The following is a 55,433-nucleotide window of genomic DNA, read 5'->3' on the forward strand; positions in this document are numbered from 1 at the left end:
TAAACCCCCCCGCCGGGGTGCGGCGCGCCCCCCCCCTGGAATTCGCCCACACCGCCCCCCCCCCCCCCCCCCCCGGCCCCCCCCCCCCCCCCCGCCCCCCCCCCCCCGGGGGGGCCCCGGACGCGTACCGGGTTCGTACCGGTCCTGGGGAGCGGGTGTGCGGACACGGCCGGGGACGGCATGATCTCGGTACGGGAACGAACGGCATGACCGGGTACGGAACGGGCAGGACCCCAGGCGCGTCCTGCCTGCCGGCACCACACGAACACCACCTCGGGGAGGACTCACCATCATGGGCGTCACACTCGCCAAGGGAGGCAATGTCTCCCTCTCCAAAGCCGCACCCAACCTCACCCAGGTGTTGGTCGGGCTCGGCTGGGACGCCCGCTCCACCACCGGAGCGGACTTCGACCTCGACGCCAGCGCGCTGCTCTGCCAGTCAGGGCGCGTACTCGGCGACCAGTTCTTCATCTTCTACAACAACCTGACGAGCCCTGAGGGCTCCGTCCAGCACACCGGGGACAATCTGACGGGTGAGGGCGAGGGCGACGACGAATCGCTGATCGTCGATCTCTCCCAGGTCCCGGCCAACTGCGACAAGATCGTTTTCCCGGTCTCGATCCATGACGCCGACAATCGCGGCCAGACATTCGGCCAGGTCGCCAACGCGTTCATCCGGGTCGTCAACCAGGCGGACGGCCAGGAACTCGCCCGCTACGACCTCAGCGAGGACGCCTCCACGGAAACGGCGATGATCTTCGGCGAGTTGTACCGGTACGGCGGCGAATGGAAGTTCCGGGCCGTGGGCCAGGGGTACGCGTCGGGCCTGCGGGGCATCGCTCTAGACTTCGGGGTCAACGTTTCGTAAAGCAGTACGCTGCGCGGGGGAAAACCCGTTAATCACCAGATGGGGTAGCCAGTGATCCTGAAAACCTTCGGCTGGTCGTTCGCCATCACGGCGATCGGCCTGGCCTTCGCGGCCTGGCAGTGGGGGTGGGAGGCGTTCGGGATCGTACTGATCCTCTCGATCCTTGAGATCTCGCTGTCCTTCGACAACGCGGTCGTCAACGCCGGGATCCTGAAGAAGATGAATGCCTTCTGGCAGAAGATCTTCCTCACCGTCGGCATCCTCATCGCCGTCTTCGGTATGCGACTGGTCTTCCCCGTCGTCATCGTCGCCATCAGCGCCAAGGTCGGGCCGATCGAGGCCGTCCAGCTCGCCATGGACAACCCCGGTCGCTACGAGGACCTGGTCACCGACGCCCACCCGGCGATCGCCGCCTTCGGTGGCATGTTCCTCCTGATGATCTTCCTGGACTTCATCTTCGAGGACCGGGACATCAAGTGGCTCGCCTGGCTGGAGCGCCCGCTGGCCAAGCTCGGCAAGGTCGACATGCTGTCGGTCTGCGTCGCGCTGATCGTCCTGCTGGTCGCGGCCATGACCTTCGCGACCAACGCGCACACCAGCACCGGGTACGCGGACAAGTCGGCCACCGTCCTGCTGGCCGGGATCGCCGGTCTGATCACCTATCTCGTGGTCGGCGGTCTCTCCGGCTACTTCGAGGACAAACTCGAAGAGGAGGAGGAGCGCGAGCAGGAGGAAGAGGAGAAGGCCAAGGCCGAGGGCAAGGAGGTCTCCGCGATCGGCCTGGCCGGCAAGGCGGCGTTCTTCCTCTTCCTGTACCTGGAGGTCCTGGACGCCTCCTTCTCCTTCGACGGGGTGATCGGCGCCTTCGCCATCACGAACCACATCTTCTGGATGGCGCTGGGTCTCGGTATCGGCGCGATGTACGTCCGTTCGCTGACGGTGTACCTGGTCCGCCAGGGCACCCTGGACGACTATGTCTACCTGGAGCACGGCGCGCACTACGCGATCGGTGCGCTGGCCGCGATCCTGCTCATCACCATCGAGCACTCCATCAACGAGATCATCACGGGTCTGGTCGGGGTCATTCTCATCGCGGCCTCCTTCTGGTCCTCCGTGCGCCGTAACAAGGCGCTCGAAGAGGAAGGCGGGGGCAAGGACGCCGACGGGGACAAGACGGCGCTCCACGTCTGAGCGCATGCTCCGGTGAGCCCTCCCGTGAGCCGGTGCTCAGGGGTGTGACACGGAGCGGATCCAGGGAACCCTGTTGAACGGGGCGGCCAAGAGGCGGGAGCCTACCGGCCGCCCCGTTCTTCCGTGCCGATATGACGGTTTGTTGGCAAGCCGACGACGAGTGGATGACTGGAGTGGGGTGGGGGGCATGGCCTTCTGGGACAACCTGTGGCAAGGGCAAAGGGCATCGCAGTTCGATTCGGGCAGCGCGTCCAACTCCATCGAACTGACCAAGCGGCGCCCGACGATCTCGCTCTCCAAGCAGGGAGCGGCGACCGGCAATCTCCGGGTGAACCTCTCCTGGCAGATGCGCACCTCCGACATCGGGGAGCGCTCACGCCAGAGCGGCAAGCTCCTGGGCAACCCGCTCAAGCTCTTCAAGCCCGAGGTCGTCCAGGCCCATACGCAGGGCGTGGTCAACGTCGACCTGGACCTCGGCTGCATGTACGAGCTGATGGACGGCAGCAAGGGCGTCGTCCAGCCCCTGGGCAACTTCCTGGGGGACCTCAACGACCCGCCGTACGTGAAGCTCAGCGGTGACGACCGGTTCGGGGCGGGTTCGGGGGAGACCGTCTATGTCAACCTCGACAACCGGGACGAGATCAAGCGCCTGCTGTTCTTCGTCTACATCTACGACCAGACGCCCGCGTTCAACCGTACGCACGCCCATGTGACGCTCTACCCGAGCAACGGCCCGCGGATCGAGATCGACCTCGACGACGACGAGCCGCAGGCCCGTTCCTGCGCGGTCTTCTCGCTCCAGAACGTCAAGGGCGATCTGGTCGTCCGGCGCGAGGTGAAGTACGTGTACGGCTTCCAGGCCGAGCTGGACCGGCTGTACGGCTGGGGTCTCCAGTGGGGCCGCGGCTACAAGGCGAAGACCTGAGGCGGCCTTGAGCCGGAAGGACCGGCGCCCGGGCCGGGAGGACCGGCGCGGGCGCCCCGGGGCGCGCGGGGCGCCGCCGGGCGCCCCGCCCCCGCGCCCGCCCCCCGGCGGGCGGCCCGGGCCCGCCGCGCCACACTCCCGCGCGCGCCGCCCCCGCCGCCCCCCCGCGCCCCGCCCCCGGGGACCCGGCGGACTACTGCCGGGCGAACTGCGGGCCCATCGGAGGCAGCCGGAAGTGCGGGTCGGGCGCGGGCGCCGCGGCGGCGGCCGGCTGCGGATAGCCGTACCCGGGCTGCGGATGCGGCGCCGAGACGGGCTGCGGATAGCCGTAGGGCGGCTGGGCCGCGGGCAGGTCGGGCTGCGGATAGCCGTAAGCGGGAGGCAGGACCGGGGGCGGCGGGAGCTGAGCCGGGGGCAGGGTGGCCGCCGTGATGTCAGGACCGGGGTGGACCACGGTGTCGGCGCCGGGGTCCATCATGACGGTGGACTCGTCGGCACCGTCCGCCGCGTCGTCGCCGTCCGTGTCCTCCGTGTCGTCGACCGAGATGCCGAACGCGGTGGCGAGGCCGATCAGCCCGGTCGGATACCCCTGTCCCACGGCGCGGAACTTCCAGGTGTCGCCGCGCCGGTACAGCTCGCCGCAGATGATCGCGGTCTCCTCGCCGGTCTCCGGCTGCACGTCGAAGACGGCCAGCGGCTCCCCGTCGGCCGCGCCCGCGTCGTACAGCATGATCCGCAGGTCGCTCACATGCTGGAAGGCGGCGCCGTCCGAGGAGGCGGCCAGCACGACCTGCTCGACCGAGGGGTCGAGCGCGGTGAGGTCCGCCTCGACGGAGTCGGTCAGCCACTCGCCGACCTGCTTCTTGGGCAGCCGGCGCACCACCCCGGACGGATGCCTCGGCTGGTTGTAGAAGACGAAGTCCTCGTCGGACCTGACCTGGCCGCCGGAGCCGAGCAGCAGCGCCGAGGCGTCCACATCCGGGACCCCGGCGCCGGGCGACCAGCGCAGCACGGCTCGTACGGCCATGGCGTCGAGGGGGACGTTCGAGCCCTTGAGCATCGCGTGCGTCATACCGGCCATCCTGCCTTCCCATCGCCCACGGGGACAACGTGGCGGCCCCTCCGCCACGTTCCGTCCTGCCGGCCGTACGACCGGTACGCCGGTGGAGCCACCGCGAAGCAGACGAGTTACCAGGATTTCATGCGCCCGGGGAACTCTTGACACCCGCCCATACGTACTATTACCGGCCACATGACCAACAGGCCATTCTGGCGGTACGGGGGATCTACATGCGTCATTTCGGGCATATCCCGCCCGCTGCCCGCGAGGGCCTGTTCCACCAGGAACCGTGCGAGTTCACCGCCGGGTCCCCCGCCAGGCTGCTCTCCGCCGCCCTCGGGGCCACCCTCTACAGCCCGGCCACCCGGCCCCGGCTGGCGGACGACGTGCACAAGCAGGCCGGACGCGGAGTCGTCTCCATGGTGCTCTGCCTGGAGGACTCCATCCACGACGCCGAGGTCGAGGGCGCCGAGGCCAATCTGGTCCGCCAGTTCGCCGCACTCGACGAGCGGGGCGCCGAGACACCGCTGCTCTTCGTCCGCGTCCGCGAACCGGACCAGATCCCCGACCTCGTCCGGCGCCTGGGCGCCCCGGGCCGGCTGCTGTCCGGATTCGTACTCCCCAAGTTCACCGAGGAGCGCGGCACCGCCTTCCTGGAGGCGCTGACCGAGGCGGAGGCCGCCTGCGGGCGCACGCTCTACGCCATGCCCGTCCTCGAATCGCCCGAACTGCTCCACCTGGAGACCAGGACCGAGACGCTCACCGGCATCGCCCGCGCCGTCGACAAGTACCGCGACCGCGTACTGGCCCTGCGGCTGGGCGTCACCGACTTCTGCTCGGCGTACGGACTGCGCAGGTCCCCCGACATGACGGCGTACGACGTCCGGATCGTCGCCGGGGTCATCGCGGACGTCGTCAACGTCCTGGGCCGCGCCGACGGCACCGGCTTCACCATCACCGGCCCCGTCTGGGAGTACTTCCGGCTCCAGGAGCGCATGTTCAAGCCCCAGCTCCGCCGCAGCCCCTTCCTCGAAGGGCGCGCCGAGGAGCTGCGCACCGCCCTGATCGAGCACGACCTCGACGGGCTGCTCCGCGAGATCGAACTCGACCGCGCCAACGGGCTCATGGGCAAGACCTGCATCCACCCCTCGCACGTCCCGCCCGTGCACGCGCTCTCCGTCGTCAGCCACGAGGAGTTCAGCGACGCCCAAGACATCCTGCGCCCCGAACGGGACGGTGGCGGCGTGCTGCGCTCCGCGTACACGAACAAGATGAACGAGGTGAAGCCCCACCGCGCCTGGGCCGAACGCACCCTCCTGCGCGCCGAGGTCTTCGGCGTCGCCCGCGAGGACGTCGGCTTCGTGGAGCTGCTGACGGCCGGACTCGCGGAGTGAGCGGGCGGGCACGGACGCACGGGCCACGGCCCACCGCCACCACGAGGATCACCGACACGGAGGAGAACAACGGCATGGTCTGGTCGGGCACATGGGTCGCCGAGCGGCTGGGCATCGAGCTGGCCGGCGACGACGGGCTACGGGACCTGCTCGGGCTCGCCCTGCGCCGTAACCCCAAGCGCGCCCATCTCCTCGTCTCGAACGTGCTGGGCAAGCATGTGCCGCAGAGCCCCGCCGTCGTCCACGGAACGGGCGTCGAACTCGGCGAGCGGGTACGGGAGCTGCTGGGCCCCGAGGTCACGCGGGCGGTGGTGCTCGGTTACGCGGAGACCGCGACCGGACTCGGCCACGCGGTCGCCGACGGCGTACGCCACGCCCCTTACCTGCACTCCACACGCCGCGCCGTCGCGGGCGTCGCGCGCGCGGGCGGCTTCGAGGAGTCCCACTCGCACGCCACCTCCCATCTGCTGCTGCCCGAGGACCCCGGTCTGCTGGCCTCGGACGGGCCGCTGGTCCTGGTCGACGACGAGTTCTCCACCGGCAACACCGTCCGGAACACCATCCGCGCCCTGCACGACCGCTACCCCCGGCGGTGGTACGTGATCGTCGCGCTGGTCGACATGCGCTCGCCCGCCGACCAGGGGCGGCTCGCCGAGTTCGCCCGGGAGCTGGGGGCGCGCGTCGACCTGGTCACGCTGGCCTCCGGTACGGTCCGGCTCCCGGACGGCGTCCTGGCCAAGGGGCAGGAGCTGGTGGCACGGCACGAGACGCCGGTGCCTTCGCCGGTACCCGCACAGCGCGCGGAGCCCGGGGCGCCCGGCCCCGTGGCGCGGGTCGCCCTGGAGTGGCCCGCCGGGGTCCCGGACGGCGGCCGGCACGGCTTCACCCCGGCGCACCGGACGGCGCTGGAGAGCGCGCTGCCCGCGATGGCCGGCGCCCTCGCCGCCGAACTGGGCGACGCCCGGCGCGTCCTCGTCCTCGGCTTCGAGGAGCTGATGTACGCGCCGCTGCGCCTCGCCGGGGAGCTGGAGCGCGCGTACGGGGACGCGGACCCGGCGCCCCGGGTGCGGTACTCCACCACGACCCGCTCACCCGTACTGGCCGTGGACGACCCCGGTTACGCGATACGCAGCCGCCTCGTCTTCCCGGCCCACGACACCGAGGCCCTGCCCGGCGGCGCGGAGAACGGCGGCGCGGAGAACGGCGGCGACCGGTACGCGTACAACGTCGCGGGCGGCGGCTTCGACGCGGTCGTCGCCGTGGTCGACTCCGTCGCCGACACCCCCGCGCTGCACGCCCCGGGCGGCCTGCTGGCCCGGCTCGCCGAACACACGCCGCGCGTACTCCTGGCGGTGGTCCCCTCGTACATCCCCTCCGGACCCCCCTCCAGCGCCCCCTCCGGCGCCCCGGACACGCACGCCCCCGCGTCGCACGCCCGCGAGACACACGACCCCGCGTCGCACCTCCCAGAACGGCAGGACCCCCGCATGCTGCCCGAACCCCTCCGGGGCCCCGCCTTCTCCTCGTACGCGCCCGAGGACGTGGGCTGGCTCCTCCAGGACCTCTCCGACGTCGAGCTGGAGGCCCCGACCGAGGAGCGCGAGGAGGCCATCCAGAGCGGGGGCGCGCACTACGCCGAGTCCCTGCCCGTCGAGTACCAGCCGAGCGCGCGCTACCAGGAGCTGTTCGCCGCCGCGCTGGAGACCTCGGCGGCCCGGGTCGCCCGAGCCGTCGGCACGGTCACCGAGACGGTCCTCGCCGAACGCTCGCCGCGCCCCGTACTGGTCTCCCTGGCCCGCGCGGGCACCCCCGTCGGCGTCCTGATGCGCCGCTGGGCCCACCACCGCCACGGCCTCGACCTGCCGCACTACGCCGTCTCCATCGTGCGCGGCCGGGGCATCGACGCCAACGCCCTGCGCTGGCTCGCCGCCCACCACGACCCGGCCGACGTGGTCTTCGTCGACGGCTGGACCGGCAAGGGCGCCATCACCCGCGAACTGGCCGAGGCCCTGGCCGGGTTCGACGGCTTCGACCCGGAGATCGCGGTCCTCGCCGACCCGGGCGGCTGCGTCCGGACGTACGGCACCCGCGAGGACTTCCTCATCCCCTCCGCCTGCCTCAACTCCACGGTCTCCGGACTGATCTCCCGTACGGTCCTCCGCGCCGACCTGGTCGGCCCCGACGACTTCCACGGCGCGAAGCACTACCGGGAGCTGGCCGGGGCGGATGTCTCGCAGTACTTCCTCGACACCGTCGCCGCCCGCTTCGACGAGGTCGCGGACGCCGTGGCCACCGAGTCCAAGGAACTCCTCGCGGCCGACCGCGCCCCCACCTGGGAGGGCTGGGCGGCCGTCGAGCGGATCAGCGAGGAGTACGGCATCCACGACGTGAACCTGGTCAAGCCCGGCGTCGGCGAGACCACCCGCGTCCTGCTGCGGCGCGTCCCCTGGAAGATCCTCGCCCAGCGCGGCGCGGGCGCCGACCTCGACCATGTGCGGCTGCTGGCCGCACAGCGCGGGGTGCCCGTGGAGGAGGTCGACGGCCTGCCGTACACCTGCGTCGGGCTGATCCACCCCCAGTACACCCGGGGCGCGACCGGCGCCGACGGCAAGGCGGTGGCGGGCGCGTGAGCACCGACCCCACGGCGGCCCCGGTCCTGGTCGCCAGCGACCTGGACCGCACCCTCATCTACTCGGCCGCCGCCCTCGGGCTGTCGATGCCGGACGCCGAGGCGCCCCGGCTGCTCTGCGTCGAGGTGTACGAGAGCCGGCCGCTGTCCTATCTGACGGAGACGGCCGCCGCCCTCCTGGACCGGCTGGCCAGGACGACCGTCTTCGTCCCGACGACCACCCGTACCCGCGAGCAGTACGGCAGGATCCGGCTGCCCGGCCCCGCGCCGGAGTTCGCGATCTGCGCCAACGGCGGCCATCTGCTGGTCGACGGAGTCTCGGACCCGGCGTGGCAGGCCGAGGTCGCGGCGCGGCTGGCCGCCGAGTGCGCGCCGCTCGACGAGGTCCGCGCGCATCTCGGCGCGACCGCCGGGCCGGAGTGGCTGCTCAAGCAGCGGGTCGCCGAGGACCTCTTCGCCTATCTGGTCGTCGACCGCGCCCTGCTGCCCGAGGGCTGGGTGAAGGAGCTGGCCGACTGGGCGGGGGAGCGCGGCTGGACGGTCTCGCTCCAGGGCCGCAAGATCTACGCCGTACCGCGCCCGCTCACCAAGAGCGCGGCCGTACGGGAGGTGGCCCGCAGGACCGGCGCCGGACTCACCCTGTCCGCCGGGGACTCACTCCTCGACGCGGACCTGCTGCTCGCCGCCGACCGGGCCTGGCGCCCCGGCCACGGCGAACTGGCCGAGGAGAACTGGCGCGCGCCCCGGGTCGACGTCCTCCCGCACACGGGCGTCGCGGCGGGCGAGGAGATCCTCCGCCGCCTGCTGGCCGCCGCGACGGGCTGAGGCCGCCCCTTCGGGTCCCGGCCTCGTTCGGGCGCTAGCCGCAGCAGCCGCCACCGCAGCAGCCGCCGCCCCCTCCGCCACCGGCGGCGGGGGCCGGGGCGCCGCCCTTGGCCGTACCGCCGACCGCGACGGTGGAGAGCAGCTTCACGGTGTCGTCGTGACCCTCGGGACAGGACGCCGGAGCCGAGGACTCGGCCATCGGGCGGCTGAGTTCGAAGGTGTCACCACAGGAGCGGCAGCGGTACTCGTAGCGAGGCATACGGCTGAGATTATCCGACGTCGAGCTGCCCGCGGGCGGTCTCGCCGCTCCGGCCCAGGGCCTTCCGCCGCTCCTCGCGTTCCGCCTCCTCCGGGTGACGGGCCCGCCAGTACGGGTTGTCGTGCGGCAGGCTGCCGCTGACCCTGCCGTACATGCCGAAGAACATCAGCAGCAGTCCGACGACGAAGCTGAAGAGCACGTTCTGGAGGTGGAAGGCGAGGAAGTTGTAACTGGTGTCCAGCAGCGCCAGATTGACGAAACCGCTGAGGATGAAGAGGACACCGAGGACCATGTTGACGGTCGACGCGGTGTTCCCGCCGATGACCATGCCGGCCAGCAGCAGCACGCCGACGCAGATGGACAGGACGCTCAGGGTGCCGTTGGCGTTGAGCCCCAGCACACGGTGACCGCCCGTGCCGAAGAACCCGATCCGGTCCATCAGCCCGAGGATCCCGAAGGCGATCAGGGCCAGCCCCATCAGACCGGCGCCGACGCGGTAGACCTGGTTGAGCCGGTGGTCCAGCGGAAGCTGCTGGTCGAGCCTGACGCGCCGGCGCGGTCCATGTCGTCGGCGCTCGGAGCGGCGGCCGGCCCCCCGGTTGCGCGGCACGGCGCCGGGGGAGTGGCGGATCGCGGGGCTGGCCATGGGCGGCCTCCTTCGGTACGAAACCGTACGTTCCCCCATGTTCCGCCCGCCGGGACGGCCCGACAACTCGACGGCCCCGGCGCCGCAGGGCCGCCCTGCGCCGCCGGGCCGCCCGGCACCGCCCCGGTGCTCTCAGCCGCCCTGCCCGGCGCCGCGCTCCTCGCGGATCTCCGAGACCACCTGCGCCACCCGGTGCCGTACCGCCTCGGTCTCGGTCAGGAAGTGCCAGTAGTCCGGGTGACGGCCCTCCAGCGAGGACACCGCCCGGTCCAGCCGCGCCACCGAGTCGTCCAGCGGGCGGGCGTGACGGGGCTCCGGGGTGGTCCGGCCGGACATGGCCAGACGCTGCGCGTCCCGGATCGCGAACCGCGTACGGTCGATCTCCTGCTGCGGGTCCTTCGCCACCGCGTTCAGCCGCTGGAGCCGGTCACCGGCGGCGGAGACCGCCTCGTCCGTACCGTTGAGCAGCGCCCGCGCCGTGCTGAGCAGCGACGTCGCGTCCGCCCACCGCTGCTCCTCGCGCGCCTTCGCCGCCTCCGCGAGCTTCTCCTCCGCCTGCCGTACACTGCTCGCCGCCTGGTCGGGTACCTGCTGGAGGTCCTGCCAGCACGCCGCCGCGAACCGCCGCCGCAACTCGCTGAGCACCGGGTCCACCGTCCCGGCACGGGTGGTGAGGGCCTGCGCGCGGGTACGCAGCGACACCAGCCGCCGGTCGATCTCCCGGGCCCGCTCGGGCAGCCGCTCGGCCTCGGACCGTACGGACTCGGCGTCCCGCTTGACCCGGTCGGCGCGCTGCAGGGTCTCCGCGACGCCGTGCCGGCCCGCGCCCTGGTTGAGCATGGTCAGCTCGGGGGCGAGCGCGGCGAGGCGGGCCGCGAGGTCGTCGGCCCGCAGCCCGGCCTCCCGTACCGCGTCGAGCCCGTTGCTCGCGGCCAGCAGCGCCTGCCGGGCCCGCTCCACGGCGGGCGCGAGGCGGGCGAGCTGCGTCTCGGCCTTGTCCAGCAGCGGCCCGAGCCCCTGCTCGAACCGGTCGAGGTCGCCCTTGACCCGGTCCAGCTCCTGCTTGGCCTTGGTGAGGTCGCCGCGCGCCTTGGAGGCGGCGGACGGCTCCAGATCGTCCTTGTCCAGGTCGTGGGCGTCCACGGCGGTGATGTAGCCGTGGCTCACCTCGTCGATCCGCTGCCCGAGCGCGGCGAAGTCGGCCACGGCCTTGCGGGCCCCGGGCGAGCTGTCCACGGCGGTGATCGTCTCGATGGAGATCCGCAGGTCGCGCTGGGCCGTGTCCAGCTCGTAGAAGGAGGCCGCGGCGGCGTCCTTCGCCGCCTGCGCGTCGGCCCGCAGACTCTCGCCCCGCCCACCGAACCACCGCCGCGTCCCGCCCCCGGCGAAGGCCCCGGACACGGCGCCCACCAGCAGTGGCAACGGCAGCAGGACCAGCGTCAGCGCGTCCCCGAGCCCGCCGAGCGCACCACGACGACCCGGGCGCCCCGCACCACCCTCCGCCGCTCCACCGGCGCCACTGACGGCACGTCCGTCGGCTCCCGCGTACGGCCGCGCGTGTGTCGCCGTCACATCACTCTCCCGTGCCGAGTTCACCCTGCCCTCGTTCATTCTCCCACCTGGTAATGACGAACACACGGGCCGGATAGTTCGCACTCCGCCCGGCGACCTTCCGCACCCGGGACGGCGGGGACGGGTTTGCGACCTGGTCCCCCGGGCCATGTACGCTGTTCCCTCATCCACGGGTGCGTAGCTCAGGGGTAGAGCGCTGCTCTTACAAAGCAGATGTCGGCGGTTCGAAACCGTCCGCGCCCACCAGCCCGAAGGCCCCCGACCGATCATGGTCGGGGGCCTTCGGTATCCAGCGCGCCGTGCCCGCCCGATGGTGGCCGAGGCCGGCCGATGAGCGGAGCGGGCCGAGGGCCGTCGAGCGTCGCAGTGGCGGATGTCTAACAGACTGTCAGTGGCGGACCTTACGCTTTCGCCATGCGCAAAGGTGCGATCAGCCGAGACGGCGTCCTCAAGGCTATGGCGGAGTATGACGAGATGGGACGCGACAGGTTCCTGTCCGCGTACGGATACAAGCCGGCCACTGGGTATCACCTCTTGCACGAGGACCGGACGTACGACTCGAAGGCCATCGTCGGGGTGGCCCACAAGTTCGATCAAGGCCGGGTGCTGAAGCCGGACGAGTTGATCGGGGGAAGGTCGCACGCCGCCAGGTGGCTCGCCGGGCTCGGCTTCGTGGTCCGTTCGTCGCGGAGTCCCGACTGGACACGCGACGAGATCATTCTCGCCTGCGAGCTGGCGATGGCCAACGGGTGGAAGAGGCTGGAGTTCGACGACCCGCGCGTGATCGAGCTGTCTGCACTCCTGCAGACCATGCCGATCCATCCCGAAGAGCTGCGCAACGAGCTGTTCCGGAACCCCAACGGTGTCGCTCGCAAGACAGTTGACATCACGTCCCGGCACCCGGACTACCGGGGGAAGCCCACGAACGGCAACGTGCTGGATGTCGAAGTCATGAACGACTTCCTCGCCAGGCCGACCGAGATGACAGAAGTGGCCCGGCGTATCCGGCATGGTCTCACCACTGGAGAATTCCAGGATCTTCCCCCGGAGCCGGAGGAGGAAGAGGAAGACGAGTACAGCGCGCCCGAGGGCAGGTTGCTGCTACGCCGCCACCGGAGCCGCGAGCGGAACAAGGGGCTGCGCAGGAAGAAGATCGCTTCCGTTCTCGGGCGTGGCGGGCAGCTTGCTTGTGAGGCGTGCGGTTTCGATTTCGAGGTGGTCTACGGCGACCGTGGTGCCGGATACATCGAGTGCCATCACGTCGTGCCGCTGCACGAAGCGGGAGAGGGGAGGACCAAGCTGAGTGATCTGGCGCTCATCTGCGCCAATTGCCACCGCATGATCCACCGGCGCGCGCCATGGCCGACTCCTCTGGAGCTGCGGGGCGCCATGGAGCAGAAGCATGCAGCGGACAGGCGGGCAGCAGAAGCCCTGGGACGACCACGCAGGGCCGCTGACGAGCAGATGCCGCAGACGTGAGCCGACCTCCACTGCCCCGTCGACGCCGGCACACGGAGGCAGTCCCGGAGAACCCTGCACGACGACCGGGGCCGGGACCACCTGGGTTGTCCGGTCTGGGCGAGGCGGAGCGCGCTCCTGTGGGCGCCGGTGCGCTGCCCGACGTGGCGGCGGACGTCCAAGTCGGGACCGTACCGCCCGATCGGCGCTGAGGTCAGCGGGTGACGATCTCCGTCAGGTCCATCAGGCCGTCGATCCGCCAGTCCGCGGCGGCGGCCTCGGTCCGGTCGGCCCAGAGGTGGCCCCAGGGACCGCGGCGCAGGTGCGCGGTGGAGAGGCCCGCCGCGGCGGCGGGAGCGATGTCGTTCGCGGGGTGGTCGCCGACGTACAGGGTCTCCCGGGCGCCCGCGCCGGACGCGTCGAGGACCCGCGTGAAGAACTCCGGGGACGGCTTTGCGACACCCCACTCGCCGGAGGTGGCGACGAGATCGGCCGGTAGGCCCAGACGGCGCAGCAGCTCTCCGACGCGGACTGTCTGGTTGCCTGCGACGACCACGCGGACGCCGAGCTGCTGGAGGGCCGCGAGGGTCGGCCGCACGTCGGGGTAGAGGTCGGTCTCGTCCAGATTCTCGCCTCTCCCGGCGGCATCGCGCGCCTCGTACTCGGCGGCGATGTCGATGCCCGGCTTGATCAGACGGAGGGCGTCTGCGTTGTCCCTGCCCTGTGCAACGACGGCGCCGACGAGTGCGGCGACGGTGTGCCGGGGCGCGCCGATCCAGTCGGCCCAGGAGGCCCAGTACCGGTCGTCGCGGACCAATGTCTCGCCAACGTCGAACACCACGGTGCGGATCACGCCGCGATTTTATGGCTGTGGTGATACGCAGGGGGGAGTATCGGGCACACCCTCCGCGCCCACCGGCCCGAAGGCCCCCGACCGATCATGGTCGGGGGCCTTCGTGCGTGCCCGTCCGGCCGAGGAGCCGTCCGGAGGTGTCAGCGGGCGAGTTTCTCCGTGACGCGGGTGCGCAGCAGCTCGTACTCCGGTACGAGGCGGCGCCACTCGGTCACCGGTGGGCGGGGTACGGGGATGCCTCCCGAGACGATCTCCTCCGGTCCGAACTGTTCGCGGGTGAGGTCCATCTCGATGCCCATGCCCAGCCGGTTCCACCAGTGGAAGTCCGTGCGCTCGCCGTCCACGTGGACCTCGCCGCGGATCAGCTCGCCGCCGAGGAGGTCGTGGAGGACCATCGCGGTCACGCCGCATTGGTCCCTGGCCGGGTTGTCCGGGGTCCAGCGTGAGCGGTACTCCGGTGTGCAGGTCTCGGCGCTCCAACTGCTGCGGATCGCCTGCTCGATGTCGGTGAGGAGCCAGGGGGTCGTCATGGCGGTCATCGTGGCAGGAGCCACTGACAGTCACCCGGAGACGATGGAGATCAAATGCCCCTCCGGGACGTGGAGCTGACGGCGTAACAGGGCGCGAGGCCGTTGTCCGGTCCGTCGCGTGGACAGGCCGGAGGACACGACAGAAAGGACGCGCCCATGAAGAACGCACCCGAGGTGCGGGGGCCGACGGGCGGAGAGGGGTCTGTTTCCGCCGTCCCCCACTCAACGGTGCCCCGGCAGGACCGGCGGCCCGCCGGGGCGGCCCGCCGCCGGAGGGGGCTGACGGAGGAGCAGGTGGCGGAACTCCTGCGGCTGAAGCCGATGCTGGAGTCGATGGTGCTCGCCAAGGGGCTCGGACGCGATCTGGAGGACGTCGTCCAGACGTGTGTGGTCAAGCTGGTCGCCCGCTGGTCGGACCCGGGCTTCACGCTCGACCGGCAGGACGGCGGCCGGGCGTTCGCCGCGAAGGTCATGGCCGGTGTCATCGCCGATGTCTGCCGGGCGTACGACCGCGACAAGTCGTTTCCCACGGACGAGATCCCCGACCGTGCGCCGACCGCCCCGGAGACCAGCGCGTACTTCGAGGTCCAGGCCGTCCAGGCGGTCGACGGGCTGTTGCGGCAGGCCCTGCCGGACGAGGGCGGGATGTACGAGGTGGGCCGGCTGTCGATCGTGAAAGGACTCAACCAGACCGAGATCAGCCGGTATCTGGAGATCGACCGGCAGACCGTGAAGCGCCGTCTGGACAAGGTCAGAGGGCTCCTCGCCGCGTACCGGGCGACGATCCACGACGAGCTCGGAGACGTCGGCTAGAGCTCTTCTCGGGATCACGGGCGGGGGCCCGTGATCCCAGGTTGGGTCCTAGAGACCCGAACGGCGACGGGAAGGAAAGTGCGCGACTCAGGAGGAAGGCGCCCGGGGACGGCAGTTCGGGGGCGTGCCGCTCACCATCCGATCTGGAGGAAGAGGGAAGTAAATGGGAGACATGCACGATCTGCTCCAAGAGAGGGCACGCGCGAGCCGGGCGCGCCTTCTGGAGCTGCACGGAGGGATCGCCCCGGACGCCTGGGAGTCGCTTCTCGACCGTGTTGAGGACGAGTTGGCGAGGGAGGGGGAGAAGAAGCGGGAAGCGAAGCGCGACGGAGAGAGCGGCGGCGACGAGAACGACGGGGACGTGCGGAGCGCGACCGGGCGGAGCGGGGGGTCCGCCCGGTGCGTCTCCGTGGGGACACTCGTCGCCGCGGCCGTCGGGCTGCTGCGGTACGGGGCCGTACACCGCCCGGCGTCCGTGTGACCGGTGCGCTTCGTGGCGGCCCCTCCGCTCCACCGGGGCGGAGGGGCCGTACGGCGTCCGGTGCCGGTGCCGGTGGCGGTGGCGGATGGAGAGTTCCGTACGGTAGCCGTTCGCCCGCGCCGGACCCTCGGGGAGCCGGGGCCTCCTACGGGGCGACGGGTGTGTCCAGGAGCGCGGTGAGTTCCCCGAGGACGCGCGCCGCGGGGGCCGGGTCGACGAGCCACTTCAGATGGCTGCCCGCCAGGGTGCGGACGTCGTACGGGTTGTCCGGCGTCAGTGCGTCGCCCTCGCGGATCAGCCGGTCCTGGAGGGCGAGCGGCATGCTCGTGTCGTCGGCCAGGCGGACATAGGTCTTCGGGACACGGCCCCACGTCGCGGCCTGGGCCCGGTCGTCGGGGGTGCCGGCGTCCAGGTTCTCGTCGGGCTGGAAGGTGTTCAGGAAGGCCAGGAACTCCTGGTCGGTGCCGTCGGCGAGGAAGGCCGCCTTGAACGCGGCGAGGACATCGGGGTCCGCGGTGCGGAAGTTGGTGCGGAGCAGCCCGAGTTCGGCCGGGTTCCCGGCCATCGCCCCGGCCAGGGAAGCGGTGTCGACCGTGGCCATCTCCGGCTCGGCGTAGTACTCGCCTACGTCGAGGGCGACCGGGCACCAGGCCGACACGTAGACGAGGCGGTCGATCAGCTCCGGCCGCGCGTTGGCGGCGGCGGTGGCCGTGATGCCGCCGCGGCTGTGGGAGACGAGGATCACCGGGCCGTTGCGCTTGGCCCGTTCCAGGATCCCGATGAGGTGCGCGGCGTTGTCGGCCAGCGTGACGCCCCGGATCGAACCGGGCGCGGCGGCGAGCCCTTCGAGGTCCTGCGGTGCCTGGTAGGGGCGCGGGAAGTCCGCCCCGAATCCGTGGCCGGGCAGGTCGACGGCGACCGAACGGTGCCCGAGGAGGCCGAGTTCGGCCTGGAGCGGCGCGAAGGAGAACGAGTTCGCGAAGGCTCCGTGGACGAGTATGAACGTCGGTCGCATCGGGCGGCTCACTTTCTGGACCCCGCCGCGGCGGTGGCCCGTACGGTCTCGTGGGGTCGAGCGGGTGCCAGGCGTGCCGCGGGCGGCAGCGGCGGGCGTTCCGGGGAGGTCTGGAACGCCTGGATCATGAGGGCGGCGAACCGCCGCGAGGCGCTGACGTGGGCGGCTGCCGACGCGGCGCGGATGCCCCTGTTGGTCAGGAGGACGAGGACCAGGTCGTCCAGGACGAAGTCGGCGCGCAGCCGCCCCGTTCTTTGGGCGCGGTCGGCCAGCTCGGCGAGCGAGCGCAGCATGTGCGCGCGGCCCTCGGCGAACTCGGCCGTCCGGGGGAGGCCCGACAGGAAGGCTTCGGTGAATCCCTGGTTGTGCGCGTGCAGTTCACAGGTCTTCTCGATGACCCGGCAGAACCCCCGCCACGGGTCCGGGTCGGCCAGCCCCTCCTCGACGATCGCGTGGCAGGCGCGTACCTCTTCCGCGAAAGCCTCGGCCACCAGGGTCTGTTTGGTCGGGAAACGCCGGTACAGGGTGGCCGGGGCGATCCCGGCGTGCCGGGCGATCTCCCGCATCGGCACGTTCGGACCTTCGGCGGCGAACAGGGCGCGGGCCGCGGAGAGGATACGGGCGCGGTTGTCCAGGGCGTCGGCACGCAGAGGAGGGTGAGGCAAACGGTCCGTCATCGCTCTCACTTTAGCCAGGTGGACGCGGGCGTCCCCTAGCGTCCGAAGGCGTGGGGCGGCGGGAGCGATCCGCGGGCGGTCCGCAGACGGTCGGACGGTCCGCGGCCGGTCCCGGTCTGCCCCGGGCGATCCCGGGCCACCCCGGACCGGGTCGCACGTTCACGGGCTCACAGACCATTCCCGAGCAGGAGACGACATGAAGGCAGTAGTGATCCGCGCGTTCGGAAGCCCCGACGGACTGGAGGTCGTCGAGACCTCCGCCCCGGTCCCCGCCGCCGGACAGGTGCTGATCGCCTCGGAGGCGATCGGGGTGAGCGGCGCCGATGTCCTGATCCGGAGCGGCGCTCTCGGCGACTACGGCTTCCGGGAGGGCCATGTTCCGGGCAGCGAGGTGGCGGGGACGGTGACCGCGGTCGGCGAGGGGGTCGACGCGTCGTGGATCGGCCGGCGCGTATGGGCCTTCACCGGGACGGAGGGCGGTTACGTCGAGCAGGTGACCGCGCCGGCGGAGGAGGTCCTTCCGCTCCCCGAGGCGCTGTCCCCGGCCGACGCGACGGCGCTCGGCAGCTCCGGCGCGGTCGCCCACTTCGCCCTCGCCCACGCCGGCTTCACCGCCGGTGAGTCGGTGCTGGTGCGCGGCGCGGCGGGCAGCATCGGGATCATGGCGGTCCAGCTCGCGGCCCGGGGCGGCGCGAGCGCGGTGGCGGTGACGACCTCGTCGGCGGAGCGCGGGGAGCGCCTGCGCGCCCTCGGAGCGACCCAGGTGCTGGACCGCTCCGGCGAGGCCGCCCAGGAGGCCGGAGGCGCCGGAGGTGCGAGGGGTGCCGGAGGTACGAGGGGTGCCAGAGGTGCGGGAGGTACGAGAGGTGTGGGAGGTGCCCCCGGGACCGGGGGCACCGGGGGTGCTTCCGAGGGGTATGACGTCGTGATCGACATCGTCGCGGGCCCGGATCTGCCCTCCTTCCTCACCCGGCTCAACCCGAACGGCCGTCTGGTGGCCGTCGGCGCCGTCGGAGGCATGCCGCCGGCGGACTTCGGCATGACGCTGATGGCGGCGTTCCGGAAGTCGCTGTCCTTCGCCACCTTCAGCGCGGCCACGGTCGCCGCGGCCGACCTGCGCGCCGTGGTGCACGAGCTGCTCCCGCTGGAGCAGGCCGCTTCCGCACACCGGAAGATGGACGCGGGCGAGGTGTTCGGCCGGATCGTGCTGGTCCCGTAGCCCGCGCCCCGGGTACGGGGGCTACCGGTCCGTCGCCGGTGACCGGCGGACGGCGAACGTCGCGTGCAGGGCGCGCGTGTGGTCGACGTACCGTACCGGCCCGGTCAGGGTGAACCCGGCGGTGAGCCGTACCTCGGTGCTGGAGGCCGCCAACCGCAGTTCCAGCGCGCCGGGTTCGACGGTGCGGCGGCCGTCGCGGCCGGTGAAGGAGGCCAGATCGGCGGGGACGGTGACGGTGACCCGGGCCCGCTCGCCCGCCTCCAGGGGGAGCCGTACGTAGCCGACGAGGCGTTGCTCGGGCTGGACGGCCGAGGCGACCGGGTCGTGCAGATAGAGCTGGACCACCTCCGCGCCCGCGCGCCCACCCGTGTTGGTGACGGTGAAGGACAGCTCCGCCGCGCCGTCCGTGGCCGGCCGGGGGTCGCCCGTCGTCAGCTCCGACCAGGCGAACGTCGTGTACGTCAGCCCGTGGCCGAAGCCGAAGGCCGGCGTCGGGTCGATGCTGGACACCTCGCTCGCGCGGGCCAGCGGCGCCGCGAGATACGTGGACGGCTGCGCCCCGGGCAGCCGGGGGACGCTCACCGGGAGGCGGCCCGAGGGGTTGATCCGGCCGCTCAGCACCCCAGCCACGGCCGGGGCGCCCTCCTGCCCGGGGAAGAACGCCTGGACGATCGCCCCGGCCTCGGTGACCGCCCGGCCGAGCACGTACGGCCGCCCGGCGAGCAGGGTGACCACCACCCGGGTCCCGGTGCCGCGCACGGCGTCGAGCACCGCGTCCAGCAACGGGCCCTGGGCGCCCGGCAGATCGAGGGTCTCCGCGTCGCAGCCCTCCCCGCTGGTGCCGCGCCCGAAGAGCCCCGCGCGGTCGCCGAGCGCGACCACCACGACGTCCGCGGCGCGGGCGGCCTCCACGGCGGCCCCGAAGCCCTCGGCGGGCGCGGGGCCGTCGACGCCGGTGCCCGCCACCGTGACGATCTCGCTCGCCGGGAACTCCGCCGCCAACGCGGCGCGCAGCGTGGGAAGTTCCACGCCCGCCGGGACTCCGGGATGCTGGGGGCCGACATGGACCGGGAAGGAGTAGCAGCCCAGGACGGCGGTCGGGGCCTCGGCCTGCGGGCCGATCAGCGCGATCCGCGCCGGGCCCGCGACGGCGTCCGGGCCCGCGACGGCGTCCGGGCCCACGGCGGCGTCCGGGCCCACGGCGACGCCCGCGCCCACTCCCACGTCCGCGCCCGAGCCCGCGTCCTCCGTACGTCCGCACAGGGGCAGCGTCCCGTCGTTGCGCAGCAGGATCACCGCGCGCTCCGCGAGCCTGCGGGAGATGTCGCGGTGCGCGGGGGAGTCCAGGGTGACCGTGCCGCGCAGCCGTTCGGTGTCCGCGAGGTCCGCCCCCGCCAGGGCCGCAGGCCGGGCGCTCCACTCCGGGTCGAGCAGCCCGAGCCCGGCCTTCTGGGTCAGGACCCGGCGCACCGCGCGGTCCACGGCCCCCAGCGGCAGCCGCCCTTCGGCGATCGCGTCGCGCAGCGGCTGCCCGAAGGTCTTCACGGTGGGCAGTTCGACATCGACGCCCGCCGTGAGCGCGGCCGTCGCCGCCTGGGCCCAGTCGCCCGCCACCCCGTGGAGCGTCCTGAGGAAGGCGATCCCGAAGTAGTCCGCGACCACGGTCCCCTCGAACCCCCAGGCGTCCCTGAGGAGTTCGGTCAGCAGCCCCTCGTCCGCCGCGCAGGGCACCCCGTCGATGTCGTTGTAGGCGGACATGACGGACCGTACGCCGCCCTCCCGTACGGCCATCTCGAACGGCGGCAGCACCACGTCGGCCAGCTCCCTGGGGCCCATGCCGACCGGCGCCAGATTGCGTCCGCCGCGCGAGGCCGAGTACCCCGCGAAGTGTTTCAGCGTCGCCACGACGCCCGCCGACTCCAGGCCCCGCACATACGCCGTGGCGAGGGTGCCGATCAGATACGGGTCCTCGCCGATGGTCTCCTCGACCCGCCCCCAGCGCGCGTCGCGCACCACGTCGAGCACGGGCGCGAGCCCCTGGTGCAGCCCGACCGAGCGCATGTCGCGGCCGATCGCGGCGGCCATCTCCCGTACCAGCTCCGGGTCGAAGGACGCGCCCCACGAAAGCGGCACGGGGTAGGTGGTGGCGCCCCAGGCGGCGAAGCCCGCGAGGCACTCGTCGTGGGCCATGGCGGGGATCCCGAAGCGGCCCGCCGCCACGACGCGTTCCTGCGTACGCATCAGGGAGAGCGCGCCCAGCGCGGGATCCACCGGCACCGTGCCGAACGGGCGGGTCACCTGGCCCAGCCCGTGGGGGAGCAGGTCGGAGAGGGCGGGCGGGGCGTCCATGTCGTGCTGGTGCGGGGCGACCTCGGCCCCGTCGGCGGACGCCCCGGCCCACAGCCCGTAGAGCTGGGCCAGTTTCTCCTCCGTGGTCATGGCCGCGATCAGCTCCTCGACCCGGCGCGCCCGCGTCCCGGCGAGGTCACCGGCCGGGGACGCGGGGAGGCCATCGGCCGGGGACGCGGGGAGAGTCACGGGCAGGGACGCGGGGACGGCCGTGGTGTCGGTGGTGTCGGCGCTCACGTTGTCGATCACTTTCCTCCGACCCCCATGAGCCCCTGGACCAGGGCTCGGCGGGCGAACAGGTAGACGAACAGGACGGGCAGCGTGGACAGCACCACGGCCGCCAGCAGGCCGGGGATGTCGACGCCGTGCTCGGTCTGGAAGTTGTACAGCCCGAGGGTGAGGACCTTGGTCTCCTCGGACTGCGTCAGTACGAGGGGGAAGAGGAAGCCGTTCCACGCCTGGAGGGCGGAGAACACCACGATCGTCGCCAGCCCGCCCCTGGAGAGCGGGACGACGAGCTGGAAGAAGACGCGCCGGGTGGTCGCCCCGTCGATGGCCATCGCCTCGAAGAGTTCGTTGGTGATGTCGCGCATCGTCCCGGTGAGGATGAGCGCGCAGACGGGCAGACAGAACGCGGCGGTCGGCAGGATGACCCCGATGAGGTTGTCGTACAGGCCAGCCTTGCTGATCGCGTAGAACATCGGGACGATCACCGCCTGGGCGGGGATGGCGAGCCCGAGCAGGAAGAGCCGGAAGACCCGGACGGTGCCCCGGCCCCGGTTCCGTACGATCGAGAACGCCAGCGGGGGCACCAGCAGCAGCACGATCGCCACCACGCTCGCCGTGACGGCCACGGTGTTGAGGAAGTAGCGGCCGAAGCCGTTGGAGAAGTCCTGCGCGTAGTTGTCGAGGGAGAAGGTGCGCGGAAAGGCGAGCGGGCCGTTCGCGCTGTACTCCGCGCGGCTCTGGACGGTCGCGCCGAGCATCACGTACAGCGGGAGGGCGATCAGCCCGAGCCACAGCAGGGCGCCCAGCCCCGCGAGATAGTTCGGACGGCGGCTGGTCACGGAACGGCCCCTCGCCCGGACCGTGGCGGTCGTCGGGCGGCCCTTCACCGGAAGGCTTCTCACATTCCCTCCTTCGTGCCGGCCATCTTGTCGTAGCCCGAGAGCCGCACCATGATCAGCGAGACCACCGTGGCGACCACGACCAGCAGCAGCGCGATGGCCGCGCTCTGGCCGAAGTCGAACTCCCGGAACCCCTTCTGGTACATGTAGTAGGCACTGATGCTGGTGTCGGTGCCGGGGCCGCCCTGGGTCAGAATCAGCACGGTGTCGAAGGTGGTGAGCCCGCCGACCACCATCAGGACCACCGAGGTGATGATCGAGTTGCGGAGCTGCGGCAGCGTGATGTGGAAGAACTGGCGCACGCGCCCGGCCCCGTCGATCGCCGCCGCCTGGTAGAGCACCTCCGGGACCGACCGCGCCGCGCCCTGATGGATCAGCGCGTGGAACGGGGTGAACTGCCATGTGGCCACGAACACCAGCACACAGATCGCCCCGGTCCTGGTCCCCAGCAGATTGCCGTCGCCGAAGAGCCACTTCGCCTCCGCCGGCACCCCGAAGTTGGGGTCGAGCAGCGCCCGCCACAGTACGGAGATGGCGGTGGCGGAGAGCAGCAGCGGCACGAAGAAGATCGCGGAGAGCACCGCCCGGTTGCGCTGCCGCCCGGCCGCCCAGACCCCGAGCAGGACCGACAGGGGGGTCTGGGTGACCACACCGAGCCCGGTGAGCAGGACGCTCAGCCACAGGCTCTTGATCATCACCGGGTCGTGGACCAGCGCGGTCCAGTTGTCGAACCCGGCGAAGCGCGGCGCCGCGAGCCCGTTCCACTCGGCGAACGAGAGGACCGCGACCAGTACCAGCGGGACCATCGCGAACAGGGCGAAGAAGACGGCGGCGGGCAGCGCCCAGAGCAGTCCGGGCCTGGCCACCGTGTGCCCGGCGGGGCCCCTGCCCGGCGAGGAGCGGGCGCCTCTCCGTCTTCCTGGGGGTGCGCTCTTCACCGGGTCGGTGAGAGTAACCATGTCGGCCATGTCGGACGTCGCTCTCCATCGGTGATCGGTCGGTGATCGGTTCGGTGATCAGGAGGGAAGGGGCAGGGGTCGGGGGGACAGAGGGGGGTGCGGGGGACAGGGGCGGCAGGCGGTGATCAGTCGGTGGACAGGGCCTGCATGGCCTTGATGAAGCCGTCGGCGTCCATCGAGCCGTTGAAGAACTCCTGGACGGCCTGCATCATCGGGGCGTCCGCCGCCGGCGGGTACGCCTGGTTCCACGAGAGCTGGAACGAGGGCGCCTTGCTGACCATGTCGAACTGGTACTTCAGATAGGCCGGGTTGTCGGCCGAGTCCAGGAACTTCTCGGTGTTCGTGGTGGTCGGCAGATTGCCGATGGCGAGCTGCGCCTTGACGAACTCGTCCGAGTACATGAGCTTCAGGAACTCGGCTATCGCGTCCGCGTGCTCGGTCTTCTTCAGCACCGAGTAGAAGTTGTTGGTGTTGCCGACGATGTCCGCGGGATCGCCCTTGCCGCCCGTGACCGTCGGGAACGAGGTGTAGCCCAGATCGTTCTTGGCGAAGTCCGGGCTGGTGTTCTGGTGGGTCGAGTACACCCACGAGCCCATCAGTTCGAACCCGGCCTTGCCGGCCGCGACCAGGGCCGGGGAGCCGCCGTCGGTGAACTTCACCGAGTCGTAGTTCGTGCCGAACGCGCCCGCGTCGACCAGTTCCTTCAGCATGCCCAGCGCCTTCTTGCTCTCGGCGCTCTCCCAGACCTTCTTGTCGCCGGCCAGCGCCTCCTTGAAGAGACCCGGGCCCGCCACCCGGTCGTACAGGTACTCGAACCACATCAGCGTCGGCCACTTGTCCCCGCCGCCCAGCGCGATCGGTGTGACGCCCTTCGCCTTGAGCCGCGCGACCGCGCCGAGCAGTTCGTCCCATGTCTTCGGCGCCTCGACGCCCGCGTCCGCGAGCACCTTCTTGTTGTGGAAGAGCAGCACCGGCTGGGTGCCGCGCATGGGGACGCCGTACGCCTTGCCGTCGATCTCCGCCGTGTTGTAGACGGACGGCAGGAAGTTCGCCTTCAGCTCCGGGTTCTTCGCCACCAGATCGTCCAGCGGCAGCAGCAGGCCCGACTTCACGAAGGGCTGGATGGAACCGCCGCCCCAGTTGAAGAAGACATCGGGCGCCTGCGGGGTACTGATGGTGGTCTGGAGCTTCTTCTGGTAGTCGGCGCCCGGGACCGTGTCCAGGACCGCCTTGACCTTCGACGTCTTGTTGAACGTATCGACGATCTGCTTCTCCACCTTGTTGGTGGCGTCGCCGTAGACCAGTACGTGGAACTCCCCGGCACCGCCCGAGGAGCTGCCGCCGCCGCAGGCCGTGAGGCCCAGGCCCAGGACGAGCGCCGCGCCACCGGCGACCGTCCGGGAAAACCGTGCGCGAGTCGTGCGAGTCTTCATCGCCTTCATCGGTCGACCTCTCGAAAGTATCGGCCACATTGCCGAAAGTATCTGGCGTGTGACCGTAGGACTCCTCTCAGGAGCGGTCAACAGTGCGGTCGGTACTCAGCCAAACCGTTACCGATTTCCGCCCGACAACCGGTGCCTTATCCTTCAGTCCATGCGAGATGAGACGAGTGCAGGCCGGGTCACCCTGGCTCAGGTGGCTTCGCAAGCCGGGGTTTCTCTTTCGACAGTTTCGAAAGTGCTCAATGGGCGCCCTGATGTCTCCGCACCCACCCGGGGCAAGGTCGAGGAGCTGCTGGAGGCCCACGGCTACCGCCGCTCCGCCCCCACCGCCCCCGAGGCCCCGCTCATCGAGATCGTCTTCCACGAACTGGACAGCACCTGGGCGATGGAGCTGATCAGGGGCGTCCAGAACGTCGCCAAGGAGACCGGGCTGAGCGTCGTCCTCACCGAGACCGGCACCCGGCACTCCCCGGGCGCCGACTGGGTCGAGGGCGTTCTGCGGCGCCGGCCGCTCGGGGTCGTCCTGGTCTTCTCCACGCTCCCCGACGACCTCAAGAAGAAGCTGTGGTCCCGGGCCATCCCCTTCGTGATCATCGACCCGGCCGGCGACCCGGAGCCCGATGTGCCGTCCGTCGGCTCCGCCAACTGGGCCGGCGGCCTCGCCGCCACCCGCCACCTGCTCGACCTCGGCCACCGCAGGATCGCCGTCATCACCGGCCCCGAGGACATGCTCTGCTCCCTGGCGCGCCTCGACGGCTTCCGCTCGGCCATGGGCATGGCGGGCGTCGAGGTCGACCCGGCGCTGGTGCGCTTCGGGGACTTCCATGTCCGCGCCGGTCACACCCACGCCGCGGAACTCCTCCAGGGTCCCGACCGGCCCACGGCGATCTTCGCGGGCAGCGACCTCCAGGCGCTCGGTGTGCTGGAGGCGGCGCGCGTGCTCGGCCTGCGGATCCCGCAGGACTTCTCGCTGGTGGGGTACGACGACATCCCGCTGGCCCAGTGGTCGAGCCCCGCGCTCACCACGGTCCACCAGCCGCTGGTGGAGATGGCGGAGGAGGCGGCCCGGATGCTGCTGCGGCTGCGCCGCGCCGACCAGGGCCAGGGCGACCAGGCCGAGCAGGCGGAACAGGCGGACACCCGTATCGAGTTCGGCACGCGTCTGGTCGTACGGGACAGCACGGCCCCGCTCGCCCGGTGACCGCCCTACCGCTCCCCCCATGGTCGCGGCCCCGCACACGCCGCGACCCTACGACTCCGCGACCGTACGACTCCGCGACCGTGCGACTCCGTGACCGTGCGATCCCATGACCGTACGACCCCGTGACCGTGCGACCCCGTGACCCCGGCCCGCGCACGCCGTGACCGCGGGGCCGCCGGGGCGACGGTCGGCCGTGCCGCCGGGTGCGACGCCCCCGGACACCTCCGGCCTCCCGCCGGGGCGCCCCTTCGGGCACCTCTGGCCTCCCGCCGGGCCCCGGGTCCACACTGGACGCATGTGCCGCAGCATCAAGACCCTCCGCCCGCCCGTCCTCCCCGAAGAGGCCACCGAGGAGGACATCCGCGCCGCCGCGCTCCAGTACGTACGCAAGGTCTCCGGCTTCCGCGCGCCCGCCGCGCACAACCGTGAGGTCTTCGACCGGGCCGTCGACGAGATCGCCGGGGCGACCGCACGGCTGCTCCAGGACCTCGAAGTCCGGGGCGCCCCCGCCCGCGCGGCGTCCTGACCCGGTGCGGCCCCCTGCCGTGACCGGCCCGCGCGCCTTCCCCCTGGAGCCCACCCCGATCCATGTGCCGGACGAGGTCCTCGACGACCTGCGCGCCCGGCTGGCGTCGACCCGTCCGCCGCCGGACGAGGCCGACGGGGACTGGTCCTACGGCGTCCCGGAGAGCTATCTCCGGGAGCTGGTCGCCCACTGGCGGGACGGCTACGACTGGCGCGCCGCCGAGGCCGCCATCAACGCCCACGCGCACTACCGGGTGGACGTCGCCGGTGTCCCGGTGCACTTCCTGCGCGAGCCCGGCCGCGGCCCCCGCCCGGTTCCGCTGATCCTCACCCACGGCTGGCCGTGGACGTTCTGGCACTGGTCGAAGGTGATCGGCCCGCTCACCGACCCGGCCGCGTTCGGCGGCGACCCCGCCGACGCGTTCGACGTCATCGTGCCGTCCCTGCCCGGCTTCGGCTTCCCCGGCCCGCTCACCGGCTTCCCGGACGTCAACTTCTGGAAGGTCGCCGACCTCTGGCACACCCTGATGACCGAGACCCTGGGGTACGGGAAGTACGCCGCCGGGGGGTGCGACATCGGCGGGATCGTCTCCAGCCAGCTCGGCCACAAGTACGCCGACGAGCTGTACGGCATCCACATCGGCTCCGGGCTGCCGCTCGACTTCTTCACCGGCCCCCGCGCCTGGGACTTCGCCCGGAACCGGCCCCTCACCGACGACCAGCCCGCCGAGGTCCGCGCCCGCCTCGTCGAACTGGACCACCGCTCGGCGTCCCACCTCGCCGTGCACATGCTCGACGGCGCCACCCTGGCCCACGGGCTCAGCGACTCACCGGCGGGACTGCTCGCCTGGCTGCTGGAGCGCTGGCACGCCTGGAGCGACAACGGCGGTGACGTGGAGTCCGTCTTCACCAAGGACGACCTGCTCACCCACGCCACGATCTACTGGGTGAACAACTCCATCGCCACGTCGATGCGTTACTACGCCAACGCCAACCGCTACCCCTGGGCCCCCTCCCACGACCGGACCCCGGTCGTCGAGGCCCCCGTCGGCCTCACCTTCGTCACGTACGAGAACCCGCCCGGCGTCCACACCGCCGCCGAACGCGTCCGCGCCTTCACGGACGGCCCGCAGGCCGCGTGGTTCCACCATGTCAACGTCAACGCCCACGACCGCGGCGGCCACTTCGTCCCCTGGGAGAACCCCGACGCCTGGGTGGACGACCTGCGCCGCACCTTCCGCGGCCGCAGGCCCTGAACGGCCCCGCGCGGTCGCCAGGACCGGACTCCCCCGGCGGTTCGGGCCGTTACGCGGTGGCCGGGCCCCGGCCCGGTCCCGGGCGGCGTATCACGTACGCGGCCAGCGAACCCGCCGCGCAGAGCGCCAGGACGGAGAGGGCCGCGCCGATCCAGGACGAGCCGACCCACTGGGCGCCGAAGTAGCCGAGCCCCGCGCTGTAACCGGTCCAGGCCACGGCGGCCAGCGCCGACCAGGGCAGGAACTCCTTCACCTTGCGGTGTGCGGCGCCCGCGCCCAGGGAGACCACCGAGCGTCCCGCGGGCGCGAAGCGGGCGATGACCACCAGGACACCGCCGCCCCCGCTGAGCGCGCTGCCGAGCCGTTCCTGCGCGGTGGTGAGCCGGCGGGAGCGGGCGATGGCCCGGCCGAGCCGGTCCCCGCCGCGCCGCCCGAGCCGGAACGCGACCAGATCGCCGAGCACGGACGCGGTGAACGCGCAGAGCATCAGCAGGATCAACGACGGTACTTCCTGCGGGACATGGGCCACTTTTCCGGCCGCGCCCGCCACCGTCGCCGTGGTGGACCCCGCGGCCGCCGCCGTGGCGGCCGTGATCACCAGGACGCCGCTGGGCAGCACGGGCAGGAACACGTCCAGCAGTACGGAGAGGGCGACCACGGCGTAGATCCACGGGCTGCCGGTCAGCGACCCCAGACTCTCCAGCACTTTCCGACTCCCCCGCCCGTACCGTGGCAGCGCCTCGATGTCGCATGGTGGGCGGCAGCGGCTGCTGAGCCACACAGCGTACGCGTGTGCGGTACGGAGCGTTCGTCCGGGGCGGCATGTCGGCGCCCCGGACCCGTGGACGACGGCAGGGTCGCACACGGGTCCGGGGCGGCGGACCGTTACCAGGGGCGGGCGGGGGCGGGAAGGGCCGGTCAGGCGGCGACCGTCGTCCGCTCGTCGCGCTTCTGCGGACCGGCGGCGGTGGCCGAACTCCGCGAGGGGAGGAACCGGTCCAGGGCGAACGCGCCCGGTCCGGTGAAGACGAGCAGCAGGAACGACCAGCAGAACATGGCGGCCAGCTCGCCGTTGTTCGCTATGGGGAACAGCCCCTCGGGCTGGTGGACCGTGAAGTACGCGTACGCCATGGCGCCGGAGGAGACGAAAGCGGCGGGGCGGGTGCCGAGACCCAGCAGCACCAGCGCGCCGCCGACCAGCTCGATGGCGGCGGCGAACCAGCCGGGCCAGGTGCCGGCGGCGACCGTCTCGCGGGAGAAGGCACCGAAGAGCGAACCGGCACCGTGGCACGTGAAGAGGAGCCCGACGACCACGCGGAACAGCCCCAGGGCATAGGGCTGAGCGGCGTTCAGACGTGTGTACATGGGGGGTTGTACTCCTTCGGTCGGGGTCTGGACCACTGAGTGGGGCGAGGTCTGGACCGACGAGTGACGTCCCGCAACGTTAGGCTGGCCTAATCTATGCTTGCAAGTTCAACATTCTGTCGGGGATCAATTCGCGTCGTGTATGACGCGCCGTCGCTGGTCGCGGCCCGGAGGATGGCACGTGCCACCGCGTCCGTGTCCGCGAGCATGACCGAGTCCACCCCGGGCCTGGCGCCCGCGGCGGTCACCCAGTGCACACCCTCCGTGGGCACCCCGAGCGCGAATCTCCTCGGATGCACGCCGCCTTGACGATCTATCAGACGGTAGGGACGGCGTGTTACATCCATCCCACCCGTCTCGTAACCGTCGAGTGTGTGCGGCCGGCACTGCCCGGTCTTCAGCAGCCGCGAGAGCAGTGGATCACAGCTGCGCCGCAGATCCGGTTCCGGCAGCCGCGCCTCCACGAGCGTGGTCGCCCGGACGGTGGAGCCCGGTATGTCGGGGGACTCGGCCAGGAACGCGCCGTCCGCCGTCCGTACGGCCATCCGCGGGCCGATCACGTCCAGCACGCCCGCCTCGATCAGGGCGGCCATCTCCTCGATACGGCGACGGGGCGGCCCGATGGAGAGGAACGCGTTCAGCGGTGTGTACCAGCGGTCGAGATGGTCGCGGCGGGAGACGCCGGAGAGACCGGCGTGGTCCACGATCAGCCGCAGCTCGTTGCGCAGGTCGCGCAGCACGTCCAGTGCCGCCTTGACCGGACCCGCGACATTGCCGAGCGCCGCCTCGGCCGCGTCCTTGCGCAGATGGGCCAGGAGCCAGGCGCGGTGGTCCGCCGGGTCGCGGAAGGTCTCGTCGCCGTACGGACGGGAGATCCGCTCCCACGACCAGCGGTCGGCGACGGCGATCCCCGCGGCGTCCAGCACCTCGGCCTCCCGGGGGCTGCCGTGCGGCGCCGACAGGAACCGCTCCAGCACGGAGTCGGGGGCACCGGGCCCGGAGGACGGCGGGCCGGGGAGGGGCCATCCGAAGGCCGCCGCGTAGAAGACGGCTTCCACCTCCTTGGCGACCAGGGGCCATATCTCCTGGAGGAAGTCCGGCGGATCGCCCGCGTCCGCGCGCTTGCGGAACAGCGCGATCACATCCGGGGTCAGCACCAGCGGCAGATGCCGGCCCGACGGGCCCTTCGCGTTGTCGCCACGGGCCTGGTACGGCACCCCGCGCCGCGACCCGGCGTACACCTGCGGTTCGCGCCCCGACGGGTGGTATACGAGAACGCCCGCCGCGTCCCGCGCGAAGATGCCGCCGCGGCCGGCCGTCAGGAGCGCCATGTGGTCGAAGAAATTCAGCCCGAGTCCGCGCAGCAGCACCGGCTCGCCCGGAGCGATCCCGGACAGGTCCAGATCGGCCGGATTCGAGGGCGGCAGATATCGCAGCCGGTGACGGGCGGCGAACTCCGCCAGCGTCGCCTGGGTCTGACCGGAAACCACCGGTAGATGGCCCTGTGCGAGCACGACCGCACTGAGACCGGAAATCGTCGTGCCATCGTCGAGCGTGAGACTCTGCGTCGCCCGGTACGGAGCGCGCGGACCGGGCACACCGGTCACAACGGGTGAAACGCGCGGGACGGCCGGTTCCGCCCGGTCGAAGGCCCCCGCCTCGGCGTCGTCATCCAGTCGCACGGCGCGCGCCCGGTGCACCACCACCGTCACCGTCCCCGGCGCCCCCTCCACCGTCGTACGGAACGCCCACTCCAGGTAGCGCCCGTAGGCGGCCCGGCTCGGATAGTCGTCGGGCCCCAGCCGCTCGCCGGGCCGCCCCGCCGCCCACTCGAACAGGCTCGGCCCCGGACGTATCGGTCCCTCGCACTCCACGCTCGCGTCGGTGAACACGGTCACCTGCGAGGCCACCGTGTTCATCAGCAGCTCGGCGGGCTGATCGGTACGCCAGACCCGGCCCGCGCCCGGCGGCGAGGGGTCGACGAGATGCACCGTCAGCTCCACGTCCGGCGCCAGTTCGGGCGCGGACGCGCAGAGTCTCTCCAGGACGGAGGTGCCACGGGGGCCGACGCCGACGACGGCGAGAGAACGGTGCGGGGACTGCCGTACATCGGACAAAGCTGTGACTCCCGGGGCATGGGGGGTGCTGGAAGCGGATGGTCCGCATCATCATGCCGTTGCTGTGCGGTCAGTTCGAACCCTTGGGTGAAGGATCACGTCCTGTGGGAATGATCACGCGAAGGGTACTCGAACGCCAACGGACGGATAGTGTGGGGAATTTGAAGGGATGTTGCGGAGGTCGCGCATCTCGGGCGTGCCAGGCCCTGTCCGGGCGGCCGTCCGGACGGCCGGAGCGTCCTACGGTGTCAAGGCCCGCTCCTCCACGACCACCAGCTCCGCCGCCGCCCGCCCGTCACCGGCCCGTCCTCCACCGGCCCGTCCGGCGCGGGCCCGCTCCAGGACCAGCCCGGCCGCACGACCGCGCAGCGTGAGCGTCATGAGCTGGTTCCCGAACCAGGGCCCGCCCGTTCTGCGCCAGGAGACCTGAGGGGCCACGACCCGGCCGTGCCGGGCCAGCGCGCGCCCCAGCCACCGTCCCGCACGGCTCCAGCCGAAGCGGAAGCCGAGCCGCATGACGGCGGGTACGGAGTTGTGCACGGGGGAGCAGGTGAGCTGCAACACCCGCGGACCGGGCCCGGTGGCGCCGGCGCCCGTGGCGCCCGCTCCCGCGCCGCCCGGCCAGGACGGCTCGGCGACGTACGCGTGGTGCACATCCCCCGACAGCACGCACACGGTGGCCGGTGCGGTCGCCCCGTCGCCCACCTCGGCGATCAGCGAGGCCAGCTCCTCGAAGGAGTCGGGGAAGGCCGCCCAGTGCTCCAGATCCGCCGCCCTGCGCAACCGCTCACCGAACCCGGCCCAGCGCGGCCCGCGTTCGCCCCGGCAGAGCGAGGCGTCCCAGGACTCCAGGTCATGGATGAAGGGCGGCAGCAGCCAGGGGAGCGAGGTGCCGATGAGGAGATGGTCGTACGTGTCCCGGTCGGCCAGCGCCTGCTCCCGTACCCATCGGGCCTCCTCCTCGTCCAGCATCGCGCGCCGCCGCTCGTCCAGGACCCGGGCGGCGCGCGAGTCGACCATCAGCAGCCGGGTACGGCCGAAGTCGCGCCGGTAGCTCCAGCGCACGCCCGCCGGGTCGCGGTCCGCCCCGGCGGCGAACGCCCGCAGCAGCTCGGTGGCGTCGGGCGCGGCGCGCACGGCCGCGTACAGGGCGTCGGCCTCCAGCTCGGCGGGGGAGAGGTTGCCGAGGTGCTGATAGACCCAGTACGACATCAGCCCGCCGAGCACCCGCTCCTGCCACCACGGCAGCGCCCGCATGTCGGCGAGCCAGGAGGCGCTGGTGTTCCAGTCGTCGATGAGGTCATGGTCGTCGAAGATCATGCAACTGGGCACGGTGGAGAGCAGCCACCGTACGTCCGGGTCCGTCCAGGACTCGTCGTAGAGGTGGGTGTACTCCTCGTAGTCCGCGACCTCCGCGCCCGGCGCCTCGCTCAGATCCCGGCGCGCGGCCAGCCTGCGCCGGGTCGCCTTCGACGTCTCGTCCGCGTACACCTGATCGCCCAGGAGCAGCAGCACGTCGGGGCGCGGCGCGGCGGGATCGGCGGCGAGACGGGTGGCCAGGGTGTCGAGCGCGTCGGGCCCGACCGGATCGGGTTCACCGTGCGGGGGCGACGCCCAGCGGCAGGAACCGAAGGAGACCCGCAGCTCACGGGCGCCGTCCCCGGGGTGCGGCGGGGTGCGGATCGCGCTGGGCGGGAAGCGGGAGTCCTCGGGCGGCCAGACGCGGTGACCGTCGAGCAGCACCTCGTACGGGGTGGTGGTGCCGGGGGTGAGGCCGCTCACGGGTATCAGCGCGTAGTGGTGGCCGGCCACATGAAAGGTCCGTGAGGCCCCGCCCGCCCCGTCGCCGCACCGCACCTCGGCGGTGACCGGCCGGTCCGCCTCGACCCAGACGGTCGCCGTCCCGGCCCCCTCCCCGTCGACATACCGCAGCAGGGGTCCCACCCGCAGACCGGTCATCGCTGTCCTCTCCGGCGTCCTTGCCCGTCCTCCGTCGTCCCGTACGGTACGGAAGCCCTGTGCGGGACGACGGAGGGGGTGGGGGGAGAGGCGGTGGGCCAGGGGTGGTCGCGTCTACCGGACGGACTCCAGGTGATCCAGGAAGGCGGCTTCGACCTCTGCCGCCTCGTCGGAAGGGGGAAGCAGCCACTCGGCGTCGTGCCCGCTTTCCATCGCGCGGTCGCTGCCGAACCGGAGCAGCCCGGGAGAGGGCAGGAGCTTGCTCCGGATCCAGAGGGCGAACTCGGCGGCTTCGTGGGCCGTCGCTCCGACGAGGGTGACCACCGCGCTGTCCTCGACGGGTGTCTGCGCGACGCCCTCCAGCCATGTGCCGGGAGCGATCTCCACCTCGAAGTCCACCGCGTCGCTGCCACGCAGGGGGCTGGTGCGGTACTTCGTGAAGGCGTCCGGGAAGGTCTCGGTGAGGACGCGGACGAACCCTTCGAGGGTCATGTGCCAGGCGGCGGCGTCGTCGACGGGCGGGTGAAAGAGGAAAGTCGCCCTGATGTCATCGTTCTCGGACATGTGCACCTCTAATTCTCACGGTATGTACCGCGAGGTTCCTTTCACGCTGTTCATGGCCATCATGCTCTGCCAGTAGCCTGCGGAGTCCTTGTCGTTCGTGACGATCTCCAGTCCACGGATCTCGCTGTTGCGGGGATCCGACATGGCCGCACGGTAGCGTGCGAGTTCCCGCTCGTCCGAGCCGTACATGCCGTCGACACGCGGGTCGAACCGGAGCTTCCCCTGGTTGTCGACCTTGGGGGGCGTCGCGAGTGTCCTGTCGACCTCGCCGAGGCTGCGGAACGTCTTCTTGCAGTCGGGCTCCCGCACATGCTTGGCCTCGACCGCGTAGCCGTCCTCAGGGCGCAGACCGTCGGCCATGAGCCCCTTGCCGCTGCGGCCCGTGGCCCCGGCCGGCAGTGGCAGCTCGCGCTCGGGGTAACCGGCGATCCTGAGCTGATAGGCGTTGTCGGGGTTGGCCGCGCCGCCTCCTCCGGCGAACCCTCCGCCGTTGAGCGTCCGCATCCAGGTGCGGAAGCGTGTCTGTTCCGCCGGTGGGAGGATGCGGTGTCCCGACGCCGGGTCCGGTGGAATCGGATCCCGGGAAGGGATGCCGGGATCAACGCCCTGTCCCATGGGGAGCACTCCCGGCAGCCCGCCCTGGTACGAAGCGAGAACCAGCGGTACCGGTACGGGTGCGGGGATGAGCGGGAGAAGCGGCAAGCCAGGGGCGCGTGGGTCGCCGGAACCTTCCGGCAACTTGACGCGCCCCTCGGAGGAGTCGAGGGCGTGTGCGACGTCTCCGAGCCGGTGGATCCAGGGGTCTTCGAGCACCGCATCGTGGAGTCCGCCGTCGAAACCGTTGCCGCCGAACATGGGACTGTCCCATGGCATGTCCACTGCCATGAGGTCCAGCCGGTGTTCCCGGATCTTCCACAGGGCGGCCTCGACGTGCTCCGCGTACCGGTCGCAGGCCTTCGCCAGCTCTTGGGAGGCGGCGACCAGATTGGCGACGAGAGGTTCGTCTTGCTGGGCCTGAGCAGGCGGGCCGGTGAACCCGACACAGTTCTTGAAGTAGGTCCGGAATGCGTCCGCCGCCTCACCCGAGTGCGCCTTGTCCGCTGTGGAGGCGTACGTCTGGGCGTCCCCCAGGAACCTGTCCAGCAGTGTGCCGACGTGCCGCCACGTCCCGGCCACGTCGCGCAGCTTCTCCGGCGAACCGCGGAAACGCTCGCTTCCGCCGCCGGGCGCGTACTGGGAGTACCAGGCGGTGTCGCCCACCACTTCCGGCAACTCGTTGCCGAGTCCGAGGTAGTTCTCCGGGCAGTCCTCTCCCGGGTCTCCCATGCCGACCGACAGATCTGCCTGCCCGCCCAGGAACGCGGAGACGGTGGCGTTCTCCTGAGCCATGAACTCCCGGGCCGTGCGCATCAGCCCGCCGGACGTGGCGCCCAGGACGTGTGCGCCGAAGCCGATCTGGTTCAGTGTGGTGCGCGCGGCGGGCGCGTAGACCTTCGCGAAGGCGCGGCCCGCGTCGTCGTCCCCCGCCATACCTTTCTGGCGGTCCAGTTCGTGGAAGGCGCCGATGGCGCTGTCCCGCACACCCCGCATGGTCTCGACCAGCCCCATGGACCCGCGGATCATGCCCTCGGCGATGAACTTGAGGTCCGGTGGCAGCTCGCTCATCCGTCGTCTCTCCCGTGCGCCGCTCGTTCCCGCGGAGGGCCGGCCGGAACAGTTCCTCCGTACCTTCGTCCGTCCTCCCCGTCGGTTCCGTACGGTACAGGTCACGTACGGAACCGACGGGGAGGGTGGGGGGAGAGGCGGTGGGCCCGGGGTGGGTCAGCAGCCGCTCAGGGCGTTGGTGAGCGCGGTCTTCTCGGCGGAGTCGACCTTGAGGTTGTAGTAGTACTTCACCTGCACCCAGGCGCGGACGTAGGTGCACTTGTACGAGGCCAGCGGCGGCATCCAGTTGGCCGGGTCCTTGTCGCCCTTGGACTGGTTGACGTTGTCCGTGACCGCGATGAGCTGGGGGCGGGTCAGGTCGTTGGCGAACGCCTGGCGCTGGGCGGTGGTCCAGCTGCTGGCGCCCGACTTCCAGGCCTCGGAGAGCGGCACCATGTGGTCGATGTCGACGTCGGAGGCGGCGCTCCAGGTGGCGCCGTCGTACGGGGAGTACCACTTGCCGCTGGTGGCGGCGCAGGCGGAGTCCTGGACGACGTTCGTGCCGTCGCGCTTGAGGACGACCTCGCGGGTGTTGCAGGTGCCGGACTGGGTGATCCAGTGCGGGAACAGGTCGCGGCTGTAACCGCTGGAGGAACCTTCCGCCTGGACGGTGAGGGTGCCGAGGTAGGTGCGGGCCGTGGCGGCGCTGACCGGTGTGGGCATGGCGGCCTGCGCCGCGGGGGCGGTGAGCAGGGTGGTGGTGGCGGCGATGGCGGCGGTCGCCGAGAGAACGGCGAAGCGGCGCATTCGACGCGCGTAGACACCAGACATGCGAACTCCCTTGAAGTGGGGGGAACCTGCGGAACCTGACATGAGGCCGTGAAGCGGAGCTGAAGAGCTGAGGTGGGGCTCGGCCGGTGAGCCCGGTCGCCATCGTTGCCTCGGCGGGTTTCCGGAAGGAGGGCTTCAGGTAACAGAGTGGCGACATGGACACGTCACATCAAGAGGTTGGTGGGTTCTGGTTGTTTCTGACGGGAAAACAATTCGGGCTTACGCGGGCAAAGTTGACTTAGGGCACAGCTAGGATGGGCACGTGCTGCTGCGGGTCGATATCACGTTCGGAGTCGTGCTCGGCCTGCTGCTGATCGCCGCGGTGGCCGTGGCCGGACTCGCCCGTCTCGGGCGGGGCCGCGAGATCGCCGTCGCCGGGGTGCGGGCCACGCTCCAGCTCGGCGCGGTCTCCCTGGTGATCGGCTGGGTGATCGGCTCCGTACCGCCGCTGCTCGGTTTCGTCGCGCTGATGTACGCCGTCGCCGTACGGACCGCAGGGCGGCGCGTCACCGCGAACGGGACCTGGTGGTGGGCCGCCCTGCCGATCGGGGCCGGGGTGGCGCCCGTGATGGCGGTCCTGCTGCTGACCGGTGTCGTACCGGCCAAGGGCATCGCCCTGATCCCCACGACGGGCATCCTCATCGGCGGCGCGCTCACCGCGACGGTCCTGGGCGGACGCCGGGCGCTCGACGAACTCCACGCGCGGCGCGGCGAGGTCGAGGCGGGGATGGCGCTCGGGCTGCTCGACCGCGAGGCGCGGATGGAGGTGGCCAGGCCGGCCGCGGCGGACGCGCTGCTGCCGGGGCTCGACCAGACCCGCACGGTGGGGCTCGTCACGCTGCCGGGGGCGTTCGTGGGGATGCTGCTGGGCGGGGCGTCCCCCGTACTGGCCGGGGCGGTGCAGCTCTTCGTGCTCGTGGCGCTGATGGCGGTGCAGGCGGTGGCCGTCAGCGTGGTGCTGGAACTGGTGGCGCGGGGGCGGCTGAACCGGGACGTGTGAGGCGCCCCCGCGACGCCGCCGTCACCCGTCGATGTGCAGGACCAGTCCGCCGTCCGGCAGGGGCTCCACCCGCAGCCCCGTCAGGTCCTGGACATGGGCGTCCGGCGCCATCGCCGCCGCGCGCGGCCCCACGCCCACCACCCGCATCCCCGCGGCCCGCGCCGCCGCGATGCCCGCCTCGGAGTCCTCGAACACCACACAGTCCTGCGCGGGTACGCCGAGCGAGGCCGCGCCCAGGAGGAAGCCCTCCGGGTCGGGCTTGCTCGCCGTGACGTCCTCGGCCGTGACGCGGATCTTCGGCATCGGGAGCCCGGCGGCGGTCATCCTGGCCTCCGCCAGCGGTACGTTCGCCGAAGTCACCAGGGCGTGCGGCAGCGTGGTGATCTCCGCCAGGAACTCCGGGGCGCCCGGAACGGGCACCACGCCCTCCGTGTCCGCGATCTCCTCGGCGAGCATCGCGCGGTTGTCGGCGAGGTTCTCCTCCATCGGGCGGTCCGGCAGCAGAACGGCCATGGTGGCGTACCCCTGACGGCCGTGGACCACCTTCATGATCTCGCGCGGGTCCAGCGCGTGGGCCCGCGCCCAGCGCGTCCAGCAGCGCTCGACGGAGGCGTCGGAGTTGACGAGGGTGCCGTCCATGTCGAGGAGCAGGGCCTTGACGGCGTCGAGCTTCACGGGCGTCTCCGGGCTGGGCGGGGCGGGACAAATCGTCGGCGGGCGGTACGACCGTACGGCCGTGTACGGACGTACGGGCCCGGAACAAAGTGACTCCACCCGTCGGTCAGGTGAACGGGCGAAGCCACTTTGTTTCGTCATTGTACAAAGAGCCCTCAGCCGCGCGCGCCGTACCCCTGCCCGTAGCCCTTCCCGGACCCGGGGACGTTCCCCCCGTACCCCTGCCCGTACCCCTGGGTCTCGTTCTCCAGGGCGAGCCGGGTCCGGGGGCCGTAGACGCCCGCGGTGTCCTCCTGGAGGTTCCGCGTCTGCTGGAAGCGGCGTACGGCGTCCTCGACGGTCCGGTCGTACCTGCCGTCCGGCCGCGCGTGGAACAGGCCGACCCACACCAGCCTGAACTGAAGCTCCACCACCTCGTCGCCGGAGTCGCCGGGGGCCAGTGTGGCGCCCGCAGCCCCGCCCGGCTGCGCAGCCGCCGAGGTCTCCGCGGGCCCGCTCGGCGTGGCGGAGGCCGGCGGCTCCTGGGACGCGGACGGTTCCGGCGCGCGGGAGGACGCCGGCGCGGACGGGGTGGCCTCCGCCGACGGCGACCGCGTCACGTCCGTGGGCCCCGTCGACGCGCCGGGCGACGGGGAGGCCGGTGCGGGCGCCTCCTCCGTCGCCCCGTCGTTGGCCGACGGCAGCCAGGTGCTGATCGTGCCGGGCACCGCCCGTTCGTCACGGTCGGCCCCCGCGAACAGCCCCCCGGCGAAGGCAGCCGTACCGACCACGGCCACCGCCACCGTGCCGGCCGCGAGGAGCCGCAGCGCGGTACGGCGCCCCGCCGGCGGCCGGGCGGGCGGGAACGGCGCGCCCGGCGGTTCGGCGGAGGCGGGCGCCGGCGCGGGCACGGCGGTGGGGGTGAGCGGCGGCATCGGGCCCGCCGTACGGAAGGACGTCGGCGCCGCGCGCGTCTCCTGGTCGCCGAGCTTCACGTACGGCCGTACGCGCAGCGGATGGAAGTCCTCCGACTCGGCGATCTCCGCGTCCTGCGCCTCGCGGGCGCCCTGTTCGGCCATCGCGGTGGACTCCGTTGCGGTGGATTCCGACGGCGCGGTGGATGCGGGTGGTGCGGTGGGTGCGGGTGGTGCGGTGGACGTGGGTGGTGCGGGCGGCGCGGGTGGTGCGAGTGGTGCGGTGGACGCGGGTGGTGCGGTGGAGTCCGGTCGTGCGGTGGGCTCCGCCGGCGTGGATTCCGGAGGCGCCGCCCCCGGCTCCGGCGCGTGGGACTCCGCCGCTCCCGGCTCCGGCGCGTGGGACTCCGCCGCCCCCGACTCCCCGCAGCCGCAGCCGGGTCTCTCCTCCGCGCCCGGCGGCGTACCGCATCCGGGACAGAGCTGTCCTGACACCTTGGGTTCCCCTCCCCTTGAACTGCCGCCGATTATGCAGCCCCCGCATGACGCGCGTACGCGCACCCGGACGGCATCGGCCGCCGCTCGGCAGGCCATAACGGGACAGAGCGGCCAGGATGGAATCCGGTGGACCGACCGCGTACGGACAACGGCCCGGTGCCGGTCCGTCGGCGCCCCCCCGCCGACGTGTCGACGCCGCCCCCCCCACGACGCATCGCGCGGCCCCGGCCCCAGCCCCACCCGGCCGGTCCAGCCGGCCACAGGCGACCAGTGCACCCGAGGAGTTGTCCCCATGGCTCAGGAAGTGACCACCCCGGCCGTCAGCGCGGCCCCCGGCACGGGGCGGAGCCCGCGCACCGTCCTCCTCGCGATAGGCGCGCTGCTCATGGGCCTGCTGCTCGCCTCGCTCGACCAGACCATCGTCTCCACCGCACTGCCGACCATCGTCAGCGATCTCGGCGGTCTGGAACACCTCTCCTGGGTCGTCACCGCGTATCTGCTGGCCTCGACCGCCGCCACCCCCCTCTGGGGCAAGCTCGGTGACCAGTACGGCCGGAAGAAGCTCTTCCAGACCGCCGTCGTCATCTTCCTGATCGGCTCCGCGCTCTGCGGCATCGCCCAGAACATGACCCAGCTCATCGCCTTCCGCGCGCTCCAGGGGCTGGGCGGCGGTGGTCTGATCGTGCTCTCCATGGCGATCGTCGGCGACCTCGTCACCCCCCGCGAACGCGGCAGGTACCAGGGCCTGTTCGGCGCCGTCTTCGGCGCGACCAGCGTCCTCGGACCGCTGCTCGGCGGCTTCTTCACCCAGCATCTGAGCTGGCGCTGGGTCTTCTACGTCAACCTGCCCCTCGGCGTCGTCGCGCTGCTCGTCATCGCCGCCGTGCTGCACATCCCGGTGGACCGGACCCGGCACACCATCGACTACCTCGGCACCTTCCTCATCGCGTCCGTCGCCGTCTGTCTCGTCCTCGTCGCCTCCCTCGGCGGCACCACCTGGGCCTGGGGCTCCGCCGAGACCATCGGGCTCGCCGTCCTCGGCCTGGTGCTGCTCGCCGCCTTCATCCGGGTCGAACGGCGCGCGGCCGAACCCGTACTGCCCCTGCGCCTCTTCGGACTCAGGACCTTCACGCTCGTCGCCTGCATCAGCTTCATCGTCGGCTTCGCGATGTTCGGGGCGATGACCTACCTGCCGACGTTCCTCCAGATCGTCCACGGCATCAGCCCCACGCTGTCGGGCGTCCATCTGCTGCCCATGGTCCTCGGCCTGCTGATCACCTCCACCCTCTCGGGCCAGATCGTCAGCCGTACCGGCCGCTGGAAGGTGTTCCCGATCCTCGGCACCGGTGTCACCGCCGTCGGGCTGCTCCTGCTCCACCAGCTCACCGAGTTCACCGGCACCTGGGAGATGAGCGCCTACCTCTTCGTCTTCGGCGCCGGGCTCGGGCTCGTCATGCAGGTGCTCGTCCTGGTCGTACAGAACGCCGTCAGCTACCAGGACCTCGGCGTCGCCACCTCCGGCGCGACCTTCTTCCGCTCCATCGGCGCCTCCTTCGGCGTCGCCGTCTTCGGCACGATCTTCAGCAACCTGCTCCGGGACAAGCTCGCCGACGCCCTCGCGGGCAAGCCGCTGCCGCCCGGCGCCGGGACCGGGCAGCTCGCCGCCGACCCCGGCTCCCTCGGAAAGCTCCCCGCAGCGCTGCGCGGCCCCGTACTGCACGCCTACTCGACGTCCATCACCGACGTCTTCCTGTACGGCGTGCCGGTGGCGCTCCTCGCCTTCGCCGTCGCCTGGTTCCTGAAGGAGGACACCCTGCGCGGCTCCGTGACGGCGCCGGAGATCACCGAGACCCTGGCGTCCAACCCCGTCCAGCGCTCCTCGCGCGACGAGGTGGCCCGCGCCCTGTCCGTCCTGGGCACGCGCGAGGGCCGCCGCAGCGTCTACGAGACGATCACCGAGAAGGCGGGGTACGACCTGCTCCCGGCGGCCAGTTGGCTGCTGCTGCGGGTCCGGCGCGAGGGTGTCGTCCAGCCCGCCGCGCTCGTCGAGCGCACCAATGTGTCGCTGCGGACCGTCACCGACGCGTCCCGGCAGTTGGAGGAGCGCGGGCTGACCCGCCGCCGGGGCGTGGAGCTGACGCTCACGGAACGCGGTGAGGAGACCGCCGCGGCGCTGGCCGCCGCCCGGGAGGAATCGCTCGCCGAACTGCTGGGGGACTGGTGGGCGGCCGACCGGCCGACCGATCTGGTGGCGCTGGTGAAGGAGCTGAACGGCGAACTGTGCGGCTCCGACGGCGAACAGCCCATGGCCCCGCCGCCCAGGGACCACGCCGCCTGAGCCGCGCTACCGCCCGGCGGGCGCGGTCAGCTCCTTGCCGTACCAGATCTGCCGGTACGGTCCCGAGCTGTACGCCGGGATCTCCCGGAACCCCCGCTTCACGTACAGCCCCCGCGCCTCGACCAGATCGAGCCGTGTGTCGAGGACGAGCCGGTGCGCCCCGAGCCGCCGCGCGGCGTCCTCCAGGGCGGTCAGCAGCGCCGCCCCGCCGCCCGTCCGCCGCACGGCGGGGCTCACGTACACGCGGGTCAGCTCGGCGGTCGCCGCGTCGAGCAGCCGTACCCCGCCGCAGGAGGCGGCCACACCCTCGTCCCCGCCTCCGTCGCCGTACCGGCCGACCACGAACGCGCCGGTGGGCGGGGCGAGGCGGTCGGGCGGGTCGTCCGCCAGGCCCTCGTCGATCTCCGCCTCCGTCGCGGGCCGCCGCCAGTACCGGCCCGCGACCTCGGCGTAGTAGTCCCGGCGCAGCCGGGTGGCGTCGGACGTGGCGAAGGGTTCGGGGCGGACCGACCAGTTCATGGTCGTCTTCCTACCGGCGTACGGCGCCGTTTGGCCAGTGGATTACGGGCAACCCGACTCCACGAGCAAGAGCCGACACGACACGGCGCGGCACGAGCCGGCCGGGAACCAGGAAGGCACACATGTCCACTGTTCTGATCGTCGTCGCTCTGATCGTGGGATTCGTGGCGATCGTCGCCGCGGTCCTCTACACGGGACCTGGCAGGGCAGGCGGACGCGGCGCCCTGAAGCGGCGGTTCGGCCCGGAGTACGACCGTGTCCTGGCCCGGCACGACGGCGACGCCAAGGCCGCCGAGCGTGAGCTGGGCGAGCGGGTCGAGCGCCACGGCCGGCTGCGGCACCAGCCTCTCCCGGACGAGAAGCGCGAACAGTACGTGGCCGAATGGGCCGGTCTCCAGGAGCGGTTCGTCGACGCGCCGCAGGAAGCGGTGGCACAGGCCGAGCGCCTGGTGGCCCGGCTGGCGCAGGAGCGCGGCTACCCCGCGGGGACCGACCACGACGCCCAGATCGACGCCCTCTCCGTCCACCACGCGCACGCGGTCGACGGCTACCGCAGGGTGCACCACGCGGTCTCGGACGAGGGCCGCGGCACGAGTACGGAGGAGCTGCGCGAGGCGATGGTCGGCGCGCGGGAGCTCTTCGAACGACTGATCCTCGCCCACCCGGGCGACGACGGCGGCGACGGCCGCACGTCCCGGGGCACCGGGCGGAACCGGAACTTCTCACTGCGGCCCAAAGGGAGTGGTGCGTGATGAGCGACCAGCGGAAGAGTGACACGAAGAACCACGAGACGCACGAGATGAACGAGACGAACGGGATGAACGAGACGCACGGGATACAGGAGACGCACGGGACCCGTGAGTCCCGGACGGCTGCGGCACGCGAGCCGCGTTCCGCGGCGCCCCCGGCGCCCCCGCGGGGCGCGGCGGCATCGCCCACGGCGGTGACCCCGGTGAAGCCGCTCCACGCGCCCGACGCGGCGCCCGGCTCCACCGCCCGGACGCCCGGCACGGGGGAGACCCCGGCGGCCCAGGCCCCGACGGCTGGGCCGACGCCGACCCGGACCCTGCCGACGCAGCCGCCGCCCACGCAGGACCCGGTGCACTCCGCGCAGGCGTCCCCCGCGCCCCCGGCGAAGGCCGGTGCCCCGGAAGGGGAGGAGCGGCTGTTCCCCCGGGACGAGGGCGACCGGCTCTCCGAGCGGCTCCAGGAGGCCCTGAACTCCTTCGTCGACGGGCCGCGCCGGTCGGTCGAGGAGGCGGCGGGCGTGCTGGAGGAGGCCGCCCGGCAGCTCACGACCGCGCTCGCCGAACGGCCGCGTTCGCTGCGCGCCGGCTGGGACGGGGACCGTGACGCCCGCGCGGCGGAGGGTTCCGACACGGAGGAGCTGCGGCTCGCCCTCCAGAGCTACCGCGAGATGACACAGCGACTGCTGCGGGTCTGACACACCCGTACCGAGACGGGAGGCGGCGGGCAAGGGACGGCCCGCCCCCTCCGCCCGTCTCCCGGGCCGGTGGGTCCGGCGGGGCAGGTGTGGCAGGTGGGTCGGGCGGGGCAGGTGGGTCCCGCGGATCCGTGCCCGCCCCCGCCCCCGCCCTGTCAGGACAGGACGCGGGCGAGCGCGAACCCGTCGTACCCCTTGGTGCCGACCGTCTGCACCGCCGTCGCCGACAGCCGCGGATTGCCCGCCATCTCCTCGATCATCCGCCGCGTCCCCAGCACCGAGGGGTCCGTGCTGCCGGGGTCGGCGACCGCCCCGCTCCGTACGACGTTGTCCACGACGATGACGCTGCCCGGCCGGGTGAGCTTCAGCGCCCACTCCACGTACAGCGGGTTGTTCCGCTTGTCCGCGTCGACGAAGACGAAGTCGAACGGGCCCGCGCCCTCGGCCAGCAGCACCGGCAGGGTGTCCAGGGCGGCCCCGGTCCGCACCTCGGCGATCCCGTCGAGACCGGCGTGCGCCAGATTGGCCCTGGCCACCTCGGCGTGGGCGGGGTCGTACTCCAGCGAGATCAGCCGGCCGTCCTCGGGCAGCGCGCGGGCCAGCCAGATGGTGCTGTAGCCGCCGAGCGTGCCGATCTCCAGGATCGTCCTGGCGCCCTGCGTCCGGGCGAGGAGCTGGAGCAGTTTGCCCTGGTTCGGGGCGACGCTGATGGCCGGCAGACCGGCCGCCTCACTGGCGGCGAGCGCGGCGGAGAGCGCCTCGTCGGCGGGGGCGAGCCGGTCGGTGAAGAAGTGGTCGACCGCGTTCCACCGGCTCTGCTGTCCCTGGTCCCCCTGCTGTCCCTGGTCTCCCTGTGACATACGGGCCTCTCAATCGTTTCGGAGATGCGTGAGGTGTGCGGTGGGTCGGAGGTGCGTGGTGTACGTGAGGTGCGTGCGGCCTCATCTTGATCCCGTTCGTGGCTCTCCCGCATCTCCCTCGGCCCCCGGCGTCCCGTGCGTCGCACGGAAAGAGGGGTGACGGTCAGGTGAAGAGGGGGTTGCCGTGGTCTTCTCCACGGGGCAGTGCGACGCTCTATGCCCCAAGGACGGGGTTTTCGGACGGAGGGTCGGCGCGGCGTGGTGAATGCAGAACACAGCGTGCACGGCGGGGTGGCGGCAGGTACGGCGGGGACCGGTCTCGGTACGGCCCGCATCGTGCTCTGGCTGCTCGCCGCGGTGCTGGCGGTACGGCAGACGGCGGTGGTGCTCAGACAGCCGCCCGGGGAACGGCTCACGGATCTGGAGACCTGGATCGGGGAGAACGGCGTCCTCCATGTGACGGGTTCGCTCTACGACACCGGCAGGTTCACCGGTACGCCGTTCGCCGGGCTGGCCCTCAAACCCCTGGCCAGGTCGGCCGAGCAGAGCCTCGGTGTCGCCTGGACCCTCGGCACCCTGCTGCTGGTCGTGGCCCTCGGTCTGGTGGTCGCCCGCCGCGCGCTGCCGGGTGAGCTGTCGCGCCGTACGGGACTGCTCGCCGCGCCCGTCGCGATCAGCCTGCTCATGCTCTCGCTGCCGGTGCGCAACAGCTTCTCCCTCGGGCAGACCAGCATCATCCCCGTCCTGCTGGTGCTCCTCGGCTGTTTCGCGGTACGCGGCGAACGCGCGTCCGGCGTACTGATCGGCCTCGGCGCCGCGTTGCAGCCGGCCGTACTGCTCTTCACCCCGCTGCTGTGGCTGACCGGACGGAAGAAGGCCGCGCTCACCTCGGCGGGGAGCTTCGCGGCGCTGACGGCGCTGGCGTGGGCCGCGATGCCGAACGACTCCTGGGCGTACTGGGTGCACCATGTGGCGGGCGCGGGGCTCGGCGAGCGCGCCGACAGCCTCGCCAACCAGTCCCTGCACGGCGCGCTGCTCAGGCTCGGTCTCGAAGGGCCGATGGAGGTCGTGCTCGTCCTCGTCCTCGCCGCCGCCGTCACCGTGCTCGGGCTGCGCAGGGCGGCCCACTACGCGCGGGACGGACAGCTCCTGCTGGCCGTCGCGCTGACCGGCTGCGTGGCCGTCGCGGTCTCCCCGACGGCCTGGCAGCACCAGCTCCTGTGGGTGCTGCTGGCGCTGGTCGGCCGGGTCGGCACCCGGTCCAGGGACCGGCTGGTGTGGCCCGCGGTGGTGGTCCTGGTGATGACGCTGCCGGGCAGGATGATGCTGCCGAACATGGCCGTGCTCGCTCCGCTCCGGGAGAACGTGCCGCTGATCGCGGCGCTCGCGGCGGCCTGCGCGGTGCCGTTCCTGACGCGGGCCTCGCCCCGCTTCGACCGGCCGGTCCCGACCGAGTACGCGCGCGCCGCGCCGGCCCGCTGGAGCCGGGTCCCGCTGATCCCGTTCTGGAAGCGGCTGGTCAGCCGCCCCAACCTGCTGCTCGAACTGCTGGCCATCCGCGTCGGCTACTCGGTGTACTCGCACATCAGGCTCGCCGCGACCGGCGGCCGGGAGGCGGCGGAGGAGCACGGCCGTCAGATCCACGGGATCGAGCGGGCGCTCGGCATCGACATCGAGCACTGGGTCAACCACGCGGTCGTGGACGTCAAGTGGGCCGAGAACTTCTTCAACTTCTACTACACGTCGTTCCACTTCGTGGTCCCGCTGACGATCCTCGGTGTCCTGTACGTACGCCGCCCCGCCGACTACCGCTGGGCCCGTACCTCCCTCGCCTTCGCCACCGTCCTGGCGCTCGTCGGCTTCTGGTTCTACCCGCTGGCGCCGCCCCGGCTGATGCCCGGCATGGGGTTCATCGACACCGTGCACGGCCCGCAGGACCTCACCAACCCGGACTACGGCGCGCTGACGGCGCTCACCAACCAGTACGCGGCGATGCCGTCGCTGCACTTCGGCTGGTCGCTGTGGTGCGGCGTGGTCATCGTGGTCCTCGCGCCCAGGATGTGGATGAAGCTCCTCGGGCTGCTCCACCCGCTCTTCACGGTGTGCGCCATCGTCGCCACCGCCAACCACTGGGTGCTGGACGCGGTGGGCGGCGCCGCGGTCGTGGGCGCGGGCTTCGGGCTGACGTATCTGCTGGCGGGGCCGCGGCGGCTGCTGCCGAGGGCGGTGCCGAAGGCCGACCCGTTCCCGAGGAGCCGGGAGGCCGCCGACGACGCCACCCCGGCGCCGGACGGCGCGGGCGCGGGGGCCGGCTCCGGTTCCGGCGCCGGAACCGGGGTGCCGGTGAAGACCGCGGGCGCGGCGCGGGAGTAGACGCGGGAGGAGCGGGGACGGCCGGAGCCGGAGGGCGCGGACGGGTTCAGGGTGCGGACGGGTTCAGGGACTGACGGGTTCAGGGTGCCGACGGGGACGGACCGTTCAGGGACGGACGGGGGTGTCCCCCTCCGCACGCCTCCGAGCCCGCTCCTCCTCCGGGGCCGCCGCGCCCTCGAAGGCCGCCTCCGCGTCGAACGCCGCCCGGCGCGTCGCCCGGCGCAACGCCCTGAGCAGCGCGGGTCCGACCGTCAGCGTCAGTACGACCGTCAGCACGGCCCGGCCCAGGTCCCAGCCGAAGGACGTCGCCGCGCAGTACGCGAGGAAGCGCGCCAGGTTGGCCTGGAGCGGGTCGCCCGGCTGGAAGGAGACGCCCGAGGACAGCCCGCCGAGATAGGTCCACCCCTGGAGGTTCATCACCGTGCCGTACGCGAACGCCGCGCCCGCCCCGTACAGCGCGAGCATCGCCCGTTCCGCCCGGCCGCGCAGCCGCGCGTGGCCGGGCAGCAGCCCGGCGCCCATCGTGAACCAGCCCATCGCCAGCATCTGGAACGGCAGCCAGGGGCCGACCCCGCCGGTCAGCAGCGCGGACGCGAACATCGTCACCGAGCCGAGCACGAAACCGAATCCGGGCCCCAGGACCCGGCCGCTCAGCACCATCAGGAAGAACATCGGCTCCAGCCCGGCCGTCCCCGCGCCCAGGGGCCGCAGCGCCGCGCCCACGGCGGCCAGCACCCCCAGCATCGCCACCGCCTTGGCGTCCAGTCCCGAGTCGGCGATGGTCGCCACGACCACCCCCACGAGCAGCGGGAGCAGCGCGGCGAAGAGCCACGGGGCGTCGCCGGAGTGCGCGAGCCCGGAGCCGGGGGCCGCGAGCAGCGGCCAGCCGAAGGCGGCCACCCCGGTCGCGCCGGTCAGGGCGAGGGCGCAGACCGCGCGCGGCCCCAGCCGCACCGCGCGCACCGCCCGTGCCCGCCCGGGGGCCGCCGCCGGTACGGCCCGCCCGGTCACGGTGTCCCCGCCGTCGCGTCGAGCGCCGTGGCCACCTGCGCCACCGTCAGCCACTCCTGCGGCGCCATGACCTTCGCGACCTGCGGAGCGAACGCGGGCGACGACATCACCACCCGGGGCGTCGGACCGTCCGCGACGATCTCGCCGTCGGCCAGGATCACCACCCGGTGGGCCAGTTCGGCGGCGAGTTCCACGTCGTGCGTCGCCAGGACGACCGCGTGTCCCTCGGCCGCCAGCCCGCGCACCACCGCGACCAGCCGGGCCTTCGCCGCGTAGTCGAGACCGCGCGTCGGCTCGTCCAGGAGGAGCAGCGGCGGCCGGGCCGTCAGGACCACGGCGAGCGCGAGCGCCAGCCGCTGCCCCTCGGAGAGATCGCGCGGGTGCGTGGTGCCCGCGATGTCCGGGAGGAGTTCCCCGACCAGGGCCAGACAGCGGCCGGGCGGCGCGCCCGCGTCCTCGTCCGCCGCCGCGCACTCGGCGGCGACCGTCTCGGCGTACAGCAGGTCGCGCGGTTCCTGCGGCACCAGTCCGACGTGCCGGACCATCTCGCGCGGCGGCGTACGGTGCGGGGCGTGGCCCCCGACGCGTACCGTCCCGGAGGCCGGTGCGACCGTCCCCACCAGGGCGGCGAGCAGGGTGGACTTGCCCGCGCCGTTACGGCCCATCAGGGCCACCGTCTCGCCGGGCGCGACGGTCAGCGACACGGCGCGCAGCGCCTCGGTCCGCCCGTGCCGTACCCGCAGCCCGTCGACCGCTACGACACCGGTGGCCGCGCTCTTCTCCTCGGCCCGCGCGGGGCTCCGGTGGAACAGGGAGCCGAACGTCCGCCGTACCGCCGGCCGCCCGGGGCCGGGGTCCGGCCGGGTGCGTACCGGGGGGAGCGCCGCCGGTTCCGTCCCGGCCAGCCGTTCGCGCAGCCCCGCCGCCCGGCGCCGCGCGTCCCGTACGGAGAGGGGCGGCGGCTCCCAGCCGTTCAGCCGGCCGAGCGCCACCACCGGCGGGTACACCGGCGACACCGCCATGATCCGCTCCGGCGCGCCGATCACCGGGGGCAGGCCGGGGCCGGGCAGCAGGATGACCTGGTCCGCGTACTGCACCACCCGTTCCAGCCGGTGTTCGGCCAGCAGGACCGTCGTGCCGAGGTCGTGCACCAGCCGTTGCAGCACGGCGAGCACCTCCTCGGCCGCCGCCGGGTCCAGCGCCGACGTCGGCTCGTCCAGCACCAGCACCTCGGGGTGCGGGGTGAGTACGGAGCCGATCGCGACCCGCTGCCGCTGCCCGCCCGAGAGCGTGGCGATGGGCCGGTCGCGCAGCTCGGCCAGGCCCAGCAGGTCGAGCGTCTCCTCGACGCGGCGCCGCATCACGTCGGGCGCCAGCCCCAGCGACTCCATGCCGTACGCCAGTTCGTCCTCGACGGTGTCGGTGACGAAGTGGGCGAGCGGGTCCTGGCCGACCGTGCCGACGAGATCGGCGAGTTCGCGCGGCTTGTGGGTACGGGTGTCCCGGCCGCCGACGGTGACCCGGCCGCGCAGCGTGCCGCCCGTGAAGTGCGGGACGAGGCCGGAGACCGTCCCCAGCAGGGTCGACTTGCCGGCCCCCGACGGGCCCACGAGCAGCACCAGTTCGCCCTCGGGCACGGTGAGGTCCACCCCGGCGATCACCGGGGCCGGGCCGCCGCCCGTGGTGTCGGTGTACTCCACCGAGACCTGTTCGAATCGGATCACGGTGTCGGCTCCTCGGACGGTGGTGGCGGCCCCGGCGCGGGGGCGATGAACGCGGGCAGCAGCCCGATCAGGACGCCCGCCGCCGGCCAGAGCGGCAGCGTCGGCGTCTCCAGCGGTACGACGCCGGGGTGCAGCGCCGCCGGTTCGGCGGCGCCCGCCACGATCAGCACGGCGGCCACGGCCGCGCCCGACCCCGCGACCAGCCAGGCGCGGGCGCCCCAGCGGTCCGGCCGGTAGCGGGTGCGGACCGAGCGCCGCCCGCCGAGCCGCAGCCCGGCCGCCGCGGCGACGGCGCCCGCCACCAGCAGGGGGGTGCCGTACGCGCCGCCCGCCGCGGAGAGCAGCCCGTACACCCCCGCGCAGACGCCCAGCAGCCCGCCGAGGGTGAGCGCGGTGGTGGTGTGCCGTACGGCGGGCGGGACCTGTGCGGTACGGCCGTACCCCCGGGCGTCCATCGAGGCGGCGAGCGCCACCGAACGCTCCAGCGCGCCCTCCAGCACCGGCAGCCCGATCCGCAGCACCGCCCCGACCCCTCCGGTGGACCGGCCGCGCAGCCGGCGGGCGGTGCGCAGGCGCGCGACGTCGGCGACCATGTTCGGCGCGAAGGTCATCGCCACGACGACGGCGACGCCCACCTCGTAGAGCGCGCCCGGCAACGACTTGAGGAGTCTGGCCGGGTTGGCGAGGGCGTTGGCGGCGCCCACGCAGATCAGCAGCGTGGCCAGCTTCGCGCCGTCGTACAGCGCGAACACCACCTGTTCGGCCGTCACCCGGCCGCCGATCCGCACCCCCGCCGCCCAGCCGGGCAGCGGCGCCTCGGGCAGGGTGAACAGGAGGTGGGAGCCGGGCACGGGCGAGCCGAGGAGGACCGAGAAGAGCAGCCGGACGGCGAGCACGGCCAGCCCCAGCTTGACGAAGGCCCCGTACGAGCGGGCCCAGGGCGCGTCCGTACGGCGGGCCGCCACCACATAGCCGGCCACCCCGACGAGCAGCCCCAGCAGCAGGGGATTGGTCGTCCGCGAGGCCGCCGCCGCCAGCCCGAGCGCCCAGAGCCACCAGGCCCCGGCGTGCAGGGCGTTGAACCGGCTCGCCTCGGGCGCCCGCGCCGTACGGCGGGCGGGGGCGGAGCCCGCGGGGCGGTGTGTCGTGCGGTCCATGGGGCGGTTCAGCCGCGCCGGCGGCGCGCCTGCCACACCCCGGCGGCGGCGAGCACCGCCACGGCGGCGAGACCCGCGAAGAGGCCGAGCGAGGGACCGCCGTCGCCGTCCTCCGTCCCGGGGCCGGTGGCCTCCGTACGGCCGTCCCCGAGCGTGGCCCGCGAGGAGGGCGTGTCTTCCGGGGACGGTGTGGTGTCCGGGGCCGGGGTCCGTGCCGCCGCCCCGTCCGGGACCTGCTCCCCGCAGCCCGACCCGGGGTAGCCGGAGATCGCGCAGAGCAGCGCGGCGCTGTTGTACCGCAGCGGCTTCGCCACCGCGGCGAGCGCGTCGGCGGCGGTGGCGTCCGCGCCGACCCGGGCACACCGCGCGCGGGGCGCGGGCGGCTCCTCCCCGGCCGGGGCGTCCGCCGCCGTACCGGAGTCGACGACGACGGCGATCCGCTTGGCGCCGTCCCGCGCCGGGGTGTCGGCGCAGACCGCCGCGAAGTCCGGCGCGGTGCGCGGCCGGGCCGCGTCCCCGCTGTCCGCGCTCACCGCGAAGCGGAAGCCGGTGACGGTGCCGTCGGCCGGCCGTAGCACGGCTGGGCCCTGGGTGGCGTACGCCCAACTCCCGCCGGTGGCCTGCCAGAACGACCAGTAGCGGTAACCGGCGGCCTGCGCGCCGCCCGCCCCCGTACCGAGCACGAGCCCCAGCGCCACCACCGCGGCGAGGACGTACCGCACGCGTATCACGGCTGCCGGGTCTTCCTGCGGCTGAGCAGGAACCCGGTCCCGAGCGCCGCGGCCACGCCGATCCCCGCCACCCACAGGAGCACCGCGGCGCCGCCGTCGGCGATCGCGCTCTCCGCGGCGTTGCCGGGGCGCGGCTCCGGGGACGTCACGGACTTGGGGGCGGGGCCGGTCGCGTTCAGCCGCTCCACGAGGTCGATCCCGCCGAAGTTGTGCGGGTCGGTGTCGGTCGCGTACGCCGCGAAGACCAACTGGGCGTACGCGGCGGGCCCCTGCTCCTGGGCCCAGGTCCCGGAGTTCTTCTTCAGCCACTCCAGGGCCCCGGTCGCCTGGTCCCCGTAACCGGCCGCCGTCAGGGCGACCACCGCGTCCGCCGTGTTCCCGATGTCCGGCACCGGCGCGGCGTCGCCGCCCTCGGTACCGGGCAGCGGCGGCTGGTCGAGGTGGCCGGTGGCCGCGAGGACCCCGGCCAGATAGGCGGCGCCGTTGCGGGCGGCACGCTCGGGGGAGGGCCGCTGCGCGCCGGTGGCCGGTACGCAGGTGGGGGCGGGGCCCGCCGTGACGGGCGCGCTGACCAGCCGCTTGCCGAGCCCGGCGAGTACGGCCGCCGCCGTGGCGTCGTCGTTCGCGGTCAGCTTGCCGCCCGTGTCCCGCTGGTACGCGAAGGCCCCGGCGTCCGCGCCCGAACCGGCGCCGCAGGGGATCGCGAGGTCCACGAGCGCGTCGTAGGCGTGCTTGCCGTCCGGATCGCCGCGCGGCACACGCACCGAGGTGGGCCGGACACCGGCGGAGGTGAGCGCGCCGATCACCAGGGAGGTGGAGTTGGCGTCGCTCGGCGTGCCCGGGGTGTAGCCCCAGCCGCCGTCCTTGTTCTGGACGGAGCGCAGCCAGGCCACGCTCGCCGCCATGAAGGGCCGCTGGTCGCCGAGGGAGGAGAGCGCCTGGACGGCGACCGCCGTGGAGTTGGAGTCGACGAGGGTGCCCGCGCCGCAGGGCGCGGCCGGGTCGGCGCGGAACGCCGCGAACCCGCCGTCCGCGCACCGCTGCTCCTTCAGCCAGCGCACGGCGTCGTCGGAGGGCCTGACACCCGCCGCGGCCTGGCCCAGCAGGGCGAGGGACTGCCGCCAGACACCGTCGTACGTGGGGTCCTTCTCCCCGTACAGCCCGTGCGGCACCTTCACCGCCGGGGCCGGGGCGGGCGCCGCAGGGGAGGGGGAGGCGGCAGGGGAGGCCGAGGACCCGGAGGCGGGAGGGACGTCGCCGCCCGCGAAGGCGGCCGGGGCGAACACCACGCAGAGCACGGCGGATACGGCGAGCGCCGCGGTGCCGCGGCGAACGGTGGTCATGGCTGCTGGCGCCTCTCGTTCGGGTCTTGCCGGGCTCGCGGGGTCTGAGCACGCAGGACCCGCACGGAAGCCCTGCCTCTCCTGCACGGGCCGGACACCGGGCACACCGGGGCACCGGGCTCCGGCCTCGTGTACCTCGACGATGCCCGCCCCGGCGGTTGCCGGTGGCACGAGCCGGTCACGACCGCGTACGGAGCATTCCGACTCGCCGCCGGCGACGACGGCTCACGGCTGCGGGCCAGTGCCGGATTCGCACCGGCTTCCCTCCATACGGGCATGATGACGACCCGCCCACTCTACCGGCCCGCTCCCGCCGGGCTCCCCGGCCCCGGCCGGTGGTCCCGCGCCGCCCGGCGGGGACGCGGCGGCCCGGCGGCCACGGCGGCGAAGCGGACCGGCCGCACGCGCCGGGGCGGTGTTCTCCGTCAACCAGGTTAAATCCGGCGAACACTCGGGAAACACTTGTCTCTTGGTGTGCGGGACCTCTTGTTCGGGCAGCATCTACGCGCGTATCTTGAGCCGACTTTTCACGCCATCACGCTCATCCGCGACGTCACCGAAGGAACCCACGGGGGGCCCGCCGGAAGTCGCAGCCAAGGAAAGAAAGAGTCACTCGTGTCTTCCTCCATACCCCCGGCCTTCCGGGGCCGCCGCGCGAAGATCGTCGCGCTGGCGCTCCCCGTAGGTCTCGCCGGTTCCCTCGTCGTCCTGCCCTTCACCGCCCAGGCGACACCGTCCCCGGACGCCGTGATCGCCGAGGTCTTCGGCGGCGGCGGCAACTCCGGAGCCACCCTCACCAACGACTTCATCGAGCTGGGCAACGCGGGCGGCGGCGCCTTCGACCTCACCGGCTGGTCCGTGCAGTACCTGAGCGGCTCGCCCACCGCCAGCTCCAAGTGGCAGGTCACCCCGCTGACCGGCGCCATCCCCGCCGGCGGCAGCTACCTCGTCGAGGAGGGCAAGGGCGCGGGCGGCGACACCGCCCTGCCCACCCCGGACGCGGCCGGCACGATCGCGATGTCGGCGAGCAGCGGCACCGTCGCGCTGGTCCACTCCACCACCGCGCTGACCTGCCTGACCGCCGCCGACTGCACGGGCGACGCCACGGTCAAGGACCTGGTCGGCTTCGGCACCGCCGTCGTACGGGAGTCCACCCCGGCCACCGGCGCGGGCAACACGACCTCGGTCGCCAGGAACGCGGCGCTCACCGACACCGACGACAACTCCGCCGACTTCACCGGCGCCACGCCCTCCCCCCGTAACAGCGCGGGCGAGGGCGGCGGCTCCGAGCCCTCCCCGACGCCCTCGCCCACCAGCACCACCCCCGGCGAGCTGCGCATCCACGACATCCAGGGCACCACCCGGATCTCCCCGCACGCCGGCAGCACCGTCACCGACGTGCCTGGCATCGTCACCGCCGTACGCGCCACCGGCTCCTCGCGCGGCTACTGGATCCAGGACCCGAACCCGGACAAGGACCAGGCGACCAGCGAGGCCGTGTTCGTCTTCACCGGCTCCGTCACCCCGCAGGTCAAGGTCGGCGACTCCGTCCTGGTCAGCGCCAAGGTCACCGAGTACTACCCGGGCGGCGCCGCGGGCGGCAACCAGTCCGTCACGGAGCTGACCGGCCCCACCTCCACCGTCCTGTCCTCCGGCAACGCGCTGCCCGCCGCCGAGGTCATCGACGCCAAGACGCTGCCCGAGGCGTACGCGCCCACGGTCAAGGGCCTCAACATCGAGCCGCTGACCCTGAACCCCAAGAAGTTCGCCCTGGACTGGCTGGAGTCCCGCGAGGGCATGCGCGTCCAGATCAAGGACACCCGGGTGGTCGGCGCCTCCAACGCGTACGGCGAGACCTGGGTCACCACCAAGCCCCAGCAGAACGCCACCCCGCGCGGCGGCACGCTCTACGGCTCCTACGACCAGCCCAACTCGGGCCGTCTGCTGGTCGCCTCGCTCACCGGCGAGAAGGCCGCGGCCAACGTGGGCGACACGCTCACCGGCCCGACGACCGGCGTGCTGGACTACTCCAACTACGGCGGTTACGGCCTCCAGTCCACCACGCTCGGCACGGTGAAGTCCGGCGGCCTCAAGCCCGAGGTGGCGAAGAAGGCCAAGGCCGACGAGCTGGCGGTGGCCACGTACAACGTCGAGAACCTCGACCCGACCGACCCGCAGGCGAAGTTCGACCGGCTGGCCGAGGGCGTCGTCAAGAACCTCTCCTCGCCCGACGTCGTGAGCCTGGAGGAGATCCAGGACAACAACGGCGCCAAGGACGACGGCACGGTCGCCGCCGACAAGACGCTCGCGCAGTTCATCGCGGCGATCAAGGCCCAGGGCGGCCCCACGTACGACTGGCGCTCGGTCGACCCGCAGGACAAGGTCGATGGCGGCGAGCCCGGCGGCAACATCCGTAACGTCTTCCTCTTCAACCCCCAGCGCGTCAGCTTCGTGGACCGTCCCGGCGGCGACGCCACCACGGCCACCAAGGTCGTCAAGGCGCCCAAGCCCGCCAAGGACGCCAAGAACGCCAAGGGCCGGGGCATCACCCTCTCCGTCTCGCCGGGCCGGATCAACCCCACCGCCGACGCCTGGAAGAACAGCCGCAAGCCGCTGGTCGGGGAGTTCACCTTCCGGGGCGAGCAGGTCTTCGTCATCGGCAACCACTTCAACTCCAAGGGCGGCGACCAGTCGCTGCACAGCCGCTTCCAGCCGCCGGTCCTCGGCTCCGAGACCCAGCGTCTGGCGCAGGCCAAGGAGGTCAACTCCTTCGTCACCTCGCTGCTCGCCCAGGACGCCAAGGCCAAGGTCGTCGTCCTCGGTGACCTGAACGACTACCCGTTCTCCAAGCCCGTCGCCGCCCTCACCCGGGGCAAGGTCCTCACCGACCTGATGGACAAGCTCCCGAAGAACGAGCGCTACAGCTACGTGTACGACGGCAACTCGCAGACGCTGGACCACATCCTGGTCAGCCCGGGCGTCAAGAAGCCCGACTACGAGGTCGTGCACATCAACGCCGAGTTCGCCGACCAGGCGAGCGACCACGACCCGCAGGTGGTCCGCATCCGCTGACCCGCCTGCGCCGGTGGCGTGCGGGTGCCCCGTGCGTGGGG

At 72.6% G+C, this 55,433-nt stretch carries 47 protein-coding genes, 1 tRNA gene and 1 riboswitch; of the genes, 20 read left to right on the forward strand and 28 right to left on the reverse strand.

Features of this window, described 5'->3' with window-relative positions; all coding sequences use genetic code 11:
• Positions 1-292: 292 nt before the first annotated feature.
• The 3 genes from ACFXPK_RS10210 to ACFXPK_RS10220 all read left to right on the forward strand — a co-directional run bounded on the left by ACFXPK_RS10210 (position 293) and on the right by ACFXPK_RS10220 (position 2,984).
• A complete protein-coding gene (locus tag ACFXPK_RS10210; RefSeq protein ID WP_384997094.1) occupies positions 293-868 on the forward strand; it encodes a TerD family protein in 576 nt (191 codons plus the stop codon).
• Between the two features lie 51 nt (positions 869-919).
• Complete coding sequence (locus ACFXPK_RS10215; protein ID WP_385073703.1) at positions 920-2,059, forward strand: DUF475 domain-containing protein; 1,140 nt, start codon at positions 920-922, stop codon at positions 2,057-2,059.
• Between the two features lie 187 nt (positions 2,060-2,246).
• On the forward strand, positions 2,247-2,984 hold the full coding sequence (locus ACFXPK_RS10220) for a Tellurium resistance (protein WP_384914531.1): 738 nt from the start codon (positions 2,247-2,249) through the stop codon (positions 2,982-2,984).
• A 193-nt stretch (positions 2,985-3,177) separates the two neighbouring features.
• Here ACFXPK_RS10220 and ACFXPK_RS10225 read toward each other — a convergent pair whose 3' ends face one another.
• Positions 3,178-4,056 carry a TerD family protein gene (locus ACFXPK_RS10225; protein WP_385003291.1) on the reverse strand — a complete coding sequence of 293 codons (879 nt, stop codon included), beginning with the start codon at positions 4,054-4,056 and terminating at the stop codon, positions 3,178-3,180.
• A gap of 218 nt (positions 4,057-4,274) precedes the next feature.
• On the opposite strand from ACFXPK_RS10225, the gene ACFXPK_RS10230 reads away from it, so the two are divergent.
• The 3 genes from ACFXPK_RS10230 (at position 4,275) to ACFXPK_RS10240 (ending at position 8,892) form a co-directional block, all read left to right on the forward strand.
• Positions 4,275-5,438: an HpcH/HpaI aldolase/citrate lyase family protein gene (locus ACFXPK_RS10230; protein WP_385003288.1), complete on the forward strand. Its 1,164-nt coding sequence runs from the start codon at positions 4,275-4,277 to the stop codon at positions 5,436-5,438.
• 74 nt (positions 5,439-5,512) lie between these two features.
• Positions 5,513-8,068: a phosphoribosyltransferase gene (locus tag ACFXPK_RS10235; protein ID WP_385073802.1), complete on the forward strand. Its 2,556-nt coding sequence runs from the start codon at positions 5,513-5,515 to the stop codon at positions 8,066-8,068.
• Entirely contained in the window at positions 8,065-8,892 is an 828-nt protein-coding gene (locus ACFXPK_RS10240; protein WP_385073707.1) for an HAD family hydrolase, read from the forward strand. Before ACFXPK_RS10235 ends, ACFXPK_RS10240 begins: the two co-directional genes overlap by 4 nt.
• A gap of 34 nt (positions 8,893-8,926) precedes the next feature.
• Here ACFXPK_RS10240 and ACFXPK_RS10245 read toward each other — a convergent pair whose 3' ends face one another.
• The 3 genes from ACFXPK_RS10245 to ACFXPK_RS10255 form a co-directional block, all read right to left on the reverse strand.
• Positions 8,927-9,151, reverse strand: a complete 225-nt coding sequence (locus tag ACFXPK_RS10245) for a zinc ribbon domain-containing protein (RefSeq protein ID WP_385003282.1) — start codon at positions 9,149-9,151, stop codon at positions 8,927-8,929.
• 10 nt (positions 9,152-9,161) lie between these two features.
• On the reverse strand, positions 9,162-9,797 hold the full coding sequence (locus ACFXPK_RS10250; RefSeq protein ID WP_385003280.1) for a DUF4383 domain-containing protein: 636 nt from the start codon (positions 9,795-9,797) through the stop codon (positions 9,162-9,164).
• A 132-nt stretch (positions 9,798-9,929) separates the two neighbouring features.
• A complete protein-coding gene (locus ACFXPK_RS10255) occupies positions 9,930-11,369 on the reverse strand; it encodes a hypothetical protein (protein ID WP_385003277.1) in 1,440 nt (479 codons plus the stop codon).
• Between the two features lie 171 nt (positions 11,370-11,540).
• On the opposite strand from ACFXPK_RS10255, the gene ACFXPK_RS10260 reads away from it, so the two are divergent.
• Positions 11,541-11,615, forward strand: a tRNA-Val gene (locus ACFXPK_RS10260).
• Between the two features lie 168 nt (positions 11,616-11,783).
• On the forward strand, positions 11,784-12,848 hold the full coding sequence (locus ACFXPK_RS10265) for an HNH endonuclease (RefSeq protein WP_385073711.1): 1,065 nt from the start codon (positions 11,784-11,786) through the stop codon (positions 12,846-12,848).
• Positions 12,849-13,041: 193 nt separating this feature from the next.
• Here ACFXPK_RS10265 and ACFXPK_RS10270 read toward each other — a convergent pair whose 3' ends face one another.
• Both ACFXPK_RS10270 and ACFXPK_RS10275 read right to left on the reverse strand, forming a co-directional pair.
• On the reverse strand, positions 13,042-13,680 hold the full coding sequence (locus tag ACFXPK_RS10270; RefSeq protein WP_385073714.1) for an HAD family hydrolase: 639 nt from the start codon (positions 13,678-13,680) through the stop codon (positions 13,042-13,044).
• A 140-nt stretch (positions 13,681-13,820) separates the two neighbouring features.
• Positions 13,821-14,210, reverse strand: coding sequence for a hypothetical protein (locus tag ACFXPK_RS10275; RefSeq protein WP_385003268.1), 390 nt, complete (start codon positions 14,208-14,210; stop codon positions 13,821-13,823).
• A gap of 156 nt (positions 14,211-14,366) precedes the next feature.
• Between ACFXPK_RS10275 and ACFXPK_RS10280 the strand changes: the two genes are divergently transcribed.
• Positions 14,367-15,023, forward strand: a complete 657-nt coding sequence (locus ACFXPK_RS10280; RefSeq protein ID WP_385003265.1) for a sigma-70 family RNA polymerase sigma factor — start codon at positions 14,367-14,369, stop codon at positions 15,021-15,023.
• A 163-nt stretch (positions 15,024-15,186) separates the two neighbouring features.
• Positions 15,187-15,504 (forward strand): hypothetical protein, encoded by a 318-nt coding sequence (locus ACFXPK_RS10285; RefSeq protein WP_385003262.1) that lies wholly within the window; start codon positions 15,187-15,189, stop codon positions 15,502-15,504.
• 145 nt (positions 15,505-15,649) lie between these two features.
• On the opposite strand, the gene ACFXPK_RS10290 is transcribed toward ACFXPK_RS10285, so the two are convergent.
• Together ACFXPK_RS10290 and ACFXPK_RS10295 are read right to left on the reverse strand one after the other, a co-directional pair.
• Positions 15,650-16,519: an alpha/beta fold hydrolase gene (locus tag ACFXPK_RS10290; RefSeq protein ID WP_385003259.1), complete on the reverse strand. Its 870-nt coding sequence runs from the start codon at positions 16,517-16,519 to the stop codon at positions 15,650-15,652.
• 8 nt (positions 16,520-16,527) lie between these two features.
• Positions 16,528-17,196, reverse strand: coding sequence for a TetR/AcrR family transcriptional regulator (locus ACFXPK_RS10295; protein ID WP_385073719.1), 669 nt, complete (start codon positions 17,194-17,196; stop codon positions 16,528-16,530).
• Positions 17,197-17,392: 196 nt separating this feature from the next.
• Between ACFXPK_RS10295 and ACFXPK_RS10300 the strand changes: the two genes are divergently transcribed.
• A complete protein-coding gene (locus ACFXPK_RS10300) occupies positions 17,393-18,415 on the forward strand; it encodes a zinc-binding dehydrogenase (protein WP_385073722.1) in 1,023 nt (340 codons plus the stop codon).
• A 21-nt stretch (positions 18,416-18,436) separates the two neighbouring features.
• Here the strand turns inward: ACFXPK_RS10300 and ACFXPK_RS10305 are convergent, their stop codons facing one another.
• From ACFXPK_RS10305 to ACFXPK_RS10320, 4 genes are all read right to left on the reverse strand, one after another.
• Entirely contained in the window at positions 18,437-20,854 is a 2,418-nt protein-coding gene (locus tag ACFXPK_RS10305) for a beta-glucosidase (RefSeq protein WP_385073805.1), read from the reverse strand.
• A 155-nt stretch (positions 20,855-21,009) separates the two neighbouring features.
• A complete protein-coding gene (locus tag ACFXPK_RS10310; RefSeq protein ID WP_385003539.1) occupies positions 21,010-21,831 on the reverse strand; it encodes a carbohydrate ABC transporter permease in 822 nt (273 codons plus the stop codon).
• 59 nt (positions 21,832-21,890) lie between these two features.
• The gene (locus ACFXPK_RS10315) at positions 21,891-22,850 is read right to left on the reverse strand and encodes a carbohydrate ABC transporter permease (RefSeq protein WP_385073808.1); all 960 of its coding nucleotides are present in this window, start codon (positions 22,848-22,850) and stop codon (positions 21,891-21,893) included.
• Between the two features lie 125 nt (positions 22,851-22,975).
• Positions 22,976-24,283: an extracellular solute-binding protein gene (locus ACFXPK_RS10320; RefSeq protein ID WP_385073726.1), complete on the reverse strand. Its 1,308-nt coding sequence runs from the start codon at positions 24,281-24,283 to the stop codon at positions 22,976-22,978.
• Positions 24,284-24,443: 160 nt separating this feature from the next.
• Here ACFXPK_RS10320 and ACFXPK_RS10325 point away from each other — a divergent pair, with 160 nt between their 5' ends.
• From ACFXPK_RS10325 to ACFXPK_RS10335, 3 genes are all read left to right on the forward strand, one after another.
• Complete coding sequence (locus ACFXPK_RS10325) at positions 24,444-25,493, forward strand: LacI family DNA-binding transcriptional regulator (protein WP_385003535.1); 1,050 nt, start codon at positions 24,444-24,446, stop codon at positions 25,491-25,493.
• A gap of 295 nt (positions 25,494-25,788) precedes the next feature.
• Complete coding sequence (locus ACFXPK_RS10330; protein WP_385003533.1) at positions 25,789-26,019, forward strand: DUF2277 domain-containing protein; 231 nt, start codon at positions 25,789-25,791, stop codon at positions 26,017-26,019.
• Between the two features lie 19 nt (positions 26,020-26,038).
• Positions 26,039-27,274, forward strand: coding sequence for an epoxide hydrolase family protein (locus ACFXPK_RS10335; RefSeq protein ID WP_385073729.1), 1,236 nt, complete (start codon positions 26,039-26,041; stop codon positions 27,272-27,274).
• Positions 27,275-27,323: 49 nt separating this feature from the next.
• On the opposite strand, the gene ACFXPK_RS10340 is transcribed toward ACFXPK_RS10335, so the two are convergent.
• From ACFXPK_RS10340 to ACFXPK_RS10370, 7 genes are all read right to left on the reverse strand, one after another.
• Positions 27,324-27,980 carry a DedA family protein gene (locus ACFXPK_RS10340; RefSeq protein ID WP_385003529.1) on the reverse strand — a complete coding sequence of 219 codons (657 nt, stop codon included), beginning with the start codon at positions 27,978-27,980 and terminating at the stop codon, positions 27,324-27,326.
• A gap of 212 nt (positions 27,981-28,192) precedes the next feature.
• Complete coding sequence (locus tag ACFXPK_RS10345; RefSeq protein WP_385003527.1) at positions 28,193-28,639, reverse strand: DoxX family protein; 447 nt, start codon at positions 28,637-28,639, stop codon at positions 28,193-28,195.
• A gap of 89 nt (positions 28,640-28,728) precedes the next feature.
• A complete protein-coding gene (locus ACFXPK_RS10350) occupies positions 28,729-30,756 on the reverse strand; it encodes an FAD/NAD(P)-binding protein (protein ID WP_385003525.1) in 2,028 nt (675 codons plus the stop codon).
• 240 nt (positions 30,757-30,996) lie between these two features.
• On the reverse strand, positions 30,997-32,715 hold the full coding sequence (locus ACFXPK_RS10355) for an alkaline phosphatase D family protein (RefSeq protein WP_385073734.1): 1,719 nt from the start codon (positions 32,713-32,715) through the stop codon (positions 30,997-30,999).
• A gap of 114 nt (positions 32,716-32,829) precedes the next feature.
• Positions 32,830-33,279 (reverse strand): hypothetical protein, encoded by a 450-nt coding sequence (locus ACFXPK_RS10360; RefSeq protein WP_385073737.1) that lies wholly within the window; start codon positions 33,277-33,279, stop codon positions 32,830-32,832.
• A 15-nt stretch (positions 33,280-33,294) separates the two neighbouring features.
• Entirely contained in the window at positions 33,295-34,944 is a 1,650-nt protein-coding gene (locus ACFXPK_RS10365) for a restriction endonuclease fold toxin-2 domain-containing protein (RefSeq protein WP_385073739.1), read from the reverse strand.
• A gap of 156 nt (positions 34,945-35,100) precedes the next feature.
• Positions 35,101-35,754, reverse strand: coding sequence for an HNH endonuclease family protein (locus tag ACFXPK_RS10370; protein ID WP_384991198.1), 654 nt, complete (start codon positions 35,752-35,754; stop codon positions 35,101-35,103).
• A 262-nt stretch (positions 35,755-36,016) separates the two neighbouring features.
• Here ACFXPK_RS10370 and ACFXPK_RS10375 point away from each other — a divergent pair, with 262 nt between their 5' ends.
• Positions 36,017-36,754, forward strand: a complete 738-nt coding sequence (locus ACFXPK_RS10375) for an ABC transporter permease (protein ID WP_384991201.1) — start codon at positions 36,017-36,019, stop codon at positions 36,752-36,754.
• A gap of 21 nt (positions 36,755-36,775) precedes the next feature.
• On the opposite strand, the gene ACFXPK_RS10380 is transcribed toward ACFXPK_RS10375, so the two are convergent.
• On the reverse strand, positions 36,776-37,429 hold the full coding sequence (locus ACFXPK_RS10380) for an HAD-IA family hydrolase (protein WP_385073744.1): 654 nt from the start codon (positions 37,427-37,429) through the stop codon (positions 36,776-36,778).
• 155 nt (positions 37,430-37,584) lie between these two features.
• Entirely contained in the window at positions 37,585-38,487 is a 903-nt protein-coding gene (locus ACFXPK_RS10385) for a peptidoglycan-binding protein (protein WP_385073747.1), read from the reverse strand.
• A 625-nt stretch (positions 38,488-39,112) separates the two neighbouring features.
• Here ACFXPK_RS10385 and ACFXPK_RS10390 point away from each other — a divergent pair.
• Positions 39,113-41,158: a DHA2 family efflux MFS transporter permease subunit gene (locus ACFXPK_RS10390; RefSeq protein ID WP_384991209.1), complete on the forward strand. Its 2,046-nt coding sequence runs from the start codon at positions 39,113-39,115 to the stop codon at positions 41,156-41,158.
• Positions 41,159-41,164: 6 nt separating this feature from the next.
• Here the strand turns inward: ACFXPK_RS10390 and ACFXPK_RS10395 are convergent, their stop codons facing one another.
• The gene (locus tag ACFXPK_RS10395) at positions 41,165-41,677 is read right to left on the reverse strand and encodes a GNAT family N-acetyltransferase (RefSeq protein ID WP_385073751.1); all 513 of its coding nucleotides are present in this window, start codon (positions 41,675-41,677) and stop codon (positions 41,165-41,167) included.
• A gap of 122 nt (positions 41,678-41,799) precedes the next feature.
• Between ACFXPK_RS10395 and ACFXPK_RS10400 the strand changes: the two genes are divergently transcribed.
• A complete protein-coding gene (locus ACFXPK_RS10400) occupies positions 41,800-42,429 on the forward strand; it encodes a hypothetical protein (protein ID WP_385073753.1) in 630 nt (209 codons plus the stop codon).
• Positions 42,429-43,121, forward strand: a complete 693-nt coding sequence (locus ACFXPK_RS10405; RefSeq protein ID WP_385073755.1) for a hypothetical protein — start codon at positions 42,429-42,431, stop codon at positions 43,119-43,121. Before ACFXPK_RS10400 ends, ACFXPK_RS10405 begins: the two co-directional genes overlap by 1 nt.
• Positions 43,122-43,276: 155 nt before the next feature.
• Here the strand turns inward: ACFXPK_RS10405 and ACFXPK_RS10410 are convergent, their stop codons facing one another.
• Positions 43,277-43,981 (reverse strand): O-methyltransferase, encoded by a 705-nt coding sequence (locus ACFXPK_RS10410; RefSeq protein ID WP_384991220.1) that lies wholly within the window; start codon positions 43,979-43,981, stop codon positions 43,277-43,279.
• A 258-nt stretch (positions 43,982-44,239) separates the two neighbouring features.
• Here ACFXPK_RS10410 and ACFXPK_RS10415 point away from each other — a divergent pair, with 258 nt between their 5' ends.
• Positions 44,240-46,354, forward strand: a complete 2,115-nt coding sequence (locus ACFXPK_RS10415; RefSeq protein WP_385073758.1) for a bifunctional glycosyltransferase 87/phosphatase PAP2 family protein — start codon at positions 44,240-44,242, stop codon at positions 46,352-46,354.
• A 105-nt stretch (positions 46,355-46,459) separates the two neighbouring features.
• Here the strand turns inward: ACFXPK_RS10415 and ACFXPK_RS10420 are convergent, their stop codons facing one another.
• Genes ACFXPK_RS10420 through ACFXPK_RS10440 form a run of 5 tightly spaced genes read right to left on the reverse strand, consistent with a single transcriptional unit; the run spans position 46,460 to position 52,320 of the window.
• Positions 46,460-47,365 (reverse strand): ECF transporter S component, encoded by a 906-nt coding sequence (locus tag ACFXPK_RS10420; RefSeq protein WP_385073761.1) that lies wholly within the window; start codon positions 47,363-47,365, stop codon positions 46,460-46,462.
• Positions 47,362-49,089: an ABC transporter ATP-binding protein gene (locus ACFXPK_RS10425; RefSeq protein WP_385073764.1), complete on the reverse strand. Its 1,728-nt coding sequence runs from the start codon at positions 49,087-49,089 to the stop codon at positions 47,362-47,364. The genes ACFXPK_RS10420 and ACFXPK_RS10425 overlap by 4 nt, the downstream gene beginning before the upstream one ends.
• Positions 49,086-50,246, reverse strand: a complete 1,161-nt coding sequence (locus ACFXPK_RS10430) for an energy-coupling factor transporter transmembrane protein EcfT (RefSeq protein ID WP_385073767.1) — start codon at positions 50,244-50,246, stop codon at positions 49,086-49,088. Before ACFXPK_RS10430 ends, ACFXPK_RS10425 begins: the two co-directional genes overlap by 4 nt.
• Positions 50,247-50,254: 8 nt before the next feature.
• Positions 50,255-50,977, reverse strand: a complete 723-nt coding sequence (locus tag ACFXPK_RS10435; protein WP_385073769.1) for an SCO2322 family protein — start codon at positions 50,975-50,977, stop codon at positions 50,255-50,257.
• The gene (locus ACFXPK_RS10440) at positions 50,974-52,320 is read right to left on the reverse strand and encodes a prenyltransferase/squalene oxidase repeat-containing protein (protein ID WP_385073771.1); all 1,347 of its coding nucleotides are present in this window, start codon (positions 52,318-52,320) and stop codon (positions 50,974-50,976) included. Before ACFXPK_RS10440 ends, ACFXPK_RS10435 begins: the two co-directional genes overlap by 4 nt.
• Before the next feature lie 195 nt (positions 52,321-52,515).
• Positions 52,516-52,584: riboswitch (cobalamin riboswitch) on the reverse strand.
• A gap of 351 nt (positions 52,585-52,935) precedes the next feature.
• Between ACFXPK_RS10440 and ACFXPK_RS10445 the strand changes: the two genes are divergently transcribed.
• Positions 52,936-55,392 carry an endonuclease/exonuclease/phosphatase family protein gene (locus ACFXPK_RS10445; RefSeq protein WP_385073774.1) on the forward strand — a complete coding sequence of 819 codons (2,457 nt, stop codon included), beginning with the start codon at positions 52,936-52,938 and terminating at the stop codon, positions 55,390-55,392.
• Positions 55,393-55,433: the final 41 nt, after the last annotated feature.

The sequence above is a fragment of the Streptomyces sp. NPDC059142 genome (assembly GCF_042755665.1).
In the GTDB taxonomy this organism is placed as follows: domain Bacteria; phylum Actinomycetota; class Actinomycetes; order Streptomycetales; family Streptomycetaceae; genus Streptomyces.

Bases quoted from the DNA above. Each gene is read 5' to 3' on its own strand.
- ACFXPK_RS10360 (WP_385073737.1), bottom strand. From the start codon at position 33,279: ATGTCCGAGAACGATGACATCAGGGCGACTTTCCTCTTTCACCCGCCC.
- ACFXPK_RS10365 (WP_385073739.1), bottom strand. From the start codon at position 34,944: ATGAGCGAGCTGCCACCGGACCTCAAGTTCATCGCCGAGGGCATGATC.
- ACFXPK_RS10405 (WP_385073755.1), top strand. From the start codon at position 42,429: ATGAGCGACCAGCGGAAGAGTGACACGAAGAACCACGAGACGCACGAG.
- ACFXPK_RS10210 (WP_384997094.1), top strand. From the start codon at position 293: ATGGGCGTCACACTCGCCAAGGGAGGCAATGTCTCCCTCTCCAAAGCC.
- ACFXPK_RS10245 (WP_385003282.1), bottom strand. From the start codon at position 9,151: ATGCCTCGCTACGAGTACCGCTGCCGCTCCTGTGGTGACACCTTCGAA.
- ACFXPK_RS10320 (WP_385073726.1), bottom strand. From the start codon at position 24,283: ATGAAGACTCGCACGACTCGCGCACGGTTTTCCCGGACGGTCGCCGGT.
- ACFXPK_RS10225 (WP_385003291.1), bottom strand. From the start codon at position 4,056: ATGACGCACGCGATGCTCAAGGGCTCGAACGTCCCCCTCGACGCCATG.
- ACFXPK_RS10305 (WP_385073805.1), bottom strand. From the start codon at position 20,854: ATGACCACGGAGGAGAAACTGGCCCAGCTCTACGGGCTGTGGGCCGGG.
- ACFXPK_RS10265 (WP_385073711.1), top strand. From the start codon at position 11,784: ATGCGCAAAGGTGCGATCAGCCGAGACGGCGTCCTCAAGGCTATGGCG.
- ACFXPK_RS10330 (WP_385003533.1), top strand. From the start codon at position 25,789: ATGTGCCGCAGCATCAAGACCCTCCGCCCGCCCGTCCTCCCCGAAGAG.
- ACFXPK_RS10355 (WP_385073734.1), bottom strand. From the start codon at position 32,715: ATGACCGGTCTGCGGGTGGGACCCCTGCTGCGGTATGTCGACGGGGAG.
- ACFXPK_RS10275 (WP_385003268.1), bottom strand. From the start codon at position 14,210: ATGACGACCCCCTGGCTCCTCACCGACATCGAGCAGGCGATCCGCAGC.
- ACFXPK_RS10370 (WP_384991198.1), bottom strand. From the start codon at position 35,754: ATGTCTGGTGTCTACGCGCGTCGAATGCGCCGCTTCGCCGTTCTCTCG.
- ACFXPK_RS10385 (WP_385073747.1), bottom strand. From the start codon at position 38,487: ATGGCCGAACAGGGCGCCCGCGAGGCGCAGGACGCGGAGATCGCCGAG.
- ACFXPK_RS10300 (WP_385073722.1), top strand. From the start codon at position 17,393: ATGAAGGCAGTAGTGATCCGCGCGTTCGGAAGCCCCGACGGACTGGAG.
- ACFXPK_RS10315 (WP_385073808.1), bottom strand. From the start codon at position 22,850: ATGGTTACTCTCACCGACCCGGTGAAGAGCGCACCCCCAGGAAGACGG.
- ACFXPK_RS10285 (WP_385003262.1), top strand. From the start codon at position 15,187: ATGGGAGACATGCACGATCTGCTCCAAGAGAGGGCACGCGCGAGCCGG.
- ACFXPK_RS10220 (WP_384914531.1), top strand. From the start codon at position 2,247: ATGGCCTTCTGGGACAACCTGTGGCAAGGGCAAAGGGCATCGCAGTTC.
- ACFXPK_RS10390 (WP_384991209.1), top strand. From the start codon at position 39,113: ATGGCTCAGGAAGTGACCACCCCGGCCGTCAGCGCGGCCCCCGGCACG.
- ACFXPK_RS10440 (WP_385073771.1), bottom strand. From the start codon at position 52,320: ATGACCACCGTTCGCCGCGGCACCGCGGCGCTCGCCGTATCCGCCGTG.
- ACFXPK_RS10280 (WP_385003265.1), top strand. From the start codon at position 14,367: ATGAAGAACGCACCCGAGGTGCGGGGGCCGACGGGCGGAGAGGGGTCT.
- ACFXPK_RS10400 (WP_385073753.1), top strand. From the start codon at position 41,800: ATGTCCACTGTTCTGATCGTCGTCGCTCTGATCGTGGGATTCGTGGCG.
- ACFXPK_RS10430 (WP_385073767.1), bottom strand. From the start codon at position 50,246: ATGGACCGCACGACACACCGCCCCGCGGGCTCCGCCCCCGCCCGCCGT.
- ACFXPK_RS10235 (WP_385073802.1), top strand. From the start codon at position 5,513: ATGGTCTGGTCGGGCACATGGGTCGCCGAGCGGCTGGGCATCGAGCTG.
- ACFXPK_RS10345 (WP_385003527.1), bottom strand. From the start codon at position 28,639: ATGTACACACGTCTGAACGCCGCTCAGCCCTATGCCCTGGGGCTGTTC.
- ACFXPK_RS10290 (WP_385003259.1), bottom strand. From the start codon at position 16,519: ATGCGACCGACGTTCATACTCGTCCACGGAGCCTTCGCGAACTCGTTC.
- ACFXPK_RS10295 (WP_385073719.1), bottom strand. From the start codon at position 17,196: ATGACGGACCGTTTGCCTCACCCTCCTCTGCGTGCCGACGCCCTGGAC.
- ACFXPK_RS10230 (WP_385003288.1), top strand. From the start codon at position 4,275: ATGCGTCATTTCGGGCATATCCCGCCCGCTGCCCGCGAGGGCCTGTTC.
- ACFXPK_RS10325 (WP_385003535.1), top strand. From the start codon at position 24,444: ATGCGAGATGAGACGAGTGCAGGCCGGGTCACCCTGGCTCAGGTGGCT.
- ACFXPK_RS10410 (WP_384991220.1), bottom strand. From the start codon at position 43,981: ATGTCACAGGGAGACCAGGGACAGCAGGGGGACCAGGGACAGCAGAGC.
- ACFXPK_RS10250 (WP_385003280.1), bottom strand. From the start codon at position 9,797: ATGGCCAGCCCCGCGATCCGCCACTCCCCCGGCGCCGTGCCGCGCAAC.
- ACFXPK_RS10395 (WP_385073751.1), bottom strand. From the start codon at position 41,677: ATGAACTGGTCGGTCCGCCCCGAACCCTTCGCCACGTCCGACGCCACC.